This window comes from Hydrogenophaga sp. L310 (assembly GCF_055703065.1).
This window is the reverse complement of the sequence record NZ_JBVPZA010000002.1, coordinates 1-57671: the sequence shown is the minus strand read 5'-3', so window position 1 is coordinate 57671 and position 57671 is coordinate 1. Positions and strand designations below refer to the sequence as shown.

50 protein-coding genes and 1 pseudogene (1 of these 51 running past the window's edge) are annotated in these 57671 nt (G+C 65.6%); 10 read left to right on the top strand and 41 right to left on the bottom strand.

Features of this window, described 5'->3' with window-relative positions; all coding sequences use genetic code 11:
* The 5 genes from tkt to AC0GNO_RS03875 all read right to left on the bottom strand — a co-directional run.
* Positions 1–1729, bottom strand: partial view of a transketolase gene (gene tkt / locus AC0GNO_RS03895; protein WP_472903028.1) — the 5' portion only. 353 nt of this gene lie to the left of the window's left edge; 1729 of the gene's 2082 nt are visible here — the first part of the coding sequence; it begins with the start codon at positions 1727–1729; its stop codon lies off the left edge, out of view.
* Positions 1730–1874: 145 nt separating this feature from the next.
* Entirely contained in the window at positions 1875–2750 is an 876-nt protein-coding gene (locus tag AC0GNO_RS03890; RefSeq protein WP_472903027.1) for a phosphoribulokinase, read from the bottom strand.
* 35 nt (positions 2751–2785) lie between these two features.
* Entirely contained in the window at positions 2786–3883 is a 1098-nt protein-coding gene (locus AC0GNO_RS03885) for a class 1 fructose-bisphosphatase (protein ID WP_472888329.1), read from the bottom strand.
* A 46-nt stretch (positions 3884–3929) separates the two neighbouring features.
* Positions 3930–4613, bottom strand: a complete 684-nt coding sequence (rpe, locus tag AC0GNO_RS03880) for a ribulose-phosphate 3-epimerase (RefSeq protein WP_472903026.1) — start codon at positions 4611–4613, stop codon at positions 3930–3932.
* Between the two features lie 40 nt (positions 4614–4653).
* On the bottom strand, positions 4654–5358 hold the full coding sequence (locus tag AC0GNO_RS03875) for an HAD-IA family hydrolase (RefSeq protein WP_472903425.1): 705 nt from the start codon (positions 5356–5358) through the stop codon (positions 4654–4656).
* Between the two features lie 114 nt (positions 5359–5472).
* Between AC0GNO_RS03875 and AC0GNO_RS03870 the strand changes: the two genes are divergently transcribed.
* Positions 5473–6207, top strand: a complete 735-nt coding sequence (locus tag AC0GNO_RS03870; RefSeq protein WP_472903424.1) for a LysR substrate-binding domain-containing protein — start codon at positions 5473–5475, stop codon at positions 6205–6207.
* A gap of 198 nt (positions 6208–6405) precedes the next feature.
* Here the strand turns inward: AC0GNO_RS03870 and AC0GNO_RS03865 are convergent, their stop codons facing one another.
* From AC0GNO_RS03865 to AC0GNO_RS03820, 10 genes are all read right to left on the bottom strand, one after another.
* Entirely contained in the window at positions 6406–6939 is a 534-nt protein-coding gene (locus tag AC0GNO_RS03865) for a porin family protein (protein ID WP_472888331.1), read from the bottom strand.
* Positions 6940–7059: 120 nt separating this feature from the next.
* On the bottom strand, positions 7060–8010 hold the full coding sequence (trhO, locus tag AC0GNO_RS03860; protein WP_472903025.1) for an oxygen-dependent tRNA uridine(34) hydroxylase TrhO: 951 nt from the start codon (positions 8008–8010) through the stop codon (positions 7060–7062).
* A 43-nt stretch (positions 8011–8053) separates the two neighbouring features.
* On the bottom strand, positions 8054–9154 hold the full coding sequence (locus AC0GNO_RS03855; protein ID WP_472903024.1) for a patatin-like phospholipase family protein: 1101 nt from the start codon (positions 9152–9154) through the stop codon (positions 8054–8056).
* 75 nt (positions 9155–9229) lie between these two features.
* The gene (locus tag AC0GNO_RS03850) at positions 9230–11641 is read right to left on the bottom strand and encodes a Tex family protein (protein WP_472903023.1); all 2412 of its coding nucleotides are present in this window, start codon (positions 11639–11641) and stop codon (positions 9230–9232) included.
* Positions 11642–11776: 135 nt separating this feature from the next.
* A complete protein-coding gene (locus AC0GNO_RS03845; protein ID WP_472903022.1) occupies positions 11777–12508 on the bottom strand; it encodes a sensor histidine kinase in 732 nt (243 codons plus the stop codon).
* Complete coding sequence (locus AC0GNO_RS03840; protein WP_472903021.1) at positions 12435–13091, bottom strand: hypothetical protein; 657 nt, start codon at positions 13089–13091, stop codon at positions 12435–12437. Before AC0GNO_RS03840 ends, AC0GNO_RS03845 begins: the two co-directional genes overlap by 74 nt.
* 48 nt (positions 13092–13139) lie before the next feature.
* Positions 13140–13829 (bottom strand): response regulator transcription factor, encoded by a 690-nt coding sequence (locus AC0GNO_RS03835; RefSeq protein ID WP_472903423.1) that lies wholly within the window; start codon positions 13827–13829, stop codon positions 13140–13142.
* 396 nt (positions 13830–14225) lie between these two features.
* Complete coding sequence (locus AC0GNO_RS03830; protein WP_472903020.1) at positions 14226–20051, bottom strand: peroxidase family protein; 5826 nt, start codon at positions 20049–20051, stop codon at positions 14226–14228.
* A gap of 751 nt (positions 20052–20802) precedes the next feature.
* Complete coding sequence (locus AC0GNO_RS03825; RefSeq protein WP_472903019.1) at positions 20803–22248, bottom strand: sensor histidine kinase; 1446 nt, start codon at positions 22246–22248, stop codon at positions 20803–20805.
* 25 nt (positions 22249–22273) lie between these two features.
* On the bottom strand, positions 22274–23068 hold the full coding sequence (locus tag AC0GNO_RS03820) for a response regulator transcription factor (protein WP_472903018.1): 795 nt from the start codon (positions 23066–23068) through the stop codon (positions 22274–22276).
* A 673-nt stretch (positions 23069–23741) separates the two neighbouring features.
* On the opposite strand from AC0GNO_RS03820, the gene AC0GNO_RS03815 reads away from it, so the two are divergent.
* The 4 genes from AC0GNO_RS03815 to AC0GNO_RS03800 all read left to right on the top strand — a co-directional run bounded on the left by AC0GNO_RS03815 (position 23742) and on the right by AC0GNO_RS03800 (position 27741).
* Positions 23742–24248 (top strand): hypothetical protein, encoded by a 507-nt coding sequence (locus AC0GNO_RS03815; protein ID WP_472888338.1) that lies wholly within the window; start codon positions 23742–23744, stop codon positions 24246–24248.
* A gap of 77 nt (positions 24249–24325) precedes the next feature.
* A complete protein-coding gene (locus AC0GNO_RS03810) occupies positions 24326–24766 on the top strand; it encodes a hypothetical protein (protein WP_472903017.1) in 441 nt (146 codons plus the stop codon).
* A gap of 30 nt (positions 24767–24796) precedes the next feature.
* Positions 24797–26536, top strand: coding sequence for a DUF4384 domain-containing protein (locus tag AC0GNO_RS03805; RefSeq protein ID WP_472903016.1), 1740 nt, complete (start codon positions 24797–24799; stop codon positions 26534–26536).
* A complete protein-coding gene (locus AC0GNO_RS03800; RefSeq protein ID WP_472903015.1) occupies positions 26455–27741 on the top strand; it encodes a tetratricopeptide repeat protein in 1287 nt (428 codons plus the stop codon). Before AC0GNO_RS03805 ends, AC0GNO_RS03800 begins: the two co-directional genes overlap by 82 nt.
* Positions 27742–28008: 267 nt before the next feature.
* Here the strand turns inward: AC0GNO_RS03800 and AC0GNO_RS03795 are convergent, their stop codons facing one another.
* The 23 genes from AC0GNO_RS03795 to AC0GNO_RS03685 all read right to left on the bottom strand — a co-directional run bounded on the left by AC0GNO_RS03795 (position 28009) and on the right by AC0GNO_RS03685 (position 52873).
* Complete coding sequence (locus AC0GNO_RS03795) at positions 28009–28566, bottom strand: methylated-DNA--[protein]-cysteine S-methyltransferase (protein WP_472903422.1); 558 nt, start codon at positions 28564–28566, stop codon at positions 28009–28011.
* Between the two features lie 17 nt (positions 28567–28583).
* Entirely contained in the window at positions 28584–29489 is a 906-nt protein-coding gene (locus tag AC0GNO_RS03790; RefSeq protein ID WP_472888343.1) for an SDR family oxidoreductase, read from the bottom strand.
* A gap of 28 nt (positions 29490–29517) precedes the next feature.
* On the bottom strand, positions 29518–30009 hold the full coding sequence (locus tag AC0GNO_RS03785) for a GNAT family N-acetyltransferase (protein WP_472903014.1): 492 nt from the start codon (positions 30007–30009) through the stop codon (positions 29518–29520).
* Complete coding sequence (locus AC0GNO_RS03780) at positions 30006–30941, bottom strand: glutathione S-transferase family protein (RefSeq protein WP_472903013.1); 936 nt, start codon at positions 30939–30941, stop codon at positions 30006–30008. The genes AC0GNO_RS03785 and AC0GNO_RS03780 overlap by 4 nt, the downstream gene beginning before the upstream one ends.
* A gap of 15 nt (positions 30942–30956) precedes the next feature.
* On the bottom strand, positions 30957–32669 hold the full coding sequence (locus AC0GNO_RS03775) for an acyl-CoA dehydrogenase family protein (protein WP_472903012.1): 1713 nt from the start codon (positions 32667–32669) through the stop codon (positions 30957–30959).
* Between the two features lie 110 nt (positions 32670–32779).
* Entirely contained in the window at positions 32780–33793 is a 1014-nt protein-coding gene (locus AC0GNO_RS03770; RefSeq protein ID WP_472903011.1) for an NADP-dependent oxidoreductase, read from the bottom strand.
* Between the two features lie 23 nt (positions 33794–33816).
* On the bottom strand, positions 33817–34614 hold the full coding sequence (locus tag AC0GNO_RS03765) for an SDR family NAD(P)-dependent oxidoreductase (RefSeq protein WP_472903010.1): 798 nt from the start codon (positions 34612–34614) through the stop codon (positions 33817–33819).
* Complete coding sequence (locus tag AC0GNO_RS03760) at positions 34614–35039, bottom strand: PaaI family thioesterase (RefSeq protein WP_472903009.1); 426 nt, start codon at positions 35037–35039, stop codon at positions 34614–34616. Before AC0GNO_RS03760 ends, AC0GNO_RS03765 begins: the two co-directional genes overlap by 1 nt.
* A complete protein-coding gene (locus AC0GNO_RS03755) occupies positions 35040–35831 on the bottom strand; it encodes an SDR family oxidoreductase (RefSeq protein WP_305361629.1) in 792 nt (263 codons plus the stop codon).
* 24 nt (positions 35832–35855) lie between these two features.
* Positions 35856–37679, bottom strand: a complete 1824-nt coding sequence (locus AC0GNO_RS03750) for an acyl-CoA dehydrogenase (protein WP_472903008.1) — start codon at positions 37677–37679, stop codon at positions 35856–35858.
* A 145-nt stretch (positions 37680–37824) separates the two neighbouring features.
* Positions 37825–38793 carry a Bug family tripartite tricarboxylate transporter substrate binding protein gene (locus AC0GNO_RS03745; protein ID WP_472903007.1) on the bottom strand — a complete coding sequence of 323 codons (969 nt, stop codon included), beginning with the start codon at positions 38791–38793 and terminating at the stop codon, positions 37825–37827.
* Positions 38794–38840: 47 nt separating this feature from the next.
* Positions 38841–39173: an AtuA-related protein gene (locus AC0GNO_RS03740; protein ID WP_472903006.1), complete on the bottom strand. Its 333-nt coding sequence runs from the start codon at positions 39171–39173 to the stop codon at positions 38841–38843.
* Position 39174: 1 nt separating this feature from the next.
* Positions 39175–40536 carry an acyclic terpene utilization AtuA family protein gene (locus AC0GNO_RS03735; protein ID WP_472903005.1) on the bottom strand — a complete coding sequence of 454 codons (1362 nt, stop codon included), beginning with the start codon at positions 40534–40536 and terminating at the stop codon, positions 39175–39177.
* A gap of 8 nt (positions 40537–40544) precedes the next feature.
* Positions 40545–40946: a PaaI family thioesterase gene (locus tag AC0GNO_RS03730; protein WP_472903421.1), complete on the bottom strand. Its 402-nt coding sequence runs from the start codon at positions 40944–40946 to the stop codon at positions 40545–40547.
* Positions 40947–40994: 48 nt separating this feature from the next.
* Entirely contained in the window at positions 40995–42170 is a 1176-nt protein-coding gene (locus tag AC0GNO_RS03725) for an acetyl-CoA C-acyltransferase (RefSeq protein WP_472903004.1), read from the bottom strand.
* 33 nt (positions 42171–42203) lie between these two features.
* Entirely contained in the window at positions 42204–44312 is a 2109-nt protein-coding gene (locus AC0GNO_RS03720) for a 3-hydroxyacyl-CoA dehydrogenase NAD-binding domain-containing protein (RefSeq protein WP_472903003.1), read from the bottom strand.
* 113 nt (positions 44313–44425) lie between these two features.
* Complete coding sequence (locus tag AC0GNO_RS03715) at positions 44426–45121, bottom strand: ABC transporter ATP-binding protein (RefSeq protein WP_472903002.1); 696 nt, start codon at positions 45119–45121, stop codon at positions 44426–44428.
* 13 nt (positions 45122–45134) lie between these two features.
* Positions 45135–45929 carry an ABC transporter ATP-binding protein gene (locus AC0GNO_RS03710; protein ID WP_472888437.1) on the bottom strand — a complete coding sequence of 265 codons (795 nt, stop codon included), beginning with the start codon at positions 45927–45929 and terminating at the stop codon, positions 45135–45137.
* A gap of 44 nt (positions 45930–45973) precedes the next feature.
* Positions 45974–47266, bottom strand: a complete 1293-nt coding sequence (locus AC0GNO_RS03705; RefSeq protein ID WP_472903001.1) for a branched-chain amino acid ABC transporter permease — start codon at positions 47264–47266, stop codon at positions 45974–45976.
* Positions 47267–47272: 6 nt separating this feature from the next.
* Positions 47273–48295, bottom strand: a complete 1023-nt coding sequence (locus AC0GNO_RS03700; RefSeq protein WP_472888358.1) for a branched-chain amino acid ABC transporter permease — start codon at positions 48293–48295, stop codon at positions 47273–47275.
* Positions 48296–48544: 249 nt separating this feature from the next.
* Positions 48545–49774: a branched-chain amino acid ABC transporter substrate-binding protein gene (locus AC0GNO_RS03695; protein WP_472903000.1), complete on the bottom strand. Its 1230-nt coding sequence runs from the start codon at positions 49772–49774 to the stop codon at positions 48545–48547.
* Between the two features lie 181 nt (positions 49775–49955).
* Positions 49956–51230: a branched-chain amino acid ABC transporter substrate-binding protein gene (locus tag AC0GNO_RS03690; RefSeq protein WP_472902999.1), complete on the bottom strand. Its 1275-nt coding sequence runs from the start codon at positions 51228–51230 to the stop codon at positions 49956–49958.
* Positions 51230–52873: a 3-(methylthio)propionyl-CoA ligase gene (locus AC0GNO_RS03685; protein ID WP_472888361.1), complete on the bottom strand. Its 1644-nt coding sequence runs from the start codon at positions 52871–52873 to the stop codon at positions 51230–51232. Before AC0GNO_RS03685 ends, AC0GNO_RS03690 begins: the two co-directional genes overlap by 1 nt.
* A 151-nt stretch (positions 52874–53024) precedes the next feature.
* Here AC0GNO_RS03685 and AC0GNO_RS03680 point away from each other — a divergent pair, with 151 nt between their 5' ends.
* The 4 genes from AC0GNO_RS03680 to AC0GNO_RS03665 are packed head-to-tail and all read left to right on the top strand — an operon-like array spanning position 53025 to position 55836.
* A complete protein-coding gene (locus tag AC0GNO_RS03680; RefSeq protein WP_472902998.1) occupies positions 53025–54557 on the top strand; it encodes a protein adenylyltransferase SelO in 1533 nt (510 codons plus the stop codon).
* An 11-nt stretch (positions 54558–54568) separates the two neighbouring features.
* Positions 54569–54976, top strand: coding sequence for a peptide-methionine (R)-S-oxide reductase MsrB (gene msrB, locus AC0GNO_RS03675; RefSeq protein ID WP_472902997.1), 408 nt, complete (start codon positions 54569–54571; stop codon positions 54974–54976).
* A gap of 51 nt (positions 54977–55027) precedes the next feature.
* Positions 55028–55279: a SlyX family protein gene (locus AC0GNO_RS03670; RefSeq protein WP_472902996.1), complete on the top strand. Its 252-nt coding sequence runs from the start codon at positions 55028–55030 to the stop codon at positions 55277–55279.
* Positions 55280–55308: 29 nt separating this feature from the next.
* Positions 55309–55836, top strand: coding sequence for a hypothetical protein (locus tag AC0GNO_RS03665; RefSeq protein ID WP_472902995.1), 528 nt, complete (start codon positions 55309–55311; stop codon positions 55834–55836).
* 6 nt (positions 55837–55842) lie between these two features.
* Here AC0GNO_RS03665 and map read toward each other — a convergent pair whose 3' ends face one another.
* The 3 genes from map to AC0GNO_RS03650 are packed head-to-tail and all read right to left on the bottom strand — an operon-like array spanning position 55843 to position 57430.
* Positions 55843–56694 (bottom strand): type I methionyl aminopeptidase, encoded by an 852-nt coding sequence (map, locus tag AC0GNO_RS03660; RefSeq protein ID WP_472902994.1) that lies wholly within the window; start codon positions 56692–56694, stop codon positions 55843–55845.
* Positions 56691–56930 carry a ParD-like family protein gene (locus tag AC0GNO_RS03655; RefSeq protein WP_472902993.1) on the bottom strand — a complete coding sequence of 80 codons (240 nt, stop codon included), beginning with the start codon at positions 56928–56930 and terminating at the stop codon, positions 56691–56693. Before AC0GNO_RS03655 ends, map begins: the two co-directional genes overlap by 4 nt.
* 38 nt (positions 56931–56968) lie before the next feature.
* Positions 56969–57430: a DUF3800 domain-containing protein gene (locus AC0GNO_RS03650; protein WP_472902992.1), complete on the bottom strand. Its 462-nt coding sequence runs from the start codon at positions 57428–57430 to the stop codon at positions 56969–56971.
* A gap of 70 nt (positions 57431–57500) precedes the next feature.
* On the opposite strand from AC0GNO_RS03650, the pseudogene AC0GNO_RS03645 reads away from it, so the two are divergent.
* Positions 57501–57671: pseudogene (locus tag AC0GNO_RS03645) on the top strand (IS5/IS1182 family transposase); the annotation flags it as partial.

Here is a 57671-nt window from a genome sequence, read left to right as displayed (position 1 = left end):
CCATCGCCAGCGAGGTTTCGGAACCGGTGGCCAGAATCACGGCCTTCGGGTGTTTGCCTTCGGCCAGCACGTAGCCGCCCTTGCGGATCTTCGCGACCATGGACACGTCGCTCAGGCGCGGCAGGTTCTGGCGCGAGAGACACAGCGCGCTCGGGCCGTCACGGCGTTCGATCGCGCATGCCCAGGCCACGGCGGTCTCCAGGCCATCGGCCGGACGCCACACGTCCAGGCCGGGAATGATGCGCAGGCTGGGCACGTGCTCCACGCTCTGGTGCGTGGGACCGTCTTCGCCGAGGCCGATGGAGTCGTGCGTGAACACGTGGATCACGCGTTGCTTCATCAGCGCGGCCATGCGGATCGCGTTGCGGCTGTAGTCGCTGAACGTGAGGAAGGTGCCGCCGTAGGGGATGTAGCCGCCGTGCAGCGCGATGCCGTTCATGATCGCGGCCATGCCGAACTCGCGCACGCCGTAGCTCATGTGGTTGCCCCAGGCATCGCGCCCGGCCTTCACGCAACCCTTGAAGTTGGTGAGGTTGGAGCCGGTCAGGTCGGCACTGCCGCCGAAGAACTCGGGCACCAGCGGTGCCAGCACGTCGAGCGCGTTCTGGCTGGACTTGCGGGTGGCGAAAGCGTCGGCCTTGGCGGCGATGGCCTCCAGCACCTCGGGCAGCTTGTCGGCGAACGCGGGCAGCAGATCACCGGCCATGCGGCGCTCAAACTCGGCCGCTTCCAGCGGGTACTGCGCGCGGTAGGCCTCGAAGCGTTCGCGCCAGGCGCGTTCGGCCGCAGCGCCGCGCTCGGTGGCGTTCCAGGCGGTGGCGATCTCGGCCGGAATCTCGAACGGCGGTGCGGTCCAGCCCAGTTGTTCGCGGGTGGCCTGCACCTCGGCCGCACCGAGTGCGGCGCCGTGCACGTCGTGCGTGCCGGCCTTGTTGGGCGAGCCCATGCCGATCACGGTCTTGCAACAGATCAGCGTGGGTTTGCCGTGGGGCAACACACCCTGCTTCTTCGCCTCCAGCAGTGCGGCTTCGATGGCGGCGGGGTTGTGACCGTCCACGTTGGGGATCACGTGCCAGCCGTAGGCGTCGAAGCGCTTGGGCGTGTCGTCGGTGAACCAGCCTTCGACGTGTCCGTCGATGGAAATGCCGTTGTCGTCGTAGAACGCCACCAGCTTCGAGAGGCGCAGCGTGCCGGCCAGCGCGCAGGCTTCGTGGCTGATGCCTTCCATCATGCAGCCGTCACCCAGGAACGCGTAGGTGAAGTGGTCGACGATGTGGTGGCTGACGGTTTCGTCTTCGCGGTTGAACTCCTGCGCGAGCAGCTTCTCGGCCAGCGCCATGCCGACCGCGTTGGTGATGCCCTGACCCAGCGGGCCGGTGGTGGTTTCCACACCGGGGGTGATGCCCACTTCGGGGTGTCCCGCGGTCTTGCTGTGCAGCTGGCGGAAGTTCTTCAGCTCGCTCATCGGCAGGTCGTAGCCGGTGAGGTGCAGCAGCGCGTAGATCAACATCGAGCCGTGGCCGTTGGAGAGCACGAAACGGTCGCGGTCGGGCCAGTGCGGGTTGACCGGGTTGTGTTTGAGGTGGCGGTTCCACAGCACCTCGGCAATGTCGGCCATGCCCATGGGCGCGCCGGGGTGGCCGGACTTGGCTTTCTCGACGGCATCGACAGCGAGCATGCGGATGGCGTTGGCCATCTGGCGGGCGAGTTCGGGGGAAGGTGTGGTCATGGTCTGTCCTTGGGATGCTTTTGTCTCGAATCTCAATACCGGCGGCGCGAGGTGCCTCCAACCGGGAGCGCGATGGACCCGGCTGTGCCGGGCCACTCGCGTTGCCCCCTGGGGAGTGACGCGCCATCAGGCGCGGCGCAGGGGGTCAACCCGCTCTTTTCTTGCGCTCGACCATGCGCCAGATGAACGGCGTGAAGATCAGCTGCATCGCCAGCTCCATCTTCCCGCCCGGCACCACGATGGTGTTGGCGCGGCTCATCATGGAGCCGTTGATCATGTTGAGCAGGTACTGGAAATCGATGCCCTTGGGCTGGGCGAAACGGATCACCACCATGCTCTCGTCGGCGGTGGGCACGTCGCGCGCCACGAAGGGGTTGCTGGTGTCCACGATCGGTACGCGCTGGAAGTTCACGTGCGTGTGCTGGAACTGCGGGGTGATGTAGTTCACGTAGTCGGGCATGCGGCGCAGGATGGTGTCGGTCACCGCGTCGGCGCTGTAGCCGCGCATGTTCTTGTCGCGGTAGAGCTTCTGGATCCACTCCAGGTTGATCACGGGCACCACGCCGACCAGCAGGTCCGGGTACTGCGCCACGTTGTGCTCGGGCGTGACCACGGCGCCGTGCAGGCCTTCGTAGAACAGCATGTCGGTGCCATCGGGCAGGTCTTCCCAGGCGGTGAAGGTGCCCGGGTCCTGCTTGTAGGGCGCTGCCTCTTCGGCGTTGTGCAGGTACTTGCGGCACTTGCCCTGGCCGGTTTCGCTGTAGGTGCGGAACAGGTTCTCGATCTCGCCGAACAGGTTGGCCTCGGCACCGAAGTGGCTGAAGTTGTTGTTGCCGGCTTTTTCGGCCTCGGCTGCTTTCACCTTCATCTCCTTGCGGTCGAAACGGTGGAAGCTGTCGCCTTCGATGATCCCGGCCGTCACGTTCTCGCGGCGGAAGATGTTCTGGAAGGTGCGTGTGACGGTCGAAGTACCGGCGCCGCTGGAACCGGTGATGGCGATGATGGGATGGCGTTCTGACATGGTGTTGTCCCCGGAGATGAAAGTTGGGTGTGCGATCAGGCGCGGAAAAGGGAGCGTTCTGCGAACAAAGGATTGCTGTCGTCCTTGTAGGCGCCCGGCTCGCTGTGGTAACGCTCGATGCGCTCCACTTCGTTCTTGCTGCCGAACACAAAGCCGATGCGCTGGTGCAGCGCGGTGGGCTTGACGGTCAGCACGGGCTCGCGGCCGGTGCTGGCGCGGCCACCGGCCTGCTCGATGATCATGCCCACCGGGTTGGCTTCGTAGAGCAGGCGCAGGCGCCCGTGTTTGGCGGCGTCCTTGGTGTCGCGCGGATACATGAAGATGCCGCCGCGCATGAGGATGCGGTGCGCCTCGGCCACCATGCTGGCGATCCAGCGCATGTTGAAGTCCTTGCCGCGCGCGCCGGTCTTGCCGGCCAGGCACTCGTCCACATAACGTTTCACCGGGGCTTCCCAGAAGCGGCTGTTGGATGCGTTGATCGCGAACTCGTGGGTGTCTTCCGGAATCTGCAGGTTGGGGTGCGTGAGCATGAACTGGCCAAGGTTCGGGTCCAGCGTGAAGCCGGCCACGCCATTGCCCACCGTGAGCACCAGCATGGTGGTCGGGCCGTAGAGCGCATACCCGGCGGCGAGCTGCTGCGTGCCGGGCTGCAGGAAGTCGGCCTCGACCACATCGCGCCCGCTGTCGATCACGTCCTGCGGTGCGCGCAAAACGCTGAAGATGCTGCCCACGGTGACGTTCACATCGATGTTGCTCGAACCATCCAGCGGGTCGAACACCAGCATGTATTTGCCGCGCTGCATGGTGGCCGGGATCTGGTACGGGTGGTCCATCTCTTCGGACGCCATGCCCGCCAGATGACCGCCCCACTCCGTCATCTGCGTGAAGTACTCGTTGCTGATGACGTCAAGCTTCTTCTGTTCTTCACCCTGCACGTTCACGCTGGTGGTGACTTCGGGCGCCGGCTGACCGAGCATGCTGCCCAGGTCGCCAAAAGCCACCGTGCGTGCGATGGCCTTGCAGGCCAGGGCGACGTCGAGCAGCAGCGCGTTGAAGTCGCCGCTGGCGCTGGGAAAACGGCGGCGTTGTTCGATCAGGTATTGCGTGAGGGTGAAGCGGCGGCGCGTGGTCATGGAGGGCTTTCGTGGGAGTTGTTGAATGGATGGCTGTGGGCGGGCTTCAGGCCAGCGCGTTCTTGCGCAACTGCTTCATGACGGTGTGGTAGCCGCCGTTGTTGTCGGGGGCTCCAAACACGGCACTGCCCGCCACCAGGGTGTCGGCCCCGGCGGACACGATTTCGGCGATGTTGTCCACCTTCACGCCACCGTCCACTTCGAGCCAGATGGTCTGGCCCCCTGCCGCCATGTGGGCATCGATGCGCTCGCGGGCCGCCACCAGCTTGGGCAGGGTACCGGGGATGAACTTCTGCCCGCCGAAGCCCGGGTTCACGCTCATGAGCAGCACCACGTCGAGTTTGTCCATCACATGGTCCATCAGCGACAACGGCGTGGCCGGGTTGAACACCAGGCCGGCCTTGCAGCCGTGGTCACGGATCAGCTGCAGCGTGCGGTCGACATGGCGGCTGGCCTCGGGGTGGAAGGTGATGATGTTGGCGCCGGCCTTGGCGAACAGCGGGATCAGCGCGTCCACCGGTTCGACCATCAGGTGCACATCGATCCCGATCTTCACGTGCGGGCGGATCGCCTCGCACACCAGCGGGCCGATGGTGAGGTTGGGCACGTAGTGGTTGTCCATCACGTCGAAATGCACCAGATCGGCCCCGGCGGCCTCGATGGCGCGCACTTCTTCGCCCAGACGGGCAAAGTCGGCAGACAGGATGGAAGGTGCGATGCGGATGGTCATGAAAAGCCTGGAAAGTGAAAGGAAAGATCGCGAAGGCGCTTCAGCGGTTGTGCCATTCCCTGAGCCGCGCCACATTGACTTCGCTCAGGTCGGGCACGACCCGCAGCGCGCCGGTGAAATCGTGGTGAGCAGTGAAACCGTTGGGCGTGATGACGGTGTCCAGACCGGCTGCCCGGGCCGCGCGCAGGCCGTTGGACGAGTCCTCAAAAGCCACACAATCGGCCGCGCGCATGCCCATGTCGGCCAGCACCTTCATGTAGACCTGCGGATTCGGCTTCTTGACCGGGGCATTGCTGGCATCGCCGATGGCCAGAAAATGCGAGCGCCAGTCCAGCCCTATGGCCGAGCGCATCAGTGCCGCGATGTTGACTGGTGAGGTGGTGGTGGCGATGGCCAGTTGCAGGCCCTGGCCACGCGCTTCGTTCATGAGCGCCAGCACGCCCGGGCGCAGCGTCACGGCGCCGCTGTTGACGGCGTTTTCGTAGTACGCGGTCTTGATTTCATGCAGGCGGTTGATCGTGTCGCTGACCGCTCCGGCCTCCACCTCTTTCAGGTCCGGATCCACCGAGCGCCAATAGGCCAGCATGCGTTCCTTTCCGCCCGAGATATCGAGCAGCTGCGTGTACTTTTCGGTACTCCAGTGCCAGTCCAGCCCCTCCTGCTGGAAGGCGTGGTTGAACGCTTCCAGGTGCACACTTTCCGTGTCGGCCAGGGTGCCATCGACATCAAAAATCAGGGCGTTCAGCATGGATTCACCTGTTCAGAAACCCCGAAAACACGGGGTGATGAACGGACTATAGGGATGGACTTAAATAAGGTAAATTCATGATTACTTGCATTTTGGTTAAGAGATTACTTAATTAAGAACACCACCTTCCGCCAACTCAGGGTTTTCACTGAGGTCGCCAAACCCCTGAGTTTTGCCCGGGCCGCCGAGGTTTTGCGCCTCACGCCACCGGCCGTGACCATGCAGATCAATGAACCGGAGGGCCACGTGGGCCTGCCGCTGTTCGAGCGCAACGGGCGCCAGGTGGCCCTGACCACGGCGGGCGAATACATGCTGGTCGACGCGCGCAAGGTGATCGCCACCCTCAAGGACGCCGAAGACGCGGCCGCGCGGCTGCAGCGGCTGGAGGTGGGCACGCTGACCATCGGCATGGTCAGCACGGCGAAATATTGCCTGCCGCGGCTGCTGGCCGAGTTCCAGCACGAACACGAGGGGGCGGAAATCCGGCTCGCCGTGGGCAACCGGGAGCAGCGGGTGAAGATGCTGCACGGCAACGAGGTGGACATCGCCGTCATGGGCCGCCCGTCCAAGGAACTGGCCACGCGGGCCGAGCCCTTTGCCGAGCACCCGCTGCTCAAGGTGGGCCACCCCACGGTGGACAGCCTGCGGCCCTGCGGCTTCATCCTGCGCGAGCGCGGATCCGGCACGCGCGCCGCGATGGAAAAATTTCTGGAGACGTTGCGCATGGAGCCGCGCGTGGTGATGGAGATAACCAGCAACGAAACCATCAAGCAGGCCATGATGGCCGGGATGGGCATCAGTTTCCCGTCGCTACACACCATCGGTCTGGAGCTGGAACACGCCTGATCGCCACACTGGGCGTGAAAGGCACACCATCATCCGTGCCTGGAACGTTCCGCTATTTCATGCTGGAGCGGGCCGAGAGCCACCTGGCTGAAAAATACGGCCGCCTGCTCAAGCTGCCGCCAGCGCCGTCCGTGGGGTGAACGGCGGGGCACCACCGTTCTGGCGGACCCGCCAGAACGGTGGTGACGCTGCCTTTCGTCAGAACTTGTAGCCGACCCCGACGGTGACACCCTTGAGGGTGGTGTCGTCCTTGTCGTGGTAGGTCATGTAGTCGGCGTTGAGCGAGAGGGCGGGGGTGAGCTGGTAGCTTGCACCGAGGCCGTAGGCCACGGAGGTGGCGCTGTCGGTCTCATTGCCGACGGAGAGCTTGGTGCGTGCCGCACCCAGGCGACCGAAGAGCTCCAGCCCTTCAACCACTTCGATCTTGGGCTTGACGAAGACACCGACCATGTTGTCGACCTCGGCCTTGACACCGGAATTGATGCCGTTCACTTTCACGGACGAGTCCTGTGCGCTGAGACCGAGCATGCCCTCGACGGCCAGGTTGCTGTTCAGTTCATAGCCGATGATGCCGCGCACGTTGGACGGTTTGGAGGAGAAATCGAGGCCACCGACACGGCTTTCCAGCTTCAGCGGCGTGTAGCCGACTTCGCCGTACAGGCCCTCGGCTTGAACAGAAGCGGAGGCAGCGGCGAGCGTGGCCACGGCGAACAAAGGAATCAGACGTTTCATGAACACTCCTTGAGAGTCGTTAGGGCAGGCCAGTCTAGGGACAAACCCGCATGAAAACGCCGTGTGTGTGGAAGCGTTACCCGCTTTACACGAGCGATGCAGTCGCAACGGGCGCTCGGTTCACCGTCGCGGGTCGTGGGTGGGCATGTGCGCACCCACGTGCACTTCCCCGCGCGCCTCGGCGAGCTCGACCTGGCGCTGCCGTTCGGCCAGCTGGGCTTTCTGTTCGGGGCTGCGCTGGTCGTGGCAGTGCGCGCAGCTCACGCCTTTGACGTACAGCGGCGAGGCTTTGTCCTGTTCACCCAGCGGCCAGCGGCAGGAGCGACACAGTTCATGGGGGCCGGGCTGCAGGCCGTGACCCACGCTCACCCGTTCGTCAAACACAAAACACGCACCCTCCCAGGTGCTCTGCTCGGGTGGAACTTCTTCCAGGTATTTGAGGATGCCGCCTTCGAGGTGGTAGACCTCATCAAACCCGTGCATCTTCATCAGCGCGGTGGACTTCTCGCAACGGATACCGCCGGTGCAGAACATCGCGATTTTGGGTTTTCTGTCGCCCTGCAAACCGGGCTGGGCATCAAGCCAGGCGGGCAGTTCGGTGAAGGTCCTGATGTTCGGGTTGATGGCGCCCTGGAACGTGCCGATGGCGACCTCGTAATCGTTGCGGGTGTCGATGAGCACCACGTCCGGGTCGGCCACCAGGGCGTTCCAGTCCTGGGGTTTGACGTACTGGCCCACGGTCTTGTTCGGGTCCAGCCCGGGCACGCGCAAGGTGACGATTTCCTTTTTCAGGCGCACCTTCATGCGCAGGAAAGGCGGCTTGTGGGCCCAGGCCTCCTTGTGTTGCAGCGTGGCCAGGCGGAGATCGGCCCGCAGGTGCGCCAGCACCGCACGCACGCCCGGCTCCAGGCCGGCGATGGTACCGTTGATGCCTTCGCTCGCCAGCAGCAGCGTGCCCTTGACCTGGTGCGCATCGCAACAGGCTTGCAGCGGTTCGCGCAGCGCCTCGACATCGGGCAGGTCCACGAACTTGTAGAGGGCGGCGGTGAGGTAGCGCGGGACAGATTCCATGGGCGGAATTATCCCCTCGCACCCGGCTGAGCGTTGGCCCGCCTCACAGCGCCTCGATGCGTGAGAGGTCGGGTCGCTCCAGCCACTGGGCAAATTCGTCGGCGAGTTGCGCGGCGGCGGCGGTGGCACCGCTCCAGACGCGCTGGCGGCTCGTGATGTCCTGGCCGTAGTGCGTGAAGTCGCCGCGGTCGGGCAGTTTGCCGTTGGGCAGTGTCTTGACCCAGGCCGGGTCGGGCGCGATCACCAGCATGTGGTCCAGCGCGGGGCTGGACCGGTGGCGGCGCTTCCAGGATTTGTCGAGCCAGCCGGGCACCACCAACTGCTGGAAATGCGGGTAGAGCACCAGAGGGGCCACCGGGTTGCTCAGGTAACGCAGGTGCAGGTGGTAGTCGGTGATGCCGCCGTCCCAGTAGGGCCCCGATGGCGCACCCGCAATGCCTTGCACGGGCCGGAGCATGAAGGGGATGGAGCAGCTGGCCTGCAGGGCATCCATGAAGTTGTCTTCGCGCAGGGGCGCCTGACGCGTGCGCAGGTCGGTCGTCTCAAACGGGAGCGGCGCATCAGGCCGGGCCGCACCATCCGCTGTGGACGTCGAGAACACGACACGCTCCAGCCAGCCCCCCAGCGCCTGGCGATGAACGGCGTTGGCCACAAACGCACCGAGGTAACCCAGCGGCGTCCGCAGTGGCCCGTCGCGCGCGAGCAGGCGACGCCCACGCGAGGCAACGACGTGCAGCCGGTAGCGCGGGTGCAACAACACCTCGCTGACGCGCCCGCTGAAAAAGGTCTGCAGGTTGCTGCGGAACTGGCCGCTGATCTGTGCCGCCGTCGCGCGCTTCTGGCCCGGGGGCAACGCAAAGTGCTGGGCGATGTAATCGCGCTCCAGCCGCTCCAGCGCGCTGGCGGTGCCCTGCAGGCAGGCGGTCGCCATGCGCCAGGCCCCGATCGAGGCCCCGACCAGGTGCACCGGCTGGATGCTGTGGGTCAGCCAGTGACCAAAGATGAAACGGTCCAGCGGACCCAGTATCAGGCCCTTGGGGCCACCGGCGGCGGCCGGCACCGTGCCCACGTCCTGCGGGCGCAGGCCGTGCTGTTCGATGTGCTGACGTGCCTTGGGACCGGCGTAGAGGCGAAGCGCTTGCATAAGGCCACGATTGTCTCGCAGCCTGAGGCCCATGCGCCCAGGCGGCTCAGCGCCACCCGACGTCCGGGGCCGGATTCAGCCTTTTTTCATCCCCTGCAGACGCGCAAATGCCGAGGCCATGGCCGAAGCCGGCTGCGCGGACGATGGCCCCGCACCGGCCGGGCGACCACCACCGGAGCGTGAGCCCGAACGGGCAGGCTCAAACCGGTTGTCACGCGGCGCCCCGTCGTCCCGTCCGGAACGGGTCGGCGCATCGCCCAGTTTCATGGACAGGCCGATGCGCTTGCGCGCCACATCGACCTCCATCACCCTGACCTTGACGATGTCGCCGGTCTTGACGATCTCGCGGGCGTCGTTGACGAACTTGTTCGCCAGCTGGCTCACGTGGACCAGGCCGTCCTGGTGCACGCCCAGGTCGATGAAAGCGCCGAACTGGGCCACGTTGCTCACCGTTCCTTCGAGGACCATGCCTTCGCGCAGGTCGGCAATGTCTTCCACACCGTCGTTGAAGCGCGCCACCTGGAAGTCCGGGCGCGGGTCGCGGCCGGGCTTCTCCAGCTCGGTCAGGATGTCCTTGACGGTGATCACGCCGAACTTCTCGTTCGCGAAAAGCTCCGGGCGCAAGGTCTTGAGCATGTCGGACCGGCCCATGAGCGCGGCCACGGGCTGGCCGGTCCTGGCGATGATCTGCTCCACCACCGGGTAGGTTTCCGGGTGCACGCCGGTCATGTCCAGCGGGTTGTCGCCGCCGCGGATGCGCAGGAAGCCCGCGCTCTGCTCGAAGGTCTTGGCACCCAGGCCGGTCACGTCGAGCAACTGCTGGCGGCTCTTGAACGCGCCATTGGCTTCGCGCCAGCGCACCACCGACTTGGCCACGGTGGCCGAGAGTCCCGAAACGCGCGAGAGCAGCGGCACGCTCGCGGTGTTGAGGTCCACGCCCACGCCGTTCACGCAGTCTTCGACCACCGCTTCCAGCGTGCGCGCGAGTTCGCTCTGGTTCACGTCGTGCTGGTACTGGCCCACGCCGATGCTCTTGGGGTCGATCTTCACCAGCTCGGCCAGCGGGTCCTGCAGACGGCGCGCGATGGAAGCGGCACCACGCAGGCTCACGTCCACGTCGGGCATTTCCTGCGAGGCGAACTCGCTGGCCGAATACACCGATGCGCCGGCTTCGCTCACCACCACCTTTTGCACCCCTTCAATGCCGGCTTTGGCCAGCAGCTTGATCAGGTCGGCAGCGAGCTTGTCGGTTTCGCGGCTGGCGGTGCCGTTGCCAATGGCGATCAGGTTCACGCCGTGTTTGCGCGCCAGCAGACCCAGGGTGTGCAGCGAGCCGTCCCAGTCGCGCCGGGGCTCGTGCGGGTACACGGTGGACGTGTCCACCAGCTTGCCGGTGGCGTCCACCACCGCCACCTTCACCCCGGTGCGGATGCCCGGGTCCAGCCCCATCACGACACGCGGGCCGGCGGGTGCGGCCAGCAGCAGGTCGCGCAGGTTGTCGGCAAACACCTTGATCGCCACCGCCTCGGCGCTCTCGCGCAGGCGGGCGAACAGGTCTCGTTCGCTGGACAGGCTGAGCTTGACGCGCCAGGTCCAGGCCACACACTTGCGCAGCAGGTCGTCGGCCTTGCGGCCCTGGTGGCTCCAGCCCAGGTGCAGCGCGATGCGGCCCTCGGCCAGCGACACCGTGGGCGCCGGCTTGCCGCTGGCCAGCAGCACAGCTTCGGGCTCGGGCAGCACCAGCTTGGCATCCAGGATCTCCAGCGAGCGGCCACGGAACACGGCCAGCGCACGGTGCGAGGGCACGCGGCTGATCGGTTCGTCGTAGTCGAAGTAATCGCGGAACTTGGCCACGTCAGGGTGGTTTTCATCCTTGCCCGCCACCAGCTTGCTCTGCAACAGGCCCTCGGCCCAGAGCCATTCGCGCAGGTTCTGCAGCAGCGCCGCGTCTTCGGCCCAGCGTTCGCTCAGGATGTCGCGCACGCCGTCCAGCACGGCGGGCACGGTAGAGAAGTCGGCGCCGGGCTTGCCGTCGTCCAGCACCTCGGGCGGTTTTGTGAACGCAGCGGCTTCGAAGGCCGGGTCCAGCGTCGGGTCGGCGAACAGTTGGTCCGCCAGCGGCTCGATGCCGAATTCGCGCGCGATCTGGCCCTTGGTCCGGCGCTTCTGCTTGAACGGCAGGTACAGGTCTTCCAGTTCCTGCTTGGTCGGCGCGGCGGCGATGGCGGCTCGCAGCGCGGGCGTCAGCTTGCCCTGCTCGTCGATGCTTTTCAGCACGGTCGCGCGCCGGTCTTCGAGCTCACGCAAATAGCCCAGGCGGTATTCGAGTTCGCGCAGCTGGATGTCGTCCAGGCCGCCGGTGGCTTCCTTGCGGTAGCGCGCGATGAAGGGCACGGTGGAGCCACCGTCGAGCAGCTCCACAGCCGCCTTGATCTGGTGAACGCCGACCCGGATTTCCTGCGCGATCTGCGCGATGATGGTGTGCATGTGACCCCTGTCGTCCTGCCCGCACGGTGGGCGGGGCTTCAAGAAGGGGCGCAGTTTGCCACAAGCCGGGCGGCCCTCGCCCCAATGGACACCCCGTGCCAACCACGGGCGGTGCACAAGCCGCAGGCATCGTCGCTACGGGTCCGGATGCCCCGACACGTCCGAAGGAAGGCCCTGCGCCGACGCCGCCGGCTGCGCTCGGAAGGCCGGGTCCGGGCAGGGCAGCGTCAGGTGGACACGCGTGCCATGGCCGGCTGTGCTCTCGATCTGCAGCGTGCCCCCCATGTCCAGGGCCCGGCGCTGCATGCCGGCCAGGCCCTTGCTCCGGGCGGCCTGGTGACGCCGCTGCCCGTCAAAGCCCCGGCCGTTGTCCACGACGGTCAATTCAATGCGCCGGTCCGCTTCGTCGTATTCGCACACCACGCGGATCTCGGTCGCCTGGGCATGGCGCATGACGTTGGCGATCGCCTCCTGCGCAATCTTGAGAAACTGTGTGACGGCGTGCGGCGACAGCTGCTCCATGGACGGACTGTCCCCGATGTCCCACACCATGGCAATGCCCATGCGGTCCAGGCAGGGCTGAACCCGGTAACGCAGCATGGCCAGCGCTTCGAGCGGATGGGTCACGTCCTCGTACAGGCCGTCCACCATGATCTTGAGGTCCAGCAGGCACTGCTCCAGCGACAACGCGAGCGCCCTCTGCTCCGGGTCCCGCGCATCGAGCGACGACAGGATCGCCACCAGGTGGGCGCCCACGCCATCGTGCACGTCCTGGGCAATGCGCTGCCGCTCCTCATGACCGCCTTCTTCGGCGGCGGCTGAGTGCTGAAACGGGACACCCCGGCCTCCGAACCGCCCGGACAACATCCACCAGGCGCACACCAGAGCGGCCGGATAGGCATACGCACCCGCCGGAGCCAGCCACGGAACCGCTGCCACGGGCCACACGGCAACCAGGGCACAGCATCAACAATGCCGACAACAGAAATCGCCCCCAGGCCACAGCCCTCGGGCGACGCAGGAGCGGTCGCGCGAGCACGACCAGCAACACACCCACAAAAATGAGGTTGAACACCCGCCAGACGGTCAACCAGGCGGCCAGCGAGGTGGCAGCCCAGAGCCACAGCGACAACACACCGCCCAGCGCCTGCGTCCCAGCGAGGCCCCAGAAGCGTTGCGAAGACAGGGGCACAACCATCAGCACCAGCACGGTGGCCGCCGAGAGGCACACCTGGAGTCCGATGCGCTCGACGAACAGGTCGACGGCGTCGGGTGGCTCGTCGGCGAAGCGCCCGATCCACAACATGTACACCACCCAGGCCAGCAGTCCGCAGGCCATGGCCACGTCAGCGCGCTTGCTCTCGCGCCCGCCGCCGTAAACCGTCAGGAACCCAACAGTCAGTGTGACCGAGAAGAGTCCGACCAGGGGGCCGATGTGGTGTGACGACATGCTGGACCTGTAGGCATCATGCGTTCAGGTCAACCGGTCGAGGCCGGATCAGATCAACCTCTGGTGCGCCGCCAGATTGACCGCCTGGGCGCGTGACTTGACGTGCAGCTTGCGGTAGATGTTGCGGATGTGGGTGTTGACCGTCTGCACGCTGAGCGAAAGCTTGGTCGCGATCTCATTGCTGGTGTGTCCTATCGCCACCAGCCGGAGCACTTCGCGCTCCCGATCCGACAGGGCCTGACGGGCCGAACCATCACGCTCCAGCACCGGCAGTTGCGATGCGGGCTGCTCCAGCTTCAGCAACAGCCGGCGCGCCAGACTGGGAGTGATCGACGCACCACCGTTGAACACCTGCAGCACCGCCTGTGTGAAGCTGCCAAACCAGGAGTTCTTGACCAGATAGCCGGTGGCGCCCAGCTCGAAGGCGCGCATGGCACGGACTTCGTCGTCCATGATCGACACCACGATCGCCTCGGCCTGGGGCCTCACCTGCTTCATGTGTTCGATCAGGTCAAAGCCCGAACCGTCACCCAGATTCAGGTCGACGATCATCACGTCGAATTCACACATGGAGATCAGCCGGCGACCGTCGCGCAAGCTGTCAGCCTGACCGACCATGTCGATGCGCATGTCAGACACCAGCTCACCAGCGATCACGCGCCGGATGTGCGGATCGTCATCGATGAGGATCACGCGCACCGGCCGACCGGGTTCACTGGCCAGAAAATCCGGCCACATGGAAGGCTGAAACGAACGGGATTCCGGCGGATCGCCATCGGACGGCTTGCGGATACCGAAAACACTGGCCAGAGAGGCTGCGATGGGTGGGGCAATTTTCATGAGTCCTCCAGGAACTCGGTCAGATGATCACCGTTGGCGTTCATCCGTCAGCGGCCCTATCACTGAAACATCTTTTGATGGACTGGGATATCGGCTGTTCGTGAACGTGTTCGCTTAAGGTAAGCTGAAATGAAACAAAATGCCATCGTTACTCTCCCTCATGGAGGGGATGGTTACAAAATTTAACGCGCTGCGTCGTGACACACGGCACGAAAGCAAAAAAGCCCCCTTCAAAAGAAGGGGGCATTGAAGGGTCAGGAAGGCCTGACCGTCGGGGAATCCCGGTGGTTGTGATCAGGCGAGGATGAAGTCCTGCTGGGTGACCGTGGCAGAGTTGACACCCACCAGCGTGATGCTGTCAGCCCCGATGCCGATCAAGGTGCCCCCCCCCACGATCGCCGAGACCGACACGTTGGCGGCAAAGTTGCCCGCGGTGATACCCAGTGCCGAGATGTCCAGCAGGTCCTGACCACCAGCAGCAATGGCATCGAAATCCGTGATGCGATCCTGCCCGAAGCCGCTGCCGAACACGAAGATGTCATTGCCCGTCCCACCCGTCATCGTGTCGTTGCCGGCGCCTCCAATGAGGCTGTCATTGCCTTGGTTTGCGATCAGCGTGTCGTTCCCATCCAGACCGGAGAGCACGTTCGCGGCGCTGTTGCCCGTGATCAGGTTGTTCAGCCCATTGCCGGTGGCGTTGATGGTGGCCGCGCCTCGCAGTGCCAGGGTCTCCACGTTGTCGGTGAGTGCATAGCTCACCGACGTATTCACCGTGTCGTTGCCTTCACCCAATAGCTCCACCACCACATCGCCAACGTCTCTCACCCAGTACACGTCGTCTCCGAGACCACCCTCCATCGAATCGATGCCCGTGCCTCCATCGAGCGTGTCGTTGCCCGCGCCGCCAAACAGGGTGTCGTTGTTTTCATTGGCGAGCAGGTTGTCGTTCCCATCCAGACCGGAGAGCACGTTCATGCCGCTGTTGCCCGTGATCAGGTTGTTCAGTTCGTTCCCGGTGGCGTCGATGTCGGCCGGGCCCCGCAGTGCCAGGGTCTCCACGTTGTCGGTGAGTGCATAGCTCACCGACGTATTCACCGTGTCGTTGCCTTCACCCAATAGCTCCACCACCACATCGCCAACGTCTCTCACCCAGTACACGTCGTCTCCGAGACCACCCTCCATCGAATCGATGCCCGTGCCCCCATCGAGCGTGTCGTTGCCCACCCCACCGTCGAGCGTGTCATTGCCACCGAGTGCTTGTATGAAGTCCGGCAGCTCCGTTCCGATCAGCGTATTGGCCGCACCGTTCCCAGTGATGCTGTTGAAAGCCGCCACGATGCCTGTCGCGACGGAAAACACCGTCTCAAGGGTTCCAAAGCCATCTGTATACGAGGCCGCCACACGCAGGCGCGCACCGACTTCGGACACAGCGTAGGCCGCTCCAGTAGCGCCCAGGATGTCGTTCCAGGTGGCGCCGTTGTCGTTGGACACCTGCCACTGGTAACCCACCCCTCCGACGATGCCGCCATCCGCATCGGTCAGGGTGTTGCTGGCCGTCAGGATCTCGTTGACCAGGGGCGTGGTGTCATCGATGCTCACAGCGCCGGAGGGCAGGTCGTTGATGTTGCTCACGGGTGCGGTAACGTCCGAGATCACGGTCTCTTCGTAGCCAAAGCCATCCGTGTACGTGGCCACCGCACGCAGCACCCCGCCAACGTGCGCATCGCCCGGCACAAAGGTCTGTTCGTTCCCCACATCGACCCAGACCTCACTGCCCACTGGGCCGGTGAGCATTTGCCAGGTGAACGTCATGGGCCCCAGGCCGTTGACGTCACTGAACTGCACCGATGCAAACAGCGTCTCGTCCTCCTGCACGAGGCCCGTGATGACCAGAGGACCTTCCGGCAACGTATTGGGGCCTCCGATCACCAGCTCCGTCCCGTCCCCGAACACCAGACGCTCGATGTTGAACAGGCGATCGGTGCCATCGAAGGTGCCGTTGTTGTTGCCATCGTCGCCGCCGCCGACCGGCGGGGCACCCACCAAGTGCGCCACCGTCCACGAACCATCGATGGCGTTTCTCTCGATGAGGTACTCGTCAATATTGCCGCGGTAGAACGCTGTGTCGGTGCCCGTGTTGTTCGGGTCCCCATCGAGGATCTCGCGCACGATGCTCAGCTGCCCCGGGTTGAGGGTGCGGTCCAGCATCAGGCTGTTGAGTGGGCGCCCGCCGAACAGCACTTCACCCGTCAGGTGGTCGTAAACCTGACCGTTCAGGGTATCGGCTGTGGCCGTGGGATGGTCAGTCACGCCGCTGACAGCCAGTCGCACGTTGAGCCACCGGTCACCATCGATGATGTCGTTGCCAGCCTTGCCCATGAACACGTCGCTGCCGCCACCACCGAGCAGGATGTCGGCCGCCGTGTCGTCAACGAAGGTGGCATTGCCATCGCCATCGCGGCTCACCGCGGCCTCGTCCATCACCACCACGGTCTTGGTCTCACCCGCCCAGGTGAGCTGTACCCGGTCCAGATGCGCTACCAAGGCATCAAATCCAGTGATGCGGTCCACGGCGGACTGCAGCAGTGTGTTGGAGAAGGACTCCCATTTGTCGAACTCGTCGAATTCGGCAGCGGCACCACCCGCACCGACGGCCCCCGTGACCACCTGGCGACCGGTCAGCACATCGTCATGCACCCAGCCCGAGAGGCCTTCGACCAGATCAAAACGGTCGCGCAGGATGAACGCCTCCTGGTTGACGAAGATCGGGATGCCCAGATCGGAGTTGGCGCCGTTCGGATCCCCTTTGTGGATGGCCCAGTCGAAACCTGCCATGCCGTTGCTGCGCTGGATGCCGGGGCCCTGGAACATGATGTCGTCGCCCGACTCACCGTCGTAGTCGGTGTCGTTGCCCTGGCCGTTGAGCACATCGTGCCCAATGATCGGGCTGTTGAAAAACAGCTCCGAGTTTTCGCCGGCCAGCGTGTCAAAACCCTCGCCGCCTTCGAGCCAGTCATTGCCTTCGTTGCCGAGCAGGAAATCGTTGCCACTGTTGCCGAGCACGAAGTCATCACCTTCGCCCGCAAACACCTCCTGCGCGTCCGGCCCGGTCATCACGAAATCGTTGCCGCGGCCACCGAAACCCAGCACGATGCCCGAGCCCATGTGGATCACGTCGTTGCCGTCGTCGCCAAACAGGAAGTCGTCGCCGCCCAGGTTGGTGATGATGTCGTCACCGTCGCCGCCGTACACCTTGTCGGCCTCGTAGCCGCCATCGAGCCGGTCATTGCCGCCATCGCCCCACAGGGTGTCGATGCCCAGGCCACCGATCAGGGTGTCGTTCAGTTCGGAGCCACCGAGCACGATGTGGTCTGCACCGTTGTATTGCAGGAAGTGCTTGTAACCGTCTGCGGCAATGTCGCCGGTGCGGATGAACAGGGGCTTGATGATGTCCAGGACCGGGTTGCCCCAGGTCGGATCGTCGCCAATCTGCACCGCCTGGACCACCTCCAGGATCGCATTGGGCGTGTCGAAGATCAGGCCGGGGATGTGGCCCTGACCGGTCTCGCCCAGGTCGGTGTTGCGCATCACGATGGCCGCGAAGCTGTTGCCTTCAAGCTGGTTCAGCAGGTTCATGCCCTGCGTGCGGCTCAGGTAGTAGAAGCGGTCACCGTTCTGCAGGTTCTCCATCTGTGTCTCGAACACGAAGTTGAAGGTGGCGCCCAGCATGCCGCCAAACTCCTGCTTCTCTTCGGCGAGACCACCGATCCAGAAGTCCACCAGGTTCAGGCCGGTTTCGACACCCGCCCAGCTGCCGGTGCTGTTCAGGTAGTCGAGCCGTTCTGCCTTTTCTTCAAGCGTCTCACCCACGGTTCCGAGCACCAGGGCCATCGCCGCATCGCGCTTCTCCACAATCGTTCCTGCGGTCAAGATGCTGGGGTGGGTGCCGTAGGCCGCGATGAAGTTGATCACCGACATCGGGTTCTTCATGTGGGTCGCAAAATCCGTCCAGCTCGTGTAAGGCGTGAGCCGCGAATCGCCGGTGGCTTCGAAGAACTGGGCACGGGCGTTGTTCAGCGAGGGCACGCCCGTGTCACGACCGCGTGCGATGTTCAACGCGCCCAGGTCCAGCGGCAGCCCGACCAGGTTGTTGCGCAAGGCATCGGTCACGAACTCGTCGATCTCGTTGCCGACCTGTCTGGTCATGCCGCGGATGATCTGTCCCGCCGCCACTTCAGCCGTCACCGCACCGTTCTGGTCGAATTCAACCGGATTGAGGAAAGCCTCGATCAAACCGATGTGCTCACCACCCACAACGTTGTTAGCCGCGTCCAGACGGTCCACGGTTTCGGTCAGCATGGAGTGGCCAAACCGGTACACCACGTGAGCGAACTCGGCCACGATGGCGGGATCGAGATCGGGAGAAGCCGAGAACACGAACGGATCGATGGCCGGCTGCACCTTGCGCGCGAACTCCTCGAAAACCAGGTGCTGGTATTCCATCTCGGTGACGAAGCGGCCCGCCTGGAACAGGCGCTCGCCGTTCCAGACCAGCGCATCGATTTCCGGCTGAGTGGCAGGAACCGCACCGACCGGAACCAGCAGCCAGTCGTTGAGCGTGCCGAGATCCCCGCTGTTCAGGATGGTCTGCTTGTAGTCTTCCACCAGGCGGTTGTGTTCCGCGTGGAACACGGTGTGCACGGTGGTCAGGCCGATGTTTTCGTTGCCGCGTCCGTCGCCGGTGATGTAGTGGCGGTCCAGCAGTTCGTTGTCGTAGGTGGACGCATCGCCGTCATCGACCATCAGATCGTCGGCGTCGGCCACCTGTGCGATCTTGGGAGTCTCGGGGTTGCCATCGTGGTCATAAAAGCCAGGAGCAGCGTGGTGGGCAATATCGTCGAGGAAGGCATGGCCGGTGCGCAATGCGTTCACGGCAGACGGGCTGACGGGCGTGAGCGGATCGCCTTCAACCACGTCGTCGTCTTCCGTGTTGGCCACGCCATCCCCACCCACACCCACGATGATCTGGGCGTAGCCGTTGGCGCCCGGAATGAACTTGCCGTAGGGGTCGGTGCGCAGCAGCGGCACGTTGAGCACATCGAAATCGTCGAGCGCGATGCCCAGGAACGTGATGGCCTGTGCCTTGACTTCAGCCCAGTTGGCAATGCCCCCGTTGGCGCCGTCCAGCAGGTGCCCGGTGGCGATCGTCGCACCCGTCACCGGGTGCTCCATGTATTCGCGCAGGAACACCTGGTGCGAGGCGTGAGAGGTGTAGGTCTGGTTCTGGTCGACGAACGGGGTCGTGGTGTTGATGGTTTCGTGGGTCTGGTCGTCCGCCGTTCCCATGATGCCGTCCGCGCCCGCCGTGGTCACGGTGGCTGCGCGGGTCAGCGCCATGAAGTTGGGTCCGCCGGGGACATAGAGCGGATCGTCCGGCTGCAGGGGGATGTAGACCGTGCCGTTGCCCGCCTTGGGAATCAGGTCCAGCCCGTGGTCGAAGAACTGGCCGAACAGGGTCATCCAGCCGTTGAACGATGGCGAAAGCCCGATGTCGGGCGACAGGTTCTCGATCGTGATGCTGCCGTTGGCCGAGATGTCAAGACCCAGACCCACGGCCAGAGAGAGACGATCTTCAGGGGTGGCCCCGGCCAGGATGGTTGCCGTGTCGGCCATCGGGTCGGTCGAGCCGGCCAACTCCAGGGCCTTGAAGATGGCGGAAAAGTTGCCCAGCGTCTGGTCCGAGATCAGGTTGCTGATGATGCGCGGGTCGGCATCGGCAACGCTGATGTGGGAGTCGTAGTTGGTGTTGGTGATGATCGGCGCGCCCGAGCCTTCGGGGCCCAGGGGCATCACGTCCCCGTCAAGGTCGTTCAGGAACTCGGGCTCCAGCAGGCGGGGCATGACCTGGTCACCCGCGCCCAGCAGCTCCTGGCCGGGGAGGAGACTGTTGTAGCTGCCATCCACGGTGCGCAGGCCCGATGGCAACAAGGCGCTGATGGGTGTGCCATCCGGGTGCTCCAGCACACCGGTGTCAGCGTGGTGTTCGGCGATGAGGATCTGTTCGAGAATTTTCTCGAGGTCGCCGAGGGTGACAGTGAAGTTGGCGGGTTTGGTGGCCATGATGTTTCTCCAGAATTTCGTTGGGCTTGGGGTTTACGCAAGAGTCCGTCGGATGGGGACCGCAGGCGGTGGCCGCTCAAGATGAACGCGAACGAAGTCACGGAGTGCGTTGGTGGATCTCATGTGATTCCCCTTGTTGCCCTGGCTCACCCGCCAGGGGGCTCGCGGTACTCACACATGTTTCAAGATGTGCCGCGATGGGAGTCAGTGTCGTGAGCGGGACCTGGACCATCAATACCGAATACCCAATACCTATATCTGGGTACTCCCACCGAGCAAATGGAGGTACTCCCCCTCATAAACATCTTTTGTTTTCAAGCAGTTGCAAACCATTGTTGACAAATGACGGAGTACCCGGCCGCCACCAGACCGGCATCAGAACTGGTGAAATCTGAATGTTTCATTTGTATCGTTATGTAATTTATGAACACCGCAGGGACTGCTGCGGGCCTTGACCCAACCCCTGTTGAAACAGTCGGGTTACGAGGCGTGATTTTTTGCACGACACATACCTGGCAGGGTTATTCGGACAGTTCGGTTTCCTGAAGCGGGTCACGAACGCGCAAAAAAAAAGCCCCCTCGCAAAGAAGGGGGCATTGAAGGGTCAGGAAGGCCTGACCGATGGGGAATCCGTCGTTGTTGTCAGGCGTACCCGTACAGGGTATCGTTCCAATGCGTCATGAAAACAATTCGGGAAACGGCCGTGGCGGACCGCTGCGATGCGTCAGTTCACTGAACGCGCCGCCATGGGCTACAAGGGCAGGGTGAGTTCGACACGGGTTCCCTGCCCGTTCTCGCCCACGATCTCCAGCGACCCGCCCATGGCCGATGCCCTGCGCCGCATGCCCGCCAGTCCGTTGCCCGCGCCGGCGCCCTCGTCTTGTTTCAGTCCTTGTCCATCGTCCCGGATCGACAGAAACAGCGCCTGCCTCTCGGGCAGGAAGCAGCAGGTCACCCACACCGTGGCGGCCTTCGAATGCCGCATGACGTTGGCCAGACACTCCTGCGTGATGCGCAGCACCTGCCGGCTGCGCTCGTGGCACACCTGCTCCAGCGGCCCATCCACATCCACCGCCCACACCATGCGAATGCCCATCTGGTCCAGCGCCTGTTGCACGCGGTAGCGCAGGCGGCCCAGCGAATCAATGACAGATTCGCCGTTGTCTTCAATGGCATCCACCAGGAGCTTGATGTCCATCAGGCATTGCTCCAGCGCTGAAGCCATCTCCCGCTGCTGGGGCACGCTGCGGTCCAGGGCCGAGATCAGGCTCACGATCTGGGAACCCACGCCATCGTGCAGTTCCTGGGCGATGCGGCTGCGCTCCTCCAATACGACATCGGTCGTCCCGGCATCCGACGCTGACGCCGGGGAGAGTTCCTGGCTTGCGGCGCCGGCGTCCCGGAGCCTGCCGACGGCCAGGGCCTCGTCCCACCGCGGAGCGCCGCCTTTGATCCCCACGCGCCCCGTGAAGAGCATCCACATCATCAGCAGGTAGCCCGCAAAGACGTAGTGCGTCCAGGTGATGGTCAGGCTCCACGTCTGGGCGGCAACCATGTCGTTCAGCCCGATCCCCAGGGCCAGCAGGCTGGCCCCAAGCACCAGCCAGGCATGCAGTCCACCACGTTGCAGCAGGTGGTGGCGAAGCGCGAAGAACAGCCCGGCAAAAAACACCACATTGAGCACCTTCCACGCCAGGTAGCTGACGTCGTTCCCCCTTGGTTCGAGAAAACTCCACACCAAAAGCACCAGACTCAAGACGGCATACGCCAGCCAGAGCGCTCTCGCCCGCGCAGACAGCGCCGAAACGCTGACCAGCAGCAGATGGGCGACGGCAGCCACCGCCAGCTGGTAGGTGATGTGGATCGGGAGGCCCGAAACAGGGGTATTGCTGGCCACGCCCGACCAGGCGGCGATCAACGCGAGCACGAGCCAGATCAGCGCATTGACCACCATGGCCAGGTCTTGCGGTCGGCGCTCTTCAGGCGCAGCGCTGTAGCGCATCTTCACCGTGGCGACCGCAGCGATCAGGCCCGCCAGCAGGCTCAGCGCCCAGGTGGCATGGTGCAACAGCCGGGCCGGCGCCAGCCCTTCCTCCAGAAAGCGGGGCGCAACGATCTCCACCAGGGCCGACAGCGTCAGCGCGAGCACCGGGACCGCCCAGATTCGGGTCCCCGGACGCAGGACGCCACTCAGCATGGTCCATCGCAGCCGGCGCTGCGCCTCATATCAACCCACGATCGGTGGCAAAGCTCACGGCCTGCGCACGGGTCTTGACCTGCAGCTTGCTGTAGATGTTGCGCACATGTGCATTCACGGTCCGCACGCTGATGCCGAGCCGGCCGCCGATCTCGGCACTGGTGTAGCCCGATGCCACCATCTTCAACACGTCGCGCTCGCGGCTGGAGAGCTTCATTCGGCTGATCTGGCCCGTTTGCCCGGCATCGCGCGGGTCCAGCCGGTGCAACAGGCGTCGCGCGAGACTCGGCGTGATCGAAGCGCCTCCATTGACCACCTGGAGCACCGCCTGCGGGAAATTGCCGAACCAGGAGTTCTTGATCAGGTAGCCCGTGGCACCCAGCTCAAAGGCCTGCAGAACCTGCGGTTCGTCTTCAATGGCGGAGATCACCACCACTTCGGCACCCGGTCGGCTTCGCTTGGCGAGCTCGATCAACTCGAACCCTGTGCCGTCACCCAGATTGAGGTCCACCAGCAGCACATCGAACTCATGCAGGGCGATCTTGCGGCGCGCCTCACGCACACTGCCCGCCTGGGCAACCAGTGTGATCCGGTCATCGGCGAGCAACTCCTGCGCCATCACATGCCGAACGAGTGGGTCGTCGTCCACCAGCAGCACCCTCACCGGTTGTTCCGTCTGCCCCACCATGAAGTCCGGCCAGATGGAGGGCGGGTTGTCACGCATCGCAAAGGCGTTGCCGGATCGGCTCAACACAGCCTTGTGGTTCGGGTTCACGCCCGATGGCGAGGCGGTTTTGATCGGTGTGTCCATACGTTCCATACGTGCATCCCTCAGTGAGTGCTTCAACCATGTATGCCGCAGTTCAAACTACAACGAAATATTTCGTCCAGAGTTGCCTATGCTCAATGCGACACCATTGCGTCTGGATTTTTTCATTGCGCCAAGGCCGTGGACAAGCCCCCGATGAAGTAAGGAGTCTGCTCAACGGATCCATGAAGGCCCCCCTTGGGGCTGCTGGCCTGGCCCGTCATCAGCGGTGTTGCTTGCAAAAAAATCATTTCGTTACGACACCAGCGAGCCAAAAACCAAGATTTAGTGTGCTTTTGTGCTCACTGAAAGAGCTAATTTGATACAGAGCGGCGTATTTTTACACCTTGTTTTCTAAATGTTGCTTGTGTTTCATTTAGATACTAGTTACTTCTTACGCCCTCTTTCAGACCCGCCCAGAAGGTTGAAAAACCGCGAATTCAGAGGGCTGGCAAGGGGTGATCGCATGCCCCGCCATGTGGACACCGCTGGACAAATGCAGTAGTCATTTGTGACGCTGGTCGCAACTTCGCCCACTGCCCAAACTGGAGCCAGACAACGCCAGACGGGCCGCAAAAACCCCACCGAGGGCAAGCCCTCCCGCCAGGCCGAGTCGATCAGGCTGGTGGCCAGGAATCCTCCGAGCCACTTGGAAAATGTGAATCCACTTTTTTGAGGAACCATCATGAAAAAACTTGCCATCATCGCTTTCGCAGCCCTTGCCACCTCTGCCTTCGCTGGCGGTGGCGGCGGTGGCGGCGGGGGGGACACTTGCACGGAATGCCCGGAAATCGTCATCGACGGGAAGTCGTTCCAGGCCGTGGCCGCCACCTCTTCCCTCTTCATGAACCTGGCCAACGGCGAAGACGCCTACGCACAGCAAAACGTGTCCAGCAACTCCGGCAACGTGACGGTCGAAAAAGGCGCCGAGTCGGTGCAGCTGACCGCAGCCCGTGGCTCGGTCGTGGCCAACCTCGCCCTGGGTGACGAGGCCTACGCCAGCCAGAACGTGTCGTCCAACATTGGCAACGTGACCATTGATGGCAAGTCGTGGCAGATCACCGCGCTGAACCGTTCCGGCGTCGTCAACGTGGCGACGGAAGGCACCAAGGCGATCCAGAACATCGCCAGCAACAACGGCTGCGTGGCTTGCAAGCCGACGGCCGCAAGCCACGGTGGTCCTGGCCGCTGAACGTCCCCTGCTCCAGCGCCCCCTGCATCTGTGCGGGGGGCGCTGTCTTCTGATTCCATGACTTCAGGAGGACAACCATGAAAAGCACTCCCGTGCGAGCGGGGAAATGGATCATGACCATCACCATGCTCCACCTGCTCTCTGCCCAGATGGCGCACGCCGCTCCTGGCGAAGACCCGATTCAACTGAGCGGTCCTGTCAAGTACGTGGCCATGCCCAGCGGACCTCGGCAGCAGTCAGGCGGCATGGACGGCCCCACCGACATTCCGGCCTGGATGCGTGCGCGCATCAACCGCTATGTGGCCAAAGCCTATTCCGCGACGGCGGAAGACGGATCCATCTACACCGACAGCGATGTGGTGACCACGGTCCAGACAGAAGGTCTGCAAAAGACCTGCGTCCAGGAGGTCGGATCCAGCAGCGTTCCCACTGGTGACAGCCTGGGCACGCGCTACGGACCGCAGACGCGAGATCAGGTTGTGGTTCTGCGCGGCGACCTGGTCAACGTCTGCCGGTAAAAACGAAAACACCCAGAGGGCGAGGACATCATGGACATCCTGCACATCGGCACCCGGACTCTGCGCCAACAGGGACGCTGCCTGGTCGCAACATTGCTGGCAACCCTCTTGCTGGTGAGCGGTTGTTCCACCCCCATGGACGCCCGAAAGGATGCCAGCTTCCAGTCCTATGCGCACGCTTCGGACCGTCCGACCACCCGGCCAGTGCGTTCACTGTCGAGCTTCTCGGACTCGCTGATGTGCATGGACCGGCTTTTCCGTGATGCCCAGATACCCACCACACTGATCACCAGCAAACAGATTCCCGATTTCTCCGGACGCGTCCCGGTCGCAACCAAGGACATGATCATCACCGCCATCTCGCAGATGTCCCGGCTGAGCAACGCCTTCAGGTACGTCGACTTCGAGGTGGACATTGCCCGCCAGGACACGGTGCAGAACCTCACCACCATCCTGCTCAACAACAACCAGATCCGGCTGCAGCGCCCGGCGCTGTATGTCTCGGGCGCGGTGGCCTTCGTCGACCAGAACGTGATCAACAACCGATTCGACGTGGGCACCTCGGCCTCGCGCCTGGAGACCGGCTACAGCCGGGACAAGAGCGCCACCATCATCGGCATGGAGCTGCACCTGGGTGACTTCCGCTCGCGCACGCTCATTCCAGGGCTCGATTCGGCCAACGAAGTGATCGTGGGTGCCGGAGGACAGGGGCTGGACCTCGCGGGTCGCATCAGCGACTACGGCTGGCAATTCAACGTCGGGCGCGACTACACCCAGGGTTCGGGCGCCGCCGTGCGCACCCTGGTCGAACTGGCCATGATCGAGCTGGCGGGCAAGTGGGCACGCGTGCCCTACTGGCAATGCCTGACGCTGGAGCAGAACCACCCGGACTTCCAGCGCCAACTGCGTGACTGGCACGACGAAGGCACGACCGCCGTGCAGCAGGCGCTGGTGATGAAGTCGCTGCGCAGCGGCGGTTACCTGACCACGGAAACCGAGAAGCTGCCAGTCAACCACCCCACCGTGCGTTCCGCCCTGGCCAAATACCAGGCCGACCAGGGCATGGTGGTCACCGGCGTGGTGGATTTCATGACCTACGAACGGGCCCTCAGAAACTACGTGACCCTGGGTGACCAGGGCCAGTTGCTGCGCGTGGGCTGGAACACGGTCAACACCGAGCCCGCGATCCCCAGCGTGGCCGATGGCCAGGTCACCGCGGCGCCCACCGGCCCCGCGCTGGGCGCAGAAGCCGACCCGCTGCACCTGAACCTGCAGATCGAGAACCTGGTGGCCGACAAGACGGTGTTCGAGCAAGGCACGCAGATCTTCCTCTCGGCCACGGTGTCACGCGCTTCGCACCTCTACTGCTACATGCAGGCCTCGCAGGGCGGCATGATCCGCCTGCTGCCCAACGCGACCAACCCCTCGTCGCTGGTGTCGGCCAACCAGACCGTGCGCATCCCCGACTGGATGGTGCCCAGCCCCGGCTTTGTGCTGGACGCCGGCCAGCCGGGCGAAGAGGCGGTGATGTGTTTTGCCACGGGCGAAGACGTGCTGCCGCGCCTGCCCGAGGCCATGCAGGCGCCGGGTCTGGCGGTGATCGCCGGCATGAGCGGCATGGACAGCATCGAAGCCGCGTTCAGCCAGGCCACCGAAGGCGGCATGCCGGTTGCGAAGCAGCGCATGCAGTGGCGGGTGACGCCCAAGCGTGCCGTGCCGGTGGCGGCTCCCGCACCAGCGCCAGCTTCAGCCGCAGCGGCAAAGCGCTGAGCCGGCAGGCCGCGCAACGCCACCCCATCGGCTTCGAACGGCATCCCATGGGACCCGAGTCCACCGCCCGCAGTGACGCGCAGCCGGCGCGCCGGCTTCGGTCCGCCCTTGCCTCGCTGCTGCTCTCGGCGGTGGTCCCGCTCGCCCTGGCCACCGGCCCCGTCCCCGCTGCAGCGCCGATCCGAGCGGAACCCATGGAGGCCGCGCCGATCGAGGCCGCCCCCCTCCACGCCGACCCCATCGAGGTCACACCACTGCACCAGGCGCCGATCCGCCTGCCGGACGCGCCCGACGCGGCGGTGCTGGCCGAACTCGATGCCCTGCGCCGGGTCGCCACTGGCCGCACGCGCGCAGCCGGACAGGCCGCCTGGCAACTGGGCCTCATCCACCTGCACGGTGCCGGTGTGCCACAGGACAGCGGCGAGGCGCAGAAGTGGTTCGAACGGGCACACCAGCAGAACGCCGGCATCGCCCTGGCCGGGCTCGCCTGGTGCGAGATCGACGGTTGTCAGGGTCCGGCCAACCCGGCCGCGGCCCGCCAGTGGCTGGCACCGCTGCGCCGCACCCACCTGCCCCGCGCCCAGTACCTCGAATGGCTGGTGGCCGCCCGTCTGGCGCCCCTGCGTCTGGCCCGGCCGGGCGTGGACACCAACGCCATCGACGAACCGCTCCCGGCGAGAGCCCTGCTGCAGCGGGCGGCACGGGCCGGCGACGTGCATGCCCTGATCGAACTCGGCATGGAGAGCGTGGCGGCCGGGCGCGACACCGAAGCGCTGCAGTACTTCCGCGCCGCTGCGCCGAAATCGGCCGTGGCGGGCACCAACGCCGCCATCGTGGCCGACCAGTTGCAGATCCCCCGGAAGCCCCAGCCCGATGCATCGCGCCTGCCGCTGGAACTGCTGAACCAGGCCCGGCGCCACCACCGGGGTGAAGGCACGCCGGTCAACTACACCGAAGCCATCCGCTATTACCGCCTCGCCGAGGCGCAGGGCAGCGCCGAAGCCCGGCGCATGCTGGCCCTGATCTTTTCCCGCCCGCTGGTCAACGGGGGTCTGGATGTGGCCTGGATCAAGCAGCTCGGCGAACTGGACCTGTCACAGGAAACGCCCAGCCGGCGCGCCGGCGGCGGCCAGCGCCAGTTGCAGCGCGAAGCCACGCCACTGATCGACTTCTTGCCCGAAACCTGGCGCAACCGCATGCCATGAAAAGGCGCGGCGCCGAGCAAACACCGGCCACGCTCCCGCAACGCCACCCCGATCTCGGGCCGCTCGGCGAACGGGGCTTCTGGGTTGCGCTGTTCGACGACACAGCCCCAGCGCGAGCGCACCAGGTGCTGCTGCAGCGTGGCGCCGGGCACGCGCGAGAACAGCCGCAGGAAATGAAACGGGCTCAAGACCTTTTCGCCGGCCACCAGCTCGTACGACGCGCCACGCATCCGGTCGCCGAAGCTCCCTTTGCGCAGGTAGGAGACCTCATGTACCGTCTCCGTCGAACAGGCCGGGATCGCCGATCTGCGCGCCTTCGATCTGCAGCATGCACAGCTTGGTGGCCACGCCGCCGCGGGCCGAGAAGCCGCCCGAGCGGGCGCCCGCCGCCAGCACGCGGTGGCAGGGCACGACCGGGGCAAACGGGTTGTGGCCCAGGGCCTGCCCCACGGCGCGCGCCAGGCCGGCATCGCCCAGGGCCTGGGCCATCTCGCCGTAGGTGCGGGTCTGGCCGGGCGGTATCGCGCGGGCCATCGCATAGACCTCGCGCTGGAACGGCGTGAGGCGCGCCATGTCGAGTTCGATCTCGCGCAGATCGCTGCGCGACCTGCCCTCCAGCAAGGCCTGAATGCCTTCGATGGCAGCCCGCACGGTCGCCGGCGGCTGGGTCAGCCCGGGCAGCGGCGGCAAGCCTTTCAATAGCCGCGCACGCGTGCGCGCCGCGTCGGCCTCGGGCAACTGGACCGCGACCACACCCCCCGGCCCCCAGGCGATGCCGCAGACACCGATGCCGGTGTCGAACAGGGTGTGGCCACCGTCGTCCATGGCCGTCCTGGTCTGTGTCACACGGCGCGCAGCGCTGCGCGCAAACCCACGCCGATCTCGGGCCGTTCAAGGAACGGGTCGGCCGGGTTGGTCTGGTTGACGATGCCCTCCATGCGCGCGCGCACATTGCCCAGCGCCTTGGGGTGGCTGAAGATGTAGAACTGGTCGGCCGCGATGGCGTCGAACACCTTCTGCGCCACCTCGGCCGCCGTGACCTTGCCCGAGCTCACCGCCTTGTCGCTCATGGCCTGGCCGATCAGCTGGCTCTGCGTGGCTTTTTCGTCGGCCAGCTCGGCGGGTTTGTTGCGGTGGCTCTGGCTGATGCCGGTGGGCACAAAGTACGGGCACAACACGCTCGCGCCGATCTGGTCGCTCACCAGCTTCAGGTCCTGGTAGAGCGTTTCGGTGAGGCTCACCACGGCGTGTTTGCTCACGTTGTAGATGCCCATGTTGGGCGGCGTGAGCAGGCCGGCCATGCTGGCGGTGTTGACGATGTGGCCCTGGAACGAAGGGTCGGCTTTCGCGGCGGCGAGCATCAGCGGGGTGAACAGGCGCACGCCGTGGATCACGCCCCAGAGGTTCACGCCCAGCACCCATTCCCAGTCTTTCACCGAGTTTTCCCAGACCAGACCGCCCGAGCCCACGCCCGCGTTGTTGAACACGAAATGCGGCGCGCCGAAGCGCTGCACCACGTCGGTGGCGAGGGCTTCCATCTGCTCGGCGCTGGACACGTCCACACGTTTGGCGAGCACCTGCGCACCGGCCGCGATCAGCTCGGCCGCGGCCTGGTCCAGCGCGTCGGGCTGCACGTCGACCAGCACGAGGTTCATGCCGAGCTGGGCGCCGATGCGTGCGCACTCCAGGCCGAAGCCCGAACCCGCACCGGTCAGTACCGCTGTCTTGCCTTTGAAGTCTGAAATCATGTGGTTGTCTCCGGGGTGTTTTGAGGTTTCAGCGGCGCAGCATTTCCAGATGGGGAATGCCGTCTTCGATGTAGGGCTTGTTGTCCGACACGAAGCCGTGGCGGTTGTAGAAGGCTTCGAGGTGCGCCTGCGCGCCGATGCGGATGGGCTGCTCGCCCCACAGCGCGATCAGTTGGCGCACCGACTCGGCCATGAGTGTGTGGCCGATGCCCCCGCCGCGTGCCGATGGCGCGGTGACCACGCGGCCAATGCTGGCCTCGGCGAACGCAAGGCCGGTCGGTACCAGGCGGGTGGACGCAAGCAGATGGACTTCACCCTGTTCGTCCACGGTCTCGCCCAGCAGGTGCATGCACTGCGCGTCAAGCCCGTCCATGTCGAGGAACACGCAGTTCTGCTCCACCACAAACACCTCGGAGCGCAGGCGCAGCAAACGGTACAGGGTGTCGGCCGACATGGCGGCGAACGGCAGGCAGCGCCACTGCACGGCGGCGCTGCGGGGGAGCACGGTCTGGCCGCTCAAGCGCGCACTTCCTTCAGCACATAGCCGATGCGCGGGAAGTGCACATGCAGGCGACCGGCGCGGTCGTCGTGGCGCTCCAGCGTGTAGTGCGTGCGGGTGGCGGCGCGCAGCGTGCCTTCGGTGGTCTCGGTGCCGAAGCTCTCGGCGGCCACGGTCACGCGGCTGCCCAGCGCGACGCCGTGGTCGTCCTGGAAAGCCTCGTCGGCCAGCGGCGCGGGCTCGGCCGCCGCAGCCACCGCGATGGCCTCGGTAGCCGTGAACTTCGCCGGCTGGCCGTGGCCCAGCGCGGCCATGCGGTCCATCCAGGCCAGCACACCGGGCGTGGTGTCCAGGATGCCCGCCATGACCGGATTCACCGCACGCGTGAACCACAGCGGGTGGTAGGCCGCAAAGTCGGCGATGCAGGGCGCGTCGCAGAACAGGAAGGGCTGCTCGTGCAGCATGTGGGCGAGTCGGCGCAGGTAGCTGCGGTAGGCCGAAGCGGCATCGCCCGCGCGCAGGCTGGTCATGCCGTTGCGCATGGCGCTGCGGTCGACCGCGAAGGCCTGGCCCACTTCGGGCGGCTGGCTGCCGAACATCGCGGCCGCACCTTTGGGGCTGAGGGTGTGGCCCATGGCGGCCCAGAACAGCGTGCTGTCGGCCCACTGCGCCACGATGCGCGTGACACCCTTGAGGTGTTCGGGGAACAGCACGGGCTCGGGCTTGAGGTGCTCCAGCACGGTCGCGATCAGCGCGGTGTCGCAGTAGATGTCCGCGCCGATCTGCAGCAGCGGCGTGCGGCGGTAGCCGCCGGTGAGCGCCACCACGTCGGGCTTGGGCATCACGCTGGGAATGAACACGCTCTTCCAGGCCAGTCCCTTGAAGCCAAGCATGAGCCGAGCCTTCTCGGCGAAGGGCGACATGGGGTAGTGGTGCAGGATCAGGTCAGCCATGGGTGTCTCTTTTGTTCAACGTGGTTGAGCACGGGTGATGATGGCATCGAAGTCGGTACCGGTGCCCAGCGATCCGAAGCTGTGACCCCAGTGTCCGGCGATGCGCGAATCGCAGAAGGCGCCGAACACGGCGGCGGGCGCGGTCTGCGCCAGCAGCGCCGCCTGCACGGCCAGCGCCACGTCCTGCGCCAGGCGGCGGGCCTCCATCTCGGTGGCCATCTGTTCCACGCGGATCGGCAGGCTCTCGGCCAGGTGGTCCAGCGCGGTGTGCATGCCCCGGGCCGGGGCCAGTTCGTGCGCGAGCGCGGCGGCGGCGTCGGCTTTTCTCAGCGCGCGCAGCAGGTCCAGCGCCATGATGTTGCCGGCGCCTTCCCAGATGCTGTTGACCGGCATCTCGCGGTAGATGCGCGCCATGACGCCCTCGCCGCCCTCTTCCACGTAGCCGTTGCCGCCCAGGCACTCCATGGCCTCCTGCGCGAAGTGGCTGCCGCGCTTGCAGATCCAGAACTTGGCCACCGGCGTGAGCAGCCGCTGCATGGCACGCTCGTGTTCATCCCCCGGTCGGTCGAAACTGCGCGCGAGGCGCAGCGCCAGAGCGGTGGACGCTTCAGATTCGAGCGCGAGATCGGCCAGCACGTTCTTCATCAGCGGCTGGTGAATCAGCTTCTTGCCGAAGGCCATGCGCTGGCTGGTGTGGTTGAGCGCGATGGACAGCGCCTGGCGCATCAGGCCGCTGGTGCCGAGCGCGCAATCGAGCCGCGTCATCGTGCCCATGGCCAGGATCTGCGGCACGCCGCGGCCCTCTTCGCCCACGAGCCAGGCGGTGGCGCCGGCGAACTCGACCTCGGAACTCGCGTTGGCCTTGTTGCCCAGCTTGTCTTTCAGGCGCTGGATGAAGAGCTGGTTCATCGACCCGTCGGGCAGCACACGCGGCAGGAACAGGCAGGACAGGCCGCTGGGCGTCTGCGCGAGGATCAGGAAGGCGTCGCACATCGGCGCCGAGAAGAACCACTTGTGGCCGGTGACGCTGAAGCGCTGGCCCCAGTGATCGCTGCCCGCGGGCACGGCCTGCGTGGTGTTGGCGCGCACGTCCGAGCCGCCCTGCTTCTCCGTCATGCCCATGCCCATGGTCACGCCGGCCTTGTCTTTCCAGAGCTTCAAAGCCGGGTCGTAGCCGCGGCTGGTGAGCTGCGGTGCCCAGTCGGCGTAGATGGCGGGGTTGTCGCGCAGCGCGGGCGTGACCGCGTAGCTCATGGAGATCGGGCACAACGTGGAGGGCTCCAGCTCGGTGAAGAGCATGAAACCGGCGGCGCGGTGGATGTGCGCCCCCACGCTCCCCACTCCGTGTGGTTCGCTGCCCCCCAAGGGGGCTGTCGCGCCTTGGGGCGGCCCGGCGTCGCGACGGCTGGCGGTGCCCCAGGGCGTGCCGTGCAAACCCGCCGCCGTGGCAGCCGTCATCAGCGCGTGGTAGCTCGGGTGGAACTCCACCTGGTCGATGCGGTGACCAAAGCGGTCGTGGCTCTTGAGCTGCGGCGTGAACACGTTGGCCAGGCGCGCGTGGGTCTGCATCTCGGCGCTGCCCACCTGCGCGCCGAGCGCCTGCAAAGGCGCGGTGTCGAGCGCGGGCGCATTGAAGCGCAACGCATCCTGCATCGCCCGGTTGGCAGCGAACAGGTTGACATCCACCAGCGGCTCAACCTGGTTGAACACTTCATGGGTAGCGTTCATCACAACTCCTTTTCGAGGGCGATGCCTTGATCAAGGCCGCCGCGGAAACGGCTTTGCCGGGCCGCCAGCGGCGCCCCCTTGAGGGGGTCGCGCGCAGCGCGGCGGGGGTGTTACAGCCTCACCAGCTGCTTGCCAAAATTCTTGCCCTTGAGCAGCCCCAGAAAAGCCTCGGGCGCGTTTTCGATGCCTTGCGCAACCGTCTCGCGCGGCCGCAGCTTGCCGGTGGCCACCAGCGTGCCCAGTTCGGTCAGCGCCTCGGGCCAGACCTCCATGTGTTCGCTGACGATGAAGCCCTCGATCTTCAGGCGGTTCACCAGGATCAGCGCCGGGTTGGTCAGCGGCAGCGGCGCGCCGTCGTAGCCGGCGATCATCCCGCAGACGGCGATGCGGCCGAAGGCGTTCATGCGCAGCAGCACGGCGTCGAGGATCATGCCGCCCACGTTTTCAAAGTAGCCGTCGATGCCGTTCGGGCAGGCTTCCTTGAGCGCTTTGGCCAGCGAGTACATGTCCTTGTGGAGCTTGTAATCGATGCAGGCGTCAAAGCCCAGCTCTTCGACCGCGTACTTGCATTTGTCGGGTCCGCCCGCGATGCCGACCGCGCGGCAGCCGCGCGCCTTGGCCAGCGCGCCAAACGCACTGCCGACCGCGCCCGTCGCGGCGCTGATGACCACCGTCTCGCCGGCCTTGGGGTTGATGATCTTCACCAGACCGTACCAGGCGGTCACGCCCGGCATGCCGACCGCGCCGAGATGGTGCGAGAGCGGCACGTGCGTCGTGTCCACCTTGCGCAGCGCCCCCGGCTGGTCCGCATTCACCACGCTGTATTGCTGCCAGCCACCCATGCCGACCACCTGGTCGCCGGCATTGAATTTGGGGTGCTTCGATTCCACGACTTCACCGACGGTGCCGCCGATCATGACCTCGCCCAGCGGCTGCGACGCCGCGTAGCTTTTGCTGTCGTTCATGCGGCCACGCATGTAGGGGTCCAGGCTGAGGTATTGGTGTTTCACGAGCACCTGACCATCGGACAGGGCGGGCGTCTCGGTGGTCACAAGCCTGAAGTTGTCGACGGTGGCTTCGCCTTGCGGGCGGTTGTCGAGCAGGATCTGTTGGTTGCTGGGCATGGGGGATGTCTCCTGGGTGTGTTTCAAACAGAGGGACGGCGCAGCGTGGGCAGGCCGACGCCGGCGGCATCGAAGCCGCCGTCGACCGCCAGCACCTGGCCGTTGATGTAGCTCGCTTCCGGGCTGCACAGGAAGCCGACCGCGTTGGCGATCTCCTCCATGCTGCCGTAGCGCGCGAGCGGGATGGTGTCGTGGTAGTCGGCGCGGATGGCGGGTGTGTGCACCTTCTTTGCCATCTCGGTCTCGACCGGGCCGGGCGCGATCGCGTTGACGCGGATGCCGGCGTTGCCGTACTCCACCGCCTGCTGGCGGGTCAGGTGGATCAGCGCCGCCTTGGAGGTGCCGTAGGCCACGCGCAGCGTGCTGGCCCGCAGCCCCGAGATGGACGCGATGTTGACCACCGCGCCGCCGCCGTTCTTCAACATCAGTGGCGCGCAGGCCTGGGTGCAGATGAAAGGGCCATCGAGGTTGGTGGCCATGACCCAGCGCCATTCGTCGTATGTGGTGTCACCGATCGGTTTGAAAGTGGCGACGCCCGCGTTGTTGACCAGCGCGTCGAGCCGCCCGAAATCCGAACCGATGCGCTGCACGGCGGCCGCCACCTGCGCGGGGTCGGACACGTCGCCGTGGATCACCAGCAGGTGGTCGGCGCGCGCACCCAGTTCCTGGCGCAGCGTGGCTTCGGTGGCGGTCAGTGTGATCGCGTCGTTGTCGATCACGGCGACGCGGTAGCCCTGGTGGAAAAACCAGCGGGCGATGGCCAGGCCGATGCCGCGGGCGGCACCGGTGACGAAGGCGACGGGCGTGTGTGTGGCGGACATCAGTCGGTCCTGAGGGTGTTCAGCGCGTTGGTGGACTTGCCCACCGGCAGGCGCGGCACGAACTTGAAGGTGCCGGTGGCGTGGGCGCAGAGCTTGCCCTCGGCGTCGAAGATGCTGCCTTCGGTGAAGGCCATGGTGGCGGTGCGGTGCAGCAGCTTGCCTTTGGCGAGCAGCGGTCCCTTGGCCGCGCGCATGAAGCTGGTCTTCATCTCGATGGTGACGCAGCCCATGGCCGGCTCCACCGAGCGCCCGGCGTGCGCCATGACCACGTCCAGCAGCGTCATGCTGGCACCGCCGTGCACCACGTTGAACGAGTTTTCATGCTCGGGCCGGGGCGCAAAAGCGATCTCCGCCTCGCCGCCTTCGAACTTCTGCAGTTCGAAGCCGAGCAGTTCGACGAAAGGAATGTGAACCGAGAACTCCACTCAACCTCCTGTGATGACAGAGACGCCACCATCGACCGCCAGCCATTGCCCCGTGATGTGTTTGCCGGCATCCGACGCGTACAGCACGGTCAGGCCCTTCAGGTCTTCGTCGTCGCCCAGGCGGCGCAGTGGGGCGTGTGAAGCCAGCTTCTCTTCGCCCATGGCCTTCAAGGTGCCCTGCGTCATCTTGCTCGGGAAGAAGCCCGGGCAGATGGCGTTGACCCGGATGCCATGTTCGCCCCATTCGGCGGCCAGCGCACGGGTGAAGTTGATCACCGCGCCCTTGGAGGTGTTGTAGGCAATCGTCTTCATGCCCGAGGGGTTGCCTCCGAGGCCGGCGATGCTGGCGGTGTTGATGATGCTGCCGGTGCGGCGCGGGATCATGCTCGCCTTGGCGATCAGCTGGCTCAGCAGAAAGTAGCTGCGCACGTTGAGGTTCATCACCTTGTCCCAGGCTTCGAGCGGGTGGTCTTCGGCGGGTGCACCCCAGGCAGCGCCGGCGTTGTTGATCAGGATGTCCACCTCGCCCACGCGCTGCAGGGTTTCGCTGGTGAGGCGGCGGATGTCTTCGTCGAGCGAGCAGTCGGCGGCGATCCAGCGCGCGTCGATGCCGGCGGCCTGCAGCTCGGCCGTGGCCTCTTCCAGGTCGGTGGCCTTGCGCGAGCTGATCACCACGCGGGCCCCGGCTTCGCCGAGCGCGTGGGCCATCTGCAGGCCCAGGCCGCGTGAGCCGCCGGTGACGAGCGCCGTCTTGCCTTTGAGGTCAAAGAGTTGCTGGATGTTGCGGGTCATGGGGTGTCTCCTGTGGATGGGTGTTCAGAAAGCGGCTTCGGGCAACTCGGCACAGGTCAGGTCGCGTTCGCGAACCACCTGCAACCAGGCACCGATCTTGGGCAACTCGTAGTGAAAGAAGAAGCGTGCGGCAGCCAGGCGCCCAGTGCGCGCGCTGCTTTCGCTGGCATCCCGCGCGGCCAGCGCAACGTCCAGCCAGATCCAGGCCAGCACCGTGTGGCCAAAGGCCTGCAGGTAGGGCACGGCGTTGGCCAGGGCTTCGGTGGGGCTGCCGGTGGCCCAGGCGGCTTTCGTCGCCGCGCCCACCTGCGCCAGTGCCTGACCCAGCGCGTTGGCGTGCGCCGCGAGTTCGGGCACCTGGATTGCGCGTTGAATGGTGGCGTTGATGCGGTCGGCCAGCAGCTGCAGGCCCTTGCCGTTTTCCATCAGCACCTTGCGGCCCAGCAGGTCCATGCCCTGGATGCCGTGCGTGCCCTCGTGGATCATGTTCAGGCGGTTGTCGCGCCAGTACTGCTCGACCGGGAAATCGCGCGTGTAGCCGTAGCCACCGTGGATCTGGATCGCCAGCGAATTGGCTTCCAGGCACCACTCGCTGGGCCAGCTCTTGGCGATGGGCGTGAGCACTTCCAGCAGCAGGCGCGCTTCGTCGGCCGCGTCCGGCGCGCCGGTGTGCTGTTCGTCCACCAGGCGGGCGCAATAGAGTTCCAGCGCCAACGCGCCTTCGCAGTAGCTCTTCTGCGCCAGCAGCATGCGCTTCACGTCCGCGTGTTCGATGATGCGCACCTGGGGGGCCGCGGCGTCTTTTCCGCCTGTTGTGACCGGTCGCCCTTGCGGCCGGTTCTTCGCATAGTCGAGGCTCGCGTGGTAGCCCGCCATGCCCAGCATGGTGGCCGCCATGCCGACGCCGATGCGGGCCTCGTTCATCATGTGGAACATGCACTGCAGGCCCTTGCCGGGCTGGCCGACGAGGTAGCCCACCGCGCCGGCTTCACCGCGCACCGGGTACTTGCCCTCGCCAAAATTCAGCAAGGTGTTGGTCGTTCCGCGCCAGCCGCACTTGTGGTTCAGGCCGGCGAGTGCCACGTCGTTGCGTTCGCCGGTGGGCTGGCCTTCGGTGTCCACCAGCTTCTTGGGCACGATGAAGAGCGAGATGCCTTTGACGCCCGGGACCAGCTTGCCCTCCGCGTCGGGGATCTTGGCCAGCACCAGGTGGATGATGTTCTCGGTCAGCTCGTGTTCGCCGGCCGAGATCCACATCTTGTTGCCTTTGAGGCGGTAGCGCGGGCCGAGCGGATCGGCTTCAAAGCCCTCACCATCGGGCACGGCACGCGTCACCACGTCGCTGAGCGACGAGCCGGCCTGCGGCTCGCTCAGGCACATGGTGCCGGAGAAACGGCCACTGAATTCGTTGAGCGCAAACACACGCTTCTGCGCCTCTGTGCCGTGTTTCATCAGCAGGTTGGCGTTGCCGGTGGTGAGCATGCCGCTGCCGATGCTCACCGAGGCCATGGCGAAGAAGGCGTTGGCCGAAGCCTCCACCGTGTAGGGCAGCTGCATGCCGCCAATCTCATAGTCCTGCGCTGCGCTGAGCATGCCGCTCCCGGCGTAGGCTTTCTGCGCGTCGTGCGTGGCCTGCGGCAGGATCACGCGCTCACCGTCGAACTGCGGCTCCTGCGTGTCGACCAGCCGGTTGAAGGGCGCGTACTTCTCGCGTGCGATGCGCTCACAGGTGTCGAGCACGGCGTCAAAGGTTTCGCGGCTGTGGTCTTTGAAGCGCTCGCGCTGGGTGAGCGATTCGGCGGCCAGCCAGTGATGCAGCAGGAAATCGAGGGTGGGACGGAGGCTCATGGCAGCAGTCGGTGCAGAAGGACGCTGTAGTGTGCCGTCCGCACGCGTGGGAGCAAGGGGAACAGCCCAGCCAAAGGGTGAATTTCGTCCCTCGCGGGACAGTCGGCTGCGGGACAGCGCCAGCGGGCACCGTCCCGCGCAGACCTCACTGCGGTTCGATCTTGGCGTCCTTGATGGCCTTGGCCCACTTGGCGGTTTCGGCCACGCTGCGCTTGGCGAGGTCGGCGGGGGTGCCGGGTTCGACCGCGAAGCCGATGCCCGCGAAGCGGTCCTGGATCTCCTTGCTGTTGGCCGCTTCGTTCACCGCCTTGTTGAGCTTGGCCACGATGTCGGGCGGCGTGCCCGCGGGCGCGAACACCGCGAAGTAGGCGATCAGTTCGTAGTCCTTCAGGCCCAGCGCTTCGTTCACGGTGGGCAGCTCGGGCACGGCCGGCGAGCGCTTGGACGACGTCACCGCCAGGCCGCGCACCTTGCCCGCTTTCACCTGCGGCAGCATCACCGCGAAGTCGGCGCTGAACATCTGCACCACGCCGCCGATCAGGTCGGTCATGGCGGCCGGGCCGCTCTTGTAGGGCACATTGGAGAGCTGGATGCCGGCCATGCCCGCCATCATCTCGGTGGACACGAGCTGCGAGGTGCTGGCGCTGGCGAAGTTGATGCTGCCCGGCTTGGCCTTGGCCATGTCCACCAGCTCCTTCAGCGTCTTGGCCGGCACGTCGTTGTTGACCGCCATGATCAGCGGCACCGAGCCCATGTAGGCCACGGGCGCAAAGGCGGTGTCCTGGTCGTAGGGCAGCTTCTTCATCAGGCTCTTGAGCGCGGCGTTGGTGCTGTTGGTGCCGATCAGGATGGTGTAGCCGTCGGGCGCGGCCTTGGCCACCGCGTCGGCACCCAGCAGGCCGCTGGCGCCGGGCTTGTTGTCGACCACGATGGTCTGCCCCAGCGACTCCTGCATCTTCAGCGCGAAGGCGCGGCCGATGGTGTCGGTGGCGCTGCCGGCGGCAAAGGGCACGACGGCCTTGATTGGCCGGTCGGGCCAGGCCTGGGCCAGGGCGGCGGAGGAACACGCCAGCGCAGTGGCGGTGATGGCCAGCAATCGGAACACAGGACGCATGAAAGTCTCCTCGGGGTGGTTGTGAAAAGGCAAAGTCAGTGTAGGGCTCAGAGCGGCAGATCCAGCACCGCGGCACTCAGGGTTTTACCGTGGGCGTCGAGCGCCAGCGAACGAGTGACGCCGCCGCCCAGGGCGCCGAACATCACGAAATGCACCGCCGCGAGATCGGGCAAGGTGTAGCGCTGCACCGGTCCCTGCACCACGCCGGCAAAGTGGGCCTGCACCCGCTCGGCGCTGAGCAGGCGCTCCAGCTCGGGATAGTCTGCGGGGTTCAGCGCGATCACGCTGAGCGTGGCGCGGTTGCCCTTGTCGCCCGAGCGGGCGAGCGCGATGTCGCGCAGCGTGCGGCGTGGGGATGTTTTTTGGGACGGTGCTGTCATGTCAACCTTCCGCGCTCAGTTCGAGGATGTCGCAGCGGGCATGAACCGCGCTGCGCGGCACCAGGGCCGAAGCTGCGGCGATCACCTCGCGCACGGACTGCGTTACACCGCCGCCAGCCGCCGGTCCGTTGAGGTAGAGCGCTTCCACCTCCTGTCCCACCGCTTCAGCCTGCGCGCGCGTCAAACAGCGCACCGCCAGGCGCACGCGCACCTCATACGGCTCGCGGTCCGCGCCCAGCTGAGGGCCGTGCATCGCGTTCACACCGATCAGCTCGGCGCGGTGTTCCAGACCGGAGAGTCCGTGGGACAGCGCGGTGTCCTGCAGCCGGTGGCGCAGTATGGACAGCGCCAGTTCCCCACGCGCCCGCGCACCCGGCCCGGCGTAGGAAATCTGGCCCTCTCCGATGAAGCCGTCGCGGTAGCCCAGCGTCACCTTCAGCCGTTCGGGGCGGGCGTGGCCGCTGGCGCCCTGCGCCTGCACCCGGTCGGTGTCGAGCTGCGTGAAGCGGACCTTTGAAAAATCGCCCACCACGTCGGCCTGCAGGTACTGCGCCGGGTCTTCCACTTCGTAGAGCAGCTGCGCGGTGCAGCTGAGCCGGTCCACGCGCCCGCCGGTGCCCGGCAGCTTGGTGATGACCGCGCTGCCATCGGCAGACACCTCGGCCAGCGGAAAGCCCACGCGGTGCAGATCGGGCACGTCCACATGGCCGGGGTCGGCCAGGTAACCGCCACTGACCTGGGCCGCGCATTCGAGCAGGTGCCCCACCAGCAGGCCCTGGCCCAGGCGGTGCCAGTCGTCCGCGGCCCAGCCAAAGTGCGCCATCAGCGGCGCCACAAACAGCGAGGGGTCGGCCACACGGCCGGTGATGATCACGTTCGCGTCGGCCTGCAGCGCGGGCAGCAAGGCGTCGGCGCCCAGGTAGGCGTTGGCGGAAATCAAGCGCCCGTCCAGGCTCCGCACGCTCTCGGCTGAATCCATCAGCGGCACGTCGTTCGCCAACATCCAGGACAGCACATCGTCGCCCGTCACCACCGCCACGCGCAGGCGCGGCAGGCCCAGTGTGCGCGCCACGTCCAGCACCGCCTGGCCAGCGGCCACCGGGTTGGCGGCGCCCATGTTGGTGATGATGGTCACGCCGTTGCGCACGCAAGCGGGCAGCACCGCGCGCATGCGCGCCTTGAGCATCGGGTCGTACCCGGCCTGCGGGTCGGCCGCACGGCGCAGTTGGGCCAGCGCGATGGTGCGCTCGGCCAGGCACTCAAACACCAGCGCATCCAGCTCGCCGCGTTCGGCCAGGTCCAGCGCGGGGTCGATACGGTCACCGGCGTAGCCGGCACCAGAACCGATGCGGTAGGGATTCATCGATTCGCTCAGGCCGGTGCCGCCGGCAGCGCGGCGATGGTGCCCTGCGCCACGGCGCAGAGTTTTTCTTCACCGTCTTTCACCACGAACACGTCGCAGCGGCAGACCGCCTGCGACTTGCCGGTGTGCACGGCTTCGGCGCGCGCGATCAGGCGCTCGCCGATGGCCGGGCGCAGGTAGTTGATCTTGAACTCGGCCGTCACCACCGGCACCCGCAGGGCCGTGCCTCCGGCGTAGGTGAGCGCGTTGTCGGCCGCGTAGCTGAGCACGCCACCGTGCACGAAACCGTGCTGCTGCTTGACCACTTCCGTGATCGGGACGTGCAGCTCGCAGCGTCCCGGCGAGAGCGCTGCCAGCTCGGCCCCGATGAGCTGGGAGAAGGGCTGCGAGGCCAGGACCTCGCGACCCATCGCCAGAAATGCCTCGGGGCTGACGGTGACGTCGCTCACCGGAAGTCCTTACAAGACTTCGAAGATGCCGGCCGCGCCCATGCCACCGCCGATGCACATGGTCACGCAGACGCGCTTGGCGCCGCGGCGTTTGCCTTCGATCAGCGCGTGGCCGGTCAGGCGCTGGCCCGACACGCCGTAGGGGTGGCCCACGGCGATGGCGCCGCCGTTCACGTTGAGCTTGTCGTGCGGAATGCCCAGCTTGTCGCGGCAGTAGAGCACCTGCACGGCGAAGGCTTCGTTGAGTTCCCAGAGGTCGATGTCGCTCACCTTCAGGCCCAGGCGCGCGAGCACCTTGGGGATGGCGAACACCGGGCCAATGCCCATTTCGTCGGGCTCGCAACCCGCCACCGCAAAGCCGAGGAAACGGCCCAGCGGCTGCAGCCCCTTCTTCTCGGCGAGGGTCTCGTCCATCACCACGCAGGCACCCGCGCCGTCGCTGAACTGGCTGGCATTGCCGGCCGAGATCAGGCCGCCCGGTAGCGCCGAACGCAGACCGGCGATGCCTTCTTTGGTGGTGCCGGCGCGGATGCCTTCGTCGTTCTCGACCGTGACCTGCCTGGTCATCAGGCCCATGACCTTGTCGGCCACGCCGGCGGTCACGGTGATGGGCGCGATCTCGGCCTTGAACAGGCCGGCTTCCAGCGCGGCCGTGGCCTTCTGCTGGCTGGCGGCGCCGTACTCGTCCATGGCATCGCGGCCAATGCCGTAGCGCTTGGCGACCTGTTCGGCGGTCTGCAGCATGTTCCAGTAGATCTCGGGCTTCTGCTTCTGCAGGGCCAGGTCCACCAGCATGTGCTGGTTCATTTCCTGCTGCACGCAGGAAATGCTCTCCACACCACCGGCCACATACACCGAGCCTTCGCCCGCGATGATGCGTTGGGCGGCCAGGGCGATGGTCTGCAGTCCGGACGAGCAGAAGCGGTTGACGGTCATGCCCGATACCGTGATGGGCAGGCCGGCCTTGAGCGCGATCTGGCGCGCGATGTTGGCGCCCGTCGCGCCCTCGGGGTTGGCGCAGCCCATGATCACGTCTTCGACTTCTGCTGCGTCGATGCCGGCGCGCTGCACGGCGTGCTGCACGGCGTGGCCGCCGAGCGTGGCGCCATGGGTCATGTTGAAGGCGCCCTTCCAGCTCTTGGCCAGGGGCGTGCGGGCGGTGGAGACGATGACGGCGTTGGTCATGATGGAATCCTCAATTCGTGGTTCGTGCGGTCATCAGAAAGTCTTGCCTTCGGCGGCGAGACGGGCCAGCAAGGGAGCAGGCTCCCAGAACTGCGCGTCGTCCAGCGGGTTCTTCGCAAACCGCTTCATGGCCTGGACCACGTTGAACAGCCCGACTTCGTTGGCGTAGTTCAGCGGGCCGCCGCGGTAGACCGGGAAGCCGTAGCCAAAGATGTAGACCACGTCGATGTCGCTGGCCTTGTTGGCGATGCCTTCTTCGAGGATGTGCGCGGCTTCGTTGACCAGCGAGAACACCAGGCGCTGCACGATCTCTTCATCGGAGATCTTGCGCGGCGTGATGCCGGCGGCGGCGCGGTGGTCTTCGATCATCTTCACCACCTCGGCGTTCGGGATGGCGTCGCGCTTGCCGGGCACGTAGTCGTACCAGCCGGCGCCGGTCTTCTGGCCGAAGCGGCCCTTCTCGCACAGCAGGTCGGCGGTCTTGCTGTATTTCATGTCCGGCTTTTCCTGGTAGCGGCGCTTGCGGATCGCCCAGCCGATGTCGTTGCCGGCCAGGTCGCCCATGCGGAACGGGCCCATGGCCATGCCGAACTTCTCCATCGCCTTGTCCACCTGCTCGGGGGTGCAGCCTTCGTCGAGCAGGAAGCCGCCCTGGCGGCCGTACTGTTCGATCATGCGGTTGCCGATGAAGCCATCGCAGACGCCGGACACGACCGCCGTCTTCTTGATCTTCTTGGCCACCGCCATCACCGTGGCCAGCACGTCCTTGGCGGTCGCGTCACCGCGCACCACTTCGAGCAGCTTCATCACGTTGGCCGGGCTGAAGAAGTGCATGCCCACCACGTCCTGTGGACGCTTCGTGAAGTGGGCGATTTTGTTCACGTCCAGCGTGGAGGTGTTGGACGCCAGGATGGCGCCGGGCTTCATCACGCGATCGAGTTCCTTGAACACGGCTTCCTTGACGCCGATCTCTTCGAACACGGCCTCGATCACCAGATCGGCCGAGCCGAGGTCGTCGTAGCTCAGCGTGGTGCTCAACAGGGCCATGCGCTGTTCGTACTTGTCCTGCTTGAGCTTGCCCTTCTTGACCTGGGCTTCGTAGTTCTTGCGGATGACGCCGATGCCGCGGTCCAGCGCCTCCTGCTTCATTTCCAGCATCTTCACCGGGATGCCGGCGTTGAGGAAGTTCATGGCAATGCCGCCGCCCATGGTGCCAGCGCCGATCACGGCGACCGATGCGATCTCGCGCTTGGCCGTGTCTTCCGGCACGTCGGGGATCTTGCTCGCGGCGCGCTCGGCCACGAACAGGTGGCGCAGCGAGCGGCACTCGGGCGTCCACATCAGGTTGATGAAGATCTCGCGCTCGAAGGCCATGCCGTCGGCAAACTTCTTCTGGGTTGCGGCTTCCACCGCGTCCACGCACTTGGCGGGCGCCGGGAAATTCTTCGCCATGCCCTTGACCATATTGCGCGCGAACTGGAAGTAGGCCTCGCCATTGGGGTGCTTACAGGGCAGGTTGCGCACCAGCGGGAAGGCCGAGCCGTCGGCGTGTTTCGCGGCCATCTCGCGGGCGAAGGCCAGTGCCTCTTCGGCCAGCGACTCGGGCGATGCGGACAGCTTGTCGAACAGCTTCTGGCCAGGCACCTGCGCGAGCATCTCGCTCTTCACCGCTTCGCCGCTGACGATCATGTTCAGCGCCACTTCGACGCCCAGCACCCGCGGCAGGCGCTGCGTGCCACCGGCGCCAGGAATCAGGCCCAGCTTCACTTCGGGCAGCGCCACGTTGCAGCCCGGCGCGGCGATGCGGTAGTGCGCGCCCAGCGCGAGTTCCAGGCCGCCGCCCATGGCCACGCTGTGCACGGCCGCGATCACCGGCTTGGTGGTGTTCTCGACCCGGATGATCACGGACAGCAGGTTGGGCTCCTGGATCGCCTTGGGCGAACCGAACTCGCGGATGTCGGCACCGCCCGAAAACGCCTTGCCGGCGCCGGTCAGCACGACGGCCTTGACCGCCGCATCGTTCTCGGCTTTCTCCAGCCCTTCGACGATGGCCTGGCGGGTGGACAAGCCCAGACCGTTCACCGGCGGGTTGTTCAACGTGATGACGGCCACATCGCCGTGGACCTGGTACTCAGCGGTCATGGAATCTCCTCTGTGTGGATCGGAAAAAGACGCACGTCCGAAAAAACGAACGGTCGTGCGATTCTAGGGATTTTGTGCGGTGCGGCAAGCGCCGCTTGTCGCGAGTGGGTCAATCAGACCTCAAGCCACTCTTTACGCGTGTACGGATCGGCGCGCAAGCTCTCCGGCGTGCCATGGAACACGATGCTGCCGTGGCCCATGACCAGCGCGCGGTCGGAGATCGCCATGGCGATGGTGAGCTTCTGCTCGATCAGCAGCACCGACACGCCGCGGGCCTTGAGCTTCTGCAGGTACTCGCCCACCAGCTCCACGATCTTGGGCGCCAGGCCCTCGGTAGGTTCGTCGATGATGATCAGGTCGGGGTCGCCCATGAGCGTGCGGCACAGCGTGAGCATCTGCTGCTCGCCGCCCGACAACACACCCGCTTCGGTGTGCTCCCGCTCCTTCAGCCGCGGGAACATCGCGTACATGTCGTTGAAGCTCCAGCGCACGTCCTTGCCCTTGCCTTTTTGTCCGAGCAGCAGGTTCTGGTGCACGGTGAGCTTGGGGAAGATGTCTCGGTTTTCCGGCACGTAACCCAGCCCCAGGTGCGCGACCTCAAAGGGCTTCTTGCCCTGGATGGACTGCCCCTTCCAGTCGATGGCGCCTTCGCAATCGACCAGGCCCATGATGGCTTTGGCGGTGGTGGAACGGCCCGAACCGTTGCGCCCCAGCAGCGCCACGATCTCGCCCTGCCCGACGTTGAACGAAACGCCGTGCAGCACGTGGCTCTTGCCGTAATAGGCGTGGAGGTTTTCGATTTTCAGCATGCTGCGGTTTTCCTCAATGGCCGGCGGAGGCCGCCTGTTCATCCGCCAGTACGGAGCCCAGATAGGCCTCCTGCACCTTCGGGTTCGCCCGCACCGCCTCGGGCTCGTCAAAGGCGATCACCTCGCCGTACACCACCACCGCGATCTTGTCGGCCAGGCCGAAGACCACGCCCATGTCGTGCTCCACCGTCAGCAGGGTCTTGCCCACCGTGACTTCCCGGATCAGCTCGATGAAACGGCTGGTTTCGCTCTTGCTCATGCCGGCCGTGGGTTCGTCGAGCAGGATCACGTTGGCGCCGCCGGCGATGGTGATGCCGATCTCCAGCGCGCGCTGCTCGGCGTAGGTCAGGTTCATGGCCAGCGTGTCGTGCTTCTTGTCGAGGCGGATCATGCGCATCAGTTCTTCGGCGCGCTCGTTGGCGTCGTCCATGCCGGCGAGGAAGCGGAACAGCGTGTAGCGGTAGCCCAGGCTCCAGAGCACGCCGCAGCGCAGGTTCTCGAACACGCTGAGCTTGGGAAAGATGTTGGTGATCTGGAAGCTGCGCGAAAGGCCCAGGCGGTTGATCTCGAAGGGCTTCTTGCCGTCGATGCGCGTGCCGTTGAGCAGCACCTCGCCGCTGCTGGGTTCAAAGCGGCCCGAGATCAGGTTGAACAGCGTGGACTTGCCGGCGCCGTTGGGGCCGATGATGGCCACGCGCTCGCCGGAACGCACCGCGAGGTCCACCCCGCGGATGATCTCGGTCTTGCCGAAGCGCTTGCGCAGATCGCGCAGCTCCAGTGCGTAGCCACCCGCGTGCACATGGCTCATGGCCTGTTCGAAACGGCCGGTGTCGGCTGTGGGCGTGGCGCTGCTCATTGGGTCTCCCGGCGCTTGATTTCTTTTTCGATGTCGGTCTGGATCGCGGCCCACTGGGCGCTGAACTGGCGGCGTGTGAGCTCGAAGATGCCCAGGCCGGTCAGCGTCACGAAGGCGGCGCCAAACCAGCTGCCGGCAGTCTTGGAATGCAGCTCCATGCCGAGGTATTTCACCGAGTCGCCCATCGCCGCGTCGAGCTGCAGGTGGTAGATCATTTCGACCATCGCACCGCCCCCGAGCAGGACCACCAGCGCGGTCACGCCCAGCGCCAGGTACGCGACCCAGACCTCGCGCAGCTTGCCGAACGACGCCACACGCAGGTTCATCATGATCAGGCTGGCGATGCCGCCCGGCGCGTACATCACCATGAACAGGAACACCAGCCCGAGGTAGAGCAGCCAGGCCTTGGTCAGCTCCGACAGCAACACAAAAGCCAGCACCATCAGGATGCCGCCGATGATGGGGCCAAAGAAGAAGGTCGCGCCGCCCAGGAAGGTGAACAGCAGGTAGCCGCCCGAACGGGCCGCGCCCACCACCTCGGCGGTCACGATTTCGAAGTTCAGCGCACCCAGGCCGCCCGCGACGCCGGCGAAGAAGCCCGCGATCATGAAGGCCAGATACCGCACCTTCTGCGTGTTGTAGCCGATGAACTCGACGCGCTCCGGGTTGTCGCGAACGGCGTTCAGGATGCGACCCAGCGGCGTGCGCGTGAACGCAAACATGAGACCCACGCAGACGAAGGTGTAGACCGCGATGAGGTAATACACCTGGATCGGCGGGCCGAAGCTGATGCCCATGAACGGGTCGCCCACCACGCGGTTGCCCGACACACCCGCCTCGCCACCGAAGAACTCCGAGAACATCAGCGACATCGCGAACACCAGCTCGGCCATGCCCAGCGTGATCATGGCGAACGGTGTGCCGGCCTTCTTGGTGGTCACGTAGCCGAACAACACGGCAAAGAACAGGCCCGCCACGCCGCCCACCAGCGGCACCAGGCTCACCGGAATCGGAATCTGGCCATCCGTTGCCGCGTTGAGCGCGTGCATGGCCATGTAGGAGCCCAGGCCGGTGTAGACCGCGTGCCCGAAGCTCAGCATGCCGCCCTGCCCGAGCAGGATGTTGTAGGACAGGCAGGCGATGATGGCGATGCCCATCTGCGAGAGCATGGTCACCGAGAGGTTGCTGCCGAACACCAGCGGCGCGAACACCAGCACCAGCGCGAACAGCGACCAGACGATCCAGCGACCGACGTTGAGGGGTTTGAATTCGTAATAGGCTTTAGACATGACCGGTCATCCTTCTCGCGTGCCCAGCAAGCCCTTGGGCCGGAAGATCAGGATCAGCACGAGGAACAGGTAGGGCAGGATCGGCGCCACCTGCGACAGCGTGAGTTTGAGCACCGAGTTCTCCCTCATGGCGTCCGAGGCCTGCACACCCAACTGCTCCACCAGGTGGATGAACGAATAGTCCAGCCCCACGGCAAAGGTCTGGATCACGCCGATCAGCAGCGAGGCCAGGAAGGCGCCGGAGAGCGAGCCCATGCCACCCACCACCACCACGACAAAGATCACCGAGCCCACCGTGGCCGCCATGTTGGGTTCGGTCACAAAGGTGCTGCCGCCAATCACGCCGGCCAGGCCGGCCAGGCCGGTGCCGGCGCCGAACACCAGCATCAGCACCCGCGGCACGTTGTGGCCCAGGCTCTCCACCATTTCGGGATGGGTCAGCGCGGCCTGGATGATCAGGCCGATGCGCGTGCGGGTCAGCAGCAGCCAGAGCGCCACCAGCATCAGGATCGCCACCAGCATCATGAAAGCGCGCGTGGCCGGGAACGGTGAGCAGATCACCCCCGCGCCAGCGCAGACCTCGCTGCTGACAGCGCCCCAGAACATCTCCAGCGTGTCGTTGGCGTGGTGCACCAGGGTGAAGGCCGGGCCGCGCAACACTTCGGGTGGTACGAACTCCACCGCCGTGCGGCCCCAGATCAGCTGTACCAGCTCCAGGATGATGTAGGACAGGCCGAAGGTCACCAGCAGCTCGGGCACATGGCCGAACTTGTGCACCTTGCGCAGGGTCAGCCGCTCAAACAGCGCGCCCAGCGCGCCCACCACCAGCGGGGCCACGAACAGCCCCGGCCAGAAGCCCACCAGCTGGGCGATCGAATAGCCGATGTAGGCGCCCAGCATGTAGAAGCTGGCGTGCGCAAAATTCAGCACCCCCATCATGCTGAAGATGAGGGTGAGTCCCGAGCTCAACAGAAACAGCAGCAAGCCGTAGCTGACGCCGTTGAGCATGGAGATGATGAAGAACTCCATGAAGCTTGCCTTTCGAGGGCGGAACGAGAGGGAGGAGTAAACGGGTGGGAGCGGGGGACGAGTATGACCCGTCAGAAGTGCCCACCGCAGCAGCGGCAGGGCAACTCAGCAACCCCGCGAATGAAGCAGTCCAGCCACCTATCCGGAGCGAAATGCCCGAACCCCAGAACGCGGCGGAACCGGCTTTGCCGGGCCGCTCGCGTTGCCCCCTTGAGGGGGTGACGCGAAGCGGCGCGGGGGTGGGCCCGATCAGGGCCGCTTCATATTGCAGCTCGTCGGCGTGCTGGACACGTAAGACGGGAATTCCTTCACCGGGGCCAGCGTCATGCCGGTGTTCTCCGGGCTGTAGGGGTACTTCGTGTCGGCCTTCTGCCAGACCGTCAGGAACAGCGGCTGCTGCAACTGGTGGTCGTTCTTGCGCACCTCCACCTCACCGTTGTAGTTGTTGACCTTGATGCCCTCCATGGCGACGGCCACCTTCACCGGGTCGGTGGACTTGGCCTTGGCCATGGCGGCGCCCAGCACGTTGAACGCCGAGGGAATGGCACCGGTGAACATGTCGTCCTTGTACTTGGTCTTGAACTCGGCCATCCACTGGCCCATCTGGCCACCCATGTTGTAGTGCGAGTAGGCCACCTGGAACACCCGGCCTTCGCCGCCCGTGCCGAGCGCCGTGGGCGTGCCGGTGACACCGGTGTAGTAGGTGTAGAACTTGCCGGTGTAGCCGCCTTCGTTGGCGGCCTTGATCAGCAGCGCGAGGTCGGAGCCCCAGTTGCCGGTGATCACGGTGTCGGCGCCCGACGCCTTGATCTTGGCGATGTAGGGCGCGAAATCGCGCACCTGGGCCAGCGGGTGCAGGTCTTCACCCACGATCTTCACGTCGGGGCGCTTGCGGGCCAGGTTTTCCTTGGCGAACTTGGCGACCTGCTGGCCGTGCGAGTAGTTCTGGTTGAGCAGATAAACATTCTTGACGTCCTTCTGATCCTTCATGAAGGTGGTCATCGCCTCCATCTTCATGGAGGTGTCGGCGTCAAAACGGAAGTGCCAGTAGCTGCACTTGCTGTTGGTGAAATCGGGGTCCACGGCGGCGTAGTTCAGGAAGATCACCTCCTTGCCCGGGTTGCGCTCGTTGTGCTTGTTGACCGCATCGATCAGTGCACCCGCCACCGAAGAACCATTGCCCTGGGCGATGTAGCGCACGCCCTGGTCCAGCGCAGCCTTGAAGGCGTTCAGGCTTTCGGCCGGGCTGAGCTTGTTGTCGAACGCCACCATCTCGAACTTCACACCGGCCGGGTTGGTGGCGCTGAACTTCTCGGCGAAGTACTGCCAGCTGCGCATCTGGTTCATGCCCAGCGGACCCATCAGGCCTGTCTGCGGATCGATCAACGCGATCTTGACCGTCTCGCCCTTCTGGGCATGGGCGCTGAGCAGGGTCAGCGACAGGGCGGCGATGGCAACGGATTTCAAGGCAAACGACATGGCTGGGTCTCCTGAAGGTGGAAAACCTTAGCGTAGCCTGACAGGCCATCAAACCCCTCAGGGATTGCCCCTAGCACCTATCGCGCAGGCGACTGTGCGCTCGCACAAGCCTAGCATCCGCCGGACGGCACAGGCCCGCTGCCGCGGTTCGCACGGACAGGCGATGGGCACCAACCCGGACTCAGGGCCGCTGCATCCGGCAGCTCGTGGGACCGCTGATTTCCGATGCGCTCATGTAGCGCACGGGCGCAAATGTGTAGCCCGTGTCCTCTGCCGCGCGCGGATGCCGCCCGTCCACCTTCTGCCAGCGCGAAACGTAGAGCCCCTGCTGCAACTGGTGGTCATCGGCGCGCATGTGCACCGGCCCGCTGAACCCCGGAAACACCATGCCGCTCAGGCGGCCGGCCACGCGCGCCGCGTCGGTGGTCTGGGCATGGGTCATCGCCTGCAGCAGCATCGACATGCCGTCGAACGCGGCATACACCACCAGGTCTTCGCCATGGCGGCGGCGAAACGCGGTGGCCAGCCCGGCGATGTCGCCCGCCTGGTTGGTGTGGTTGTTGGCCACCTGGTACACCGGCAGGCGGCCGTCGCCCGAAGCCAGGAGTTCGGGCACACCCTTGAGCATCGGGTAGTAGGCGTAGAGCGGCAGCGTGACGCCCTGCTGCTGCATCGCCTTGACCAGCCCCCGCAGGTCGGCGCCCCAGTTGCCCGTGACCACGGCCTGCGCGCCGGACTCGGCCATGCGGCGCACATGGGGCGTAAAATCCTGGCCCACGAAAGCCGTGTGCAGCTCATCGCCCACGATCTGGATATCGGGGCGCTCCTGCGTCAGCGCCTCGCGGAAGTAGCGCGAAAACTGCTGCCCGTGGGCGTAGTTCTGGTTCAGCAGGTACACGCTTTTCAGCTCGGACTGCGAGGCCATGAAAAGCGCCAGTGCCCGCGTCTTCATGGCCGTGTCGGCATCGACGCGAAAGTGCCAGAAGCTGCACAGGTCGTTGGTCAGCGCCGGGTCCATCGCCGCGTAGTTGATGAAGAGCACCGCCTGCTCGGGGTGACGTGCGTTGTGCCGCGTCACCGCATCGGAGATCGCCGCCGCCACCCCGGAACCGTTTCCTTGCACCACGTAGCGAAAGCCCTGGTCGATGGCCGCCTTGAGCGCGTCCAGGCTTTCCTTGGGCGAGCCCTTGTTGTCAAAGCCCGCCACCACGAAACGCACCCCCGCGGGGTTGCCCGGCCCGGCCAGCCGCTCGGCCATGAACTGCCAGCTGCGCAGGCTGTTGCGGCCAATGTCGGCCGCAGGGCCGGAGAGCGGGTCGATGAAGGCGATGCGCACCACCTTCTGCGGCGCGTCGGCGGCCCAGGCCGGGCCGCCCAGGGCCGCACAGGCGAGCGCGCCCAGAGCCGCCAGCCGCAGCCAGCGCCGCACGCCCGACGAACGCTCGCCAGCCAACATCAGAGGCCCGGCAACACGTAGTCCTTGAGCTGCTGGCGCAGCGTCATCTTCTGCATCTTGCCGGTGGCGCCGAGCGGAATCGCGTCGACGAACACCACATCGTCCGGCACCTGCCACTTGGCGATCTTGCCTTCGTAGAACGCCAGCAGTTCTTCGCGCGTCACCTCGGCGCCGGGCTTCTTCATCACCACCACGATCGGGCGCTCGTCCCACTTGGGGTGCTTCATGCCGACGCAGGCTGCCATGGCCACGGCCGGGTGCGCCATGGCGATGTTTTCCACGTCGATGGAGCTGATCCACTCGCCGCCGGACTTGATCACGTCCTTGCTGCGGTCGGTGATCTGCATGAAGCCTTCGGCGTCGATGGTGGCCACGTCCCCGGTGGGGAACCAGCCCTTGCCCGCGTCGTCGTATTGCAGCGGGTCGCCGCCTTCGCCCTTGAAGTAGCTGGCGATGATCCACGGCCCGCGCACCAGCAGGTCGCCATAGGCCTTGCCGTCCCAGGGCAGTTCGTTGCCGGATTCGTCCACGATCTTCATGTCCACGCCAAACACGCTGCGACCCTGCTTGAGACGCACCTTGAGCTGCTCATCGGCGGGAAGCGCCAGCTGTGCGTTCTTCAGCGTGCACACCGTGCCCAGCGGCGACATCTCGGTCATGCCCCAGGCGTGCAGCACCTCCACGCCGTAGGTGTCATTGAAGGCGTTGATCATGGCCGGCGGGCAGGCCGAGCCACCGATCACCGTGCGCTTCAGGGTGCTGAACTTCAGGCCGCCGGCCTGCAGGTGGCCCAGCAGCATCTGCCAAACCGTGGGCACGCCCGCGGCCATCGTGACCTTCTCGGATTCGATCAGTTCGTAGACCGACTTGCCGTCCATCGCCGGGCCGGGGAACACCAGCTTGCAGCCCACCGCCGCGGCCGAATACGGCAGGCCCCAGGCGTTGACGTGGAACATCGGCACCACCGGCAGGATGCTGTCGCGCGCCGAGCAGCCCAGCGCGTCGGGCAGCGCCGCGCCGTACGCGTGCAGCAACGTGGAGCGGTGCGAATACAGCGCGGCCTTGGGGTTGCCCGTGGTACCGCTCGTGTAGCACATGCTCGATGCGCTGTTTTCGTCCAGATCGGGCCAGAGGTATTTTTCCGGCTGCGAGCCCATCCAGGCCTCGTAGCTCACCAGCCCGGGCAGGCCGCTGTCGGCCGGCAGCTTGTCGGCGTCGCACAGCGCGATCCAGTGTTTGACGCCCGGGCACTTGCCTGCCACCGCCTGCACCAGCGGCAGGAAAGTCATGTCGAAGCAGACCGCGCGGTCGTCGGCGTGGTTGACGATCCAGGCCAGCTGTTCGGGGTGCAGGCGCGGGTTCAGCGTGTGCAGCACGCGGCCGGTGCCGCTGACGCCGAAATACAGCTCCAGGTGGCGGTAGCCGTTCCAGGCCAGCGTGGCCACGCGGTCGCCAAAGGCGAGGTGCAGGCTGTCGAGCGCGTTGGCCACCTGGCGCGCACGCCGCGAGACCTGGCCCCAGGTGGTGCGGTGGATGTCGCCTTCGACGCGACGGGAAACGATCTCGGTGCTGCCGTGGTGGCGCTCGGCGTGCGTGATGAGCGACGAAATCAGCAGCGGTTGGCTTTGCATTTGTCCCAGCATGGGAGTTCTCCTTGGTGTCTTGGCAAAAAACGAACGGTCGTGCGTTAATTCACCCAGCATCATGCCTCAACAACGCGCGCTGGCCGTAGCGGGTTGCCCCGGATAGCCCGCCCGGGTGTGGGTGCAAGTCGTCCCGGTGACAATGCGCCGCATGACCCTGCCCGATGCCCTGCCGCCCGCACCCGCCACCGAAACACCGACCGGCTGGACGCACCGCTTCGCCGGCCTCGGCCGCGCGTTCTACACCGAGCTGCGCCCCACGCCCCTGCCCGCCCCTTACTGGGTCGGCCGCAACCCCGCATTGGCGCGCGAGCTCGGGCTGGACGGCGCCTGGATGGCGGGCGATCAAGCCCTGCAGGCCTTCACCGGCAACCAGCCGCTGCCCGGCATGCGCCCGCTCGCCAGTGTCTACAGCGGCCACCAGTTTGGCCAGTGGGCCGGCCAGCTCGGCGACGGGCGGGCGATCCTGCTCGGCGAACTCGCCGGCACCGATGGCCCGCAGGAGATCCAGCTCAAGGGCGCCGGGCGCACGCCGTATTCGCGCGGGGGCGACGGCCGCGCCGTGCTGCGCAGCTCCATCCGCGAATTCCTCTGCAGCGAAGCCATGCACGGCCTGGGCATCCCCACCAGCCGGGCGCTGTGTGTCACCGGGTCCGACCAGCCGGTGCGCCGCGAAGAAATCGAAACCGCGGCCGTCGTCACGCGCGTGGCGCCCAGCTTCATCCGCTTCGGCCACTTCGAACACTTCTCGCACAGCGGGCAACACGATCAGCTGCGCACGCTCGCCGATTTCGTCATCGACCATTTCTACCCGGACTGCCGCGCCCTGCCCGGCAACGTCTACGCCAACCTGCTCGAAGCCGTGAGCGCGCGCACCGCCGAGATGGTCGCGCAGTGGCAGGCCGTGGGCTTCTGCCACGGCGTGATGAACACCGACAACATGAGCATCCTGGGCCTGACCATCGACTACGGTCCGTTCCAGTTCCTAGACGCCTACAACCCGCGCCACATCTGCAACCACAGCGACACCGGCGGGCGCTACCGCTACATGCGCCAGCCCGGCATCGCGCACTGGAACCTGTATTGCCTGGGACAGGCCCTGCTGCCACTGATGGAAGACCCGCAGCAGGCGCTGGACGCGCTCGAACCCTACAAGGCCCTGTTCCCCGCCGCGCTGCAGCGGCGCATGGGCGCCAAGCTCGGCCTGGGCACCGTGATGGCCGGCGACGAAGCGCTCACCGAGCAGCTGATGGCGCTCATGGCGCAGGACGCGGTGGACTTCACCCTCTTCTGGCGCCGCCTCTCGAACGCCGTGGCCGGCTTTGCGGAACCGGGCGCGCGCGCCGCCGCAGCCAGCGCGGCCATCGATCCGGTGCGCGACCTGTTCCTGCAGCGCGAAGCCTTTGACGCCTGGGCCCTGCAGTGGCGCGGGCGGCTGCAGACCCAGCCCGGTTTTGACGCCCGCCTCACCCAGGTGCTGATGCTTTCGACCAACCCGCACGTGGTGCTGCGCAACCACCTCGGCGAGATCGCCATCCAGCGCGCCCGCGAGGGCGACTTCTCGGCCCTGCAGCGCCTGCAGACCGCGCTGGAAACCCCGTTCACCGAGCTGCCCGGCCACGACGACCTGGCCGACTTTCCGCCCGACTGGGCGGCCCAGATTGAAATCAGTTGTTCATCTTGAAGGACCCCGCCATGACGTTCCCCATCCAGAAAACCGATGCCGAGTGGCGCGCCCTGCTGGCTGAAAAAGGCGCCGAACCCGCCGCCTTCGAAGTGACCCGCCGCGCCCACACCGAGCGCCCTTTCACCGGCAAATACGAAGAAGTCTGGGCCGACGGCAGCTACCACTGCGTCTGCTGCGGCAACCACCTGTTCGACGCCGGCACCAAGTTCGACGCCGGCTGCGGCTGGCCCAGCTTCTGGAAAGCCATCCCCGGCGCCATCACCGAGATCACCGACCGCAGCCACGGCATGGCGCGCGTTGAAACCGTGTGCAGCCAGTGCGGCGCGCACCTCGGCCACGTGTTCGAAGACGGCCCGGCGCCGTCGGGCCTGCGCTACTGCATGAACTCCGCTTCGCTCGAACACCAGCCCGACTGAGCCCGCCCCGCGCGGCGAACGGCCGGCAGCGCTCTCGTGTCCAATAGCCCCATGACACAAGCCTCTGCCCCCCACGCCCCGGCCGCCACGCTGACCGCCGACATCGAGCGCCGCCTCACCGAACTGGAGATCAAGGCCAGCTACGCCGACGACCTGCTCGACACGCTGAACGCCGTGGTCGCCCGCCAGCAGGAGCAGATTCACCTGCTGCTGCGCGAGCTCAGCCACCTGCGCCGCCAGGGCGCTGACGAGGGCTCGGCGCCCGCGCGCAACCTGCGCGACGAGCTGCCACCCCACTACTGAACTGAACCATGGACACCCGTGCCTGAACCATGGACATCCTGGCGCACGGTCTGTGGGCGGGAGCCGGCCTGGTGGCGTTGGCGAACGCCGGGCCGGTGAACAAACCCACCCTGGCCTGGGCGGTAACGCTGGCGGTGGTGCCCGACGTGGTGCACACGCTGCCCGTGGCGGCCTGGGCCGTGATCAACGGCACGCCAGGCGAATGGCTCAATTACGCCACCGCCGCCCCAGGCGGCGAACCCGATTTCCCGGCCTGGGTGGCCTTCTGGTCGCACCAGGTGCACTGCGTGTTTCACAGCGCCCTGGTGGCCGCCGCGGTGACGGCCCTGCTCTGGGCCTGGCTGCGCCGGCTCTGGCTGCCCCTGCTGGGCTGGTGGTCGCACATCGTGATCGACGTGTTCACCCACTCGGCCGACTTCTTCCCCTCGCCCGTTTTCTACCCCATCACCTACTGGGGCTTCGATGGCATCGCCTGGAACCAGCCCTGGTTCATGGCGCTGAACTACGCCGCCCTGCTGGGCACTGGCATCTGGCTGTGGCGCAGGCGCCGCGCCTGAACCGGCTCAGGCCACCGCAGTCGCCGCCGCTGCATCCGCCGGGCTCGCGGCGCTGACCACCGGCTCGATCGCCGCGTAATCGCCCAGGCCATCCGGCCAGGGCGTGAGGATCTCGAAGCCCGTCTCCGTCACCGCCACCATGTGTTCCCACTGCGCCGAGAGCGAGCGGTCGCGCGTGACCACCGTCCAGCCGTCCGACAGCTCCTTGGTCTCGCGCTTGCCCGCGTTGATCATGGGCTCCACCGTGAACACCATGCCCGGCGCCAGCTTCAGGCCCGTGTTGCGCTGGCCGTAGTGCAAGACCTGCGGTTCGTCGTGGTAGATCTGCCCGATGCCGTGGCCGCAGTACTCGCGCACCACGCTGAAACCCGCCGCGTGCGCCACCGTCTGGATCGCGTGGCCCACATCGCCCAGCGTCGCGCCCGGGCGCACCTGCTGGATGCCCGCGCGCATCGCCTCGTAAGTCGTGCGCACCAGGCGCTTCGCCAGAATGCCCGGCTCGCCCACGCAATACATGCGGCTCGTGTCGCCAAACCAGCCGTCCTTGATCAGCGCCACGTCGATGTTGACGATGTCGCCGTCTTTCAGCTTCTTGTCCGACGGGATGCCGTGGCAGATCACGTGGTTCACCGAAGCGCAGATCGTCTTCGGGTAGCCGTGGTAGCCGATGTTGGCCGGCACCGCCTTCAGCTCGTTCACGATGAAGTCGTGGCAAAGCCGGTCCAGCTCGTCCGTGGTCACGCCCGGCTTCACGTGTTCGCCGATCATGCGCAACACGTCAGCGGCCAGGTGCCCGGCGCGCCGTGCCATGTCGATCTCGGCCGGCGTCCGCAGGCTCACCTTCTTGCCGCCCGTCATGCCGCCTTCTCCAGGCTGGCCGGCGGCACGCTCCTGAGACTGGGCGTCACAGGCGCCTGCCGCTCCGATTCGATCAGCAGCTGGCAGATCTCGCCATGGCACAGCGTCGGGTTCAGCTCCGACAACATGCCCACGCGCAGCCAGTGTTCGGCCTGCGCGTTCATGGAGCGGCTCAGCGCCCCACTGGTCAGACGCAGGTTTTCGTGCATCTGCTCTGAAATCTTGATGATGCCCATGGCGATCCCTTGTATACGGTTTGTAGCTGATTCGTATATTACCAAGGGAAGGGGCGGCTGGGTCGTGGGTAGGGGGAACGGCCCTTGGGTGGGAGGGCTTTTTGCCTGGGAGCAAGCATGGGGCGTCCCGTAGAAGCCATCAATTTAATCAAATGCGCTGTATTTGGCGAAGCGGCTGCCGTTTGATCTAAGCTGATTAGACCTACCGGGGTGTCACCTTTTAGCGCTTGCACCATGTTCGCGCCGAGCAGAAGCGCGATTTTTTCCTCCGCTTTGAAACGACCTCGGAAGAGTCGGAATATACCGCCAGCAATCAAGTCAGCAACCTGAACACCGGAGGTTGTAGCTGAGTCTACGAGTCGAAAATCTTCCCGAATAATCTGACCAACATTGGACCCTCCCTTGCTTTCTATGCCGTAGTCGTCCTTCAAATAGGTAGGTTCTTCGCCAAGAGGATAGTCGAATCGGGAAAAATGACGATAATCTGCACCCTCAAGCATTAAGGATTGTGTTCAAAACCCCGTGCAGTCCCCGATGGTCTGAAGGTGCGAGGCGAGGAACAATGGCGTCATGAAGAAACAAGCGGAACTGGGACTGAACCTGAGCACGAGGCGCACGCGCAAGGCTGTGTTCCTCGACGAGATGGAGCTGGTGGTGCCGTGGCGCGAACTCATTGCGCTGATTGCAGCGGCCGCGCCGGTTGCCAGCACGGGGCGCCCACCATTTGCACACGAGACCATG

Excerpts from the sequence above, each read along its gene's own strand:
- AC0GNO_RS03690 (WP_472902999.1), bottom strand. The coding sequence starts at position 51,230 with ATGTTGGCTGGCGAGCGTTCGTCGGGCGTGCGGCGCTGGCTGCGGCTG.
- AC0GNO_RS03750 (WP_472903008.1), bottom strand. The coding sequence starts at position 37,679 with ATGAGCCTCCGTCCCACCCTCGATTTCCTGCTGCATCACTGGCTGGCC.
- AC0GNO_RS03865 (WP_472888331.1), bottom strand. The coding sequence starts at position 6,939 with ATGAAACGTCTGATTCCTTTGTTCGCCGTGGCCACGCTCGCCGCTGCC.
- AC0GNO_RS03805 (WP_472903016.1), top strand. The coding sequence starts at position 24,797 with ATGGACATCCTGCACATCGGCACCCGGACTCTGCGCCAACAGGGACGC.
- AC0GNO_RS03725 (WP_472903004.1), bottom strand. The coding sequence starts at position 42,170 with ATGACCAACGCCGTCATCGTCTCCACCGCCCGCACGCCCCTGGCCAAG.
- AC0GNO_RS03755 (WP_305361629.1), bottom strand. The coding sequence starts at position 35,831 with ATGACCCGCAACATCCAGCAACTCTTTGACCTCAAAGGCAAGACGGCG.
- AC0GNO_RS03855 (WP_472903024.1), bottom strand. The coding sequence starts at position 9,154 with ATGCAAGCGCTTCGCCTCTACGCCGGTCCCAAGGCACGTCAGCACATC.
- AC0GNO_RS03650 (WP_472902992.1), bottom strand. The coding sequence starts at position 57,430 with ATGCTTGAGGGTGCAGATTATCGTCATTTTTCCCGATTCGACTATCCT.
- AC0GNO_RS03815 (WP_472888338.1), top strand. The coding sequence starts at position 23,742 with ATGAAAAAACTTGCCATCATCGCTTTCGCAGCCCTTGCCACCTCTGCC.
- AC0GNO_RS03705 (WP_472903001.1), bottom strand. The coding sequence starts at position 47,266 with ATGTCTAAAGCCTATTACGAATTCAAACCCCTCAACGTCGGTCGCTGG.
- AC0GNO_RS03795 (WP_472903422.1), bottom strand. The coding sequence starts at position 28,566 with ATGGACGACGGTGGCCACACCCTGTTCGACACCGGCATCGGTGTCTGC.
- AC0GNO_RS03730 (WP_472903421.1), bottom strand. The coding sequence starts at position 40,946 with ATGGGTCGCGAGGTCCTGGCCTCGCAGCCCTTCTCCCAGCTCATCGGG.
- rpe (WP_472903026.1), bottom strand. The coding sequence starts at position 4,613 with ATGACCATCCGCATCGCACCTTCCATCCTGTCTGCCGACTTTGCCCGT.
- AC0GNO_RS03685 (WP_472888361.1), bottom strand. The coding sequence starts at position 52,873 with ATGCTGGGACAAATGCAAAGCCAACCGCTGCTGATTTCGTCGCTCATC.
- AC0GNO_RS03715 (WP_472903002.1), bottom strand. The coding sequence starts at position 45,121 with ATGCTGAAAATCGAAAACCTCCACGCCTATTACGGCAAGAGCCACGTG.
- AC0GNO_RS03850 (WP_472903023.1), bottom strand. The coding sequence starts at position 11,641 with ATGCACACCATCATCGCGCAGATCGCGCAGGAAATCCGGGTCGGCGTT.
- AC0GNO_RS03780 (WP_472903013.1), bottom strand. The coding sequence starts at position 30,941 with ATGGCTGACCTGATCCTGCACCACTACCCCATGTCGCCCTTCGCCGAG.
- AC0GNO_RS03680 (WP_472902998.1), top strand. The coding sequence starts at position 53,025 with ATGACCCTGCCCGATGCCCTGCCGCCCGCACCCGCCACCGAAACACCG.
- trhO (WP_472903025.1), bottom strand. The coding sequence starts at position 8,010 with ATGGAATCTGTCCCGCGCTACCTCACCGCCGCCCTCTACAAGTTCGTG.
- AC0GNO_RS03740 (WP_472903006.1), bottom strand. The coding sequence starts at position 39,173 with ATGACAGCACCGTCCCAAAAAACATCCCCACGCCGCACGCTGCGCGAC.
- AC0GNO_RS03830 (WP_472903020.1), bottom strand. The coding sequence starts at position 20,051 with ATGGCCACCAAACCCGCCAACTTCACTGTCACCCTCGGCGACCTCGAG.
- map (WP_472902994.1), bottom strand. The coding sequence starts at position 56,694 with ATGACGGGCGGCAAGAAGGTGAGCCTGCGGACGCCGGCCGAGATCGAC.
- AC0GNO_RS03695 (WP_472903000.1), bottom strand. The coding sequence starts at position 49,774 with ATGTCGTTTGCCTTGAAATCCGTTGCCATCGCCGCCCTGTCGCTGACC.
- AC0GNO_RS03840 (WP_472903021.1), bottom strand. The coding sequence starts at position 13,091 with ATGTCGTCACACCACATCGGCCCCCTGGTCGGACTCTTCTCGGTCACA.
- AC0GNO_RS03665 (WP_472902995.1), top strand. The coding sequence starts at position 55,309 with ATGGACATCCTGGCGCACGGTCTGTGGGCGGGAGCCGGCCTGGTGGCG.
- AC0GNO_RS03820 (WP_472903018.1), bottom strand. The coding sequence starts at position 23,068 with ATGGAACGTATGGACACACCGATCAAAACCGCCTCGCCATCGGGCGTG.
- AC0GNO_RS03745 (WP_472903007.1), bottom strand. The coding sequence starts at position 38,793 with ATGCGTCCTGTGTTCCGATTGCTGGCCATCACCGCCACTGCGCTGGCG.
- AC0GNO_RS03735 (WP_472903005.1), bottom strand. The coding sequence starts at position 40,536 with ATGAATCCCTACCGCATCGGTTCTGGTGCCGGCTACGCCGGTGACCGT.
- AC0GNO_RS03655 (WP_472902993.1), bottom strand. The coding sequence starts at position 56,930 with ATGGGCATCATCAAGATTTCAGAGCAGATGCACGAAAACCTGCGTCTG.
- msrB (WP_472902997.1), top strand. The coding sequence starts at position 54,569 with ATGACGTTCCCCATCCAGAAAACCGATGCCGAGTGGCGCGCCCTGCTG.
- AC0GNO_RS03700 (WP_472888358.1), bottom strand. The coding sequence starts at position 48,295 with ATGGAGTTCTTCATCATCTCCATGCTCAACGGCGTCAGCTACGGCTTG.
- AC0GNO_RS03790 (WP_472888343.1), bottom strand. The coding sequence starts at position 29,489 with ATGATTTCAGACTTCAAAGGCAAGACAGCGGTACTGACCGGTGCGGGT.
- AC0GNO_RS03810 (WP_472903017.1), top strand. The coding sequence starts at position 24,326 with ATGAAAAGCACTCCCGTGCGAGCGGGGAAATGGATCATGACCATCACC.
- AC0GNO_RS03775 (WP_472903012.1), bottom strand. The coding sequence starts at position 32,669 with ATGAACGCTACCCATGAAGTGTTCAACCAGGTTGAGCCGCTGGTGGAT.
- AC0GNO_RS03885 (WP_472888329.1), bottom strand. The coding sequence starts at position 3,883 with ATGACCACGCGCCGCCGCTTCACCCTCACGCAATACCTGATCGAACAA.
- AC0GNO_RS03765 (WP_472903010.1), bottom strand. The coding sequence starts at position 34,614 with ATGTCCGCCACACACACGCCCGTCGCCTTCGTCACCGGTGCCGCCCGC.
- AC0GNO_RS03720 (WP_472903003.1), bottom strand. The coding sequence starts at position 44,312 with ATGACCGCTGAGTACCAGGTCCACGGCGATGTGGCCGTCATCACGTTG.
- AC0GNO_RS03710 (WP_472888437.1), bottom strand. The coding sequence starts at position 45,929 with ATGAGCCATGTGCACGCGGGTGGCTACGCACTGGAGCTGCGCGATCTG.
- AC0GNO_RS03890 (WP_472903027.1), bottom strand. The coding sequence starts at position 2,750 with ATGTCAGAACGCCATCCCATCATCGCCATCACCGGTTCCAGCGGCGCC.
- AC0GNO_RS03845 (WP_472903022.1), bottom strand. The coding sequence starts at position 12,508 with ATGTTGTCCGGGCGGTTCGGAGGCCGGGGTGTCCCGTTTCAGCACTCA.
- AC0GNO_RS03835 (WP_472903423.1), bottom strand. The coding sequence starts at position 13,829 with ATGTGGCCGGATTTTCTGGCCAGTGAACCCGGTCGGCCGGTGCGCGTG.
- AC0GNO_RS03670 (WP_472902996.1), top strand. The coding sequence starts at position 55,028 with ATGACACAAGCCTCTGCCCCCCACGCCCCGGCCGCCACGCTGACCGCC.
- AC0GNO_RS03770 (WP_472903011.1), bottom strand. The coding sequence starts at position 33,793 with ATGCCCAGCAACCAACAGATCCTGCTCGACAACCGCCCGCAAGGCGAA.
- AC0GNO_RS03825 (WP_472903019.1), bottom strand. The coding sequence starts at position 22,248 with ATGCTGAGTGGCGTCCTGCGTCCGGGGACCCGAATCTGGGCGGTCCCG.